The 57,671-nt window shown below is 69.8% G+C and carries 50 protein-coding genes (1 of these 50 running past the window's edge); 27 read left to right on the top strand and 23 right to left on the bottom strand.

Annotation, left to right across the window (positions count from 1 at the left end; genetic code table 11):
• Positions 1–835 carry the 5' portion of an acyl-CoA dehydrogenase family protein gene (locus tag NF4_RS32605; RefSeq protein WP_063131248.1) on the bottom strand. Its footprint begins 338 nt before the window's first position, so 835 of the gene's 1,173 nt are visible here — the first part of the coding sequence; it begins with the start codon at positions 833–835; its stop codon lies beyond the left edge, outside the window.
• 227 nt (positions 836–1,062) lie between these two features.
• Here NF4_RS32605 and NF4_RS38310 point away from each other — a divergent pair, with 227 nt between their 5' ends.
• The 5 genes from NF4_RS38310 to NF4_RS32580 all read left to right on the top strand — a co-directional run bounded on the left by NF4_RS38310 (position 1,063) and on the right by NF4_RS32580 (position 5,007).
• A complete protein-coding gene (locus NF4_RS38310) occupies positions 1,063–1,797 on the top strand; it encodes a hypothetical protein (RefSeq protein ID WP_063131247.1) in 735 nt (244 codons plus the stop codon).
• 103 nt (positions 1,798–1,900) lie between these two features.
• Complete coding sequence (locus NF4_RS32595; protein ID WP_063131246.1) at positions 1,901–2,584, top strand: alpha/beta hydrolase; 684 nt, start codon at positions 1,901–1,903, stop codon at positions 2,582–2,584.
• A gap of 38 nt (positions 2,585–2,622) precedes the next feature.
• Complete coding sequence (locus NF4_RS32590; RefSeq protein WP_063131245.1) at positions 2,623–3,009, top strand: hypothetical protein; 387 nt, start codon at positions 2,623–2,625, stop codon at positions 3,007–3,009.
• Complete coding sequence (locus tag NF4_RS38305; protein ID WP_063131244.1) at positions 3,002–4,264, top strand: WXG100 family type VII secretion target; 1,263 nt, start codon at positions 3,002–3,004, stop codon at positions 4,262–4,264. The genes NF4_RS32590 and NF4_RS38305 overlap by 8 nt, the downstream gene beginning before the upstream one ends.
• Complete coding sequence (locus NF4_RS32580; RefSeq protein WP_063131243.1) at positions 4,261–5,007, top strand: ESX secretion-associated protein EspG; 747 nt, start codon at positions 4,261–4,263, stop codon at positions 5,005–5,007. The genes NF4_RS38305 and NF4_RS32580 overlap by 4 nt, the downstream gene beginning before the upstream one ends.
• Positions 5,008–5,098: 91 nt before the next feature.
• Here the strand turns inward: NF4_RS32580 and NF4_RS32575 are convergent, their stop codons facing one another.
• Positions 5,099–5,842: a hypothetical protein gene (locus NF4_RS32575; protein WP_063131242.1), complete on the bottom strand. Its 744-nt coding sequence runs from the start codon at positions 5,840–5,842 to the stop codon at positions 5,099–5,101.
• A gap of 296 nt (positions 5,843–6,138) precedes the next feature.
• On the opposite strand from NF4_RS32575, the gene NF4_RS39645 reads away from it, so the two are divergent.
• From NF4_RS39645 to NF4_RS32560, 3 genes are all read left to right on the top strand, one after another.
• On the top strand, positions 6,139–6,429 hold the full coding sequence (locus tag NF4_RS39645; RefSeq protein ID WP_063814772.1) for a hypothetical protein: 291 nt from the start codon (positions 6,139–6,141) through the stop codon (positions 6,427–6,429).
• 523 nt (positions 6,430–6,952) lie between these two features.
• On the top strand, positions 6,953–8,038 hold the full coding sequence (locus NF4_RS32565) for an S-(hydroxymethyl)mycothiol dehydrogenase (protein WP_063131240.1): 1,086 nt from the start codon (positions 6,953–6,955) through the stop codon (positions 8,036–8,038).
• Entirely contained in the window at positions 8,035–8,649 is a 615-nt protein-coding gene (locus tag NF4_RS32560) for an MBL fold metallo-hydrolase (RefSeq protein WP_063131239.1), read from the top strand. Before NF4_RS32565 ends, NF4_RS32560 begins: the two co-directional genes overlap by 4 nt.
• A gap of 82 nt (positions 8,650–8,731) precedes the next feature.
• Here the strand turns inward: NF4_RS32560 and NF4_RS32555 are convergent, their stop codons facing one another.
• The 6 genes from NF4_RS32555 to NF4_RS32530 form a co-directional block, all read right to left on the bottom strand.
• Complete coding sequence (locus tag NF4_RS32555) at positions 8,732–9,154, bottom strand: nitroreductase family deazaflavin-dependent oxidoreductase (RefSeq protein WP_084533747.1); 423 nt, start codon at positions 9,152–9,154, stop codon at positions 8,732–8,734.
• Between the two features lie 75 nt (positions 9,155–9,229).
• Positions 9,230–9,808 (bottom strand): TetR/AcrR family transcriptional regulator, encoded by a 579-nt coding sequence (locus NF4_RS32550; RefSeq protein WP_030523303.1) that lies wholly within the window; start codon positions 9,806–9,808, stop codon positions 9,230–9,232.
• Positions 9,809–9,826: 18 nt separating this feature from the next.
• A complete protein-coding gene (locus NF4_RS32545; RefSeq protein WP_063131237.1) occupies positions 9,827–11,293 on the bottom strand; it encodes an FAD-dependent oxidoreductase in 1,467 nt (488 codons plus the stop codon).
• A complete protein-coding gene (locus NF4_RS32540; RefSeq protein ID WP_369690965.1) occupies positions 11,293–12,330 on the bottom strand; it encodes an NAD(P)-dependent oxidoreductase in 1,038 nt (345 codons plus the stop codon). The genes NF4_RS32545 and NF4_RS32540 overlap by 1 nt, the downstream gene beginning before the upstream one ends.
• Complete coding sequence (locus NF4_RS32535) at positions 12,330–13,079, bottom strand: SDR family oxidoreductase (RefSeq protein ID WP_063131236.1); 750 nt, start codon at positions 13,077–13,079, stop codon at positions 12,330–12,332. The genes NF4_RS32540 and NF4_RS32535 overlap by 1 nt, the downstream gene beginning before the upstream one ends.
• A 70-nt stretch (positions 13,080–13,149) precedes the next feature.
• Entirely contained in the window at positions 13,150–14,619 is a 1,470-nt protein-coding gene (locus tag NF4_RS32530) for an aldehyde dehydrogenase (protein ID WP_063131260.1), read from the bottom strand.
• 311 nt (positions 14,620–14,930) lie between these two features.
• Here NF4_RS32530 and NF4_RS32525 point away from each other — a divergent pair, with 311 nt between their 5' ends.
• The 5 genes from NF4_RS32525 (at position 14,931) to NF4_RS32505 (ending at position 20,075) form a co-directional block, all read left to right on the top strand.
• Entirely contained in the window at positions 14,931–16,136 is a 1,206-nt protein-coding gene (locus tag NF4_RS32525; protein WP_063131235.1) for a cytochrome P450, read from the top strand.
• Positions 16,137–16,937 (top strand): SDR family oxidoreductase, encoded by an 801-nt coding sequence (locus tag NF4_RS32520; RefSeq protein WP_063131234.1) that lies wholly within the window; start codon positions 16,137–16,139, stop codon positions 16,935–16,937.
• Positions 16,937–18,160 carry a cytochrome P450 gene (locus NF4_RS32515; protein ID WP_063131233.1) on the top strand — a complete coding sequence of 408 codons (1,224 nt, stop codon included), beginning with the start codon at positions 16,937–16,939 and terminating at the stop codon, positions 18,158–18,160. The genes NF4_RS32520 and NF4_RS32515 overlap by 1 nt, the downstream gene beginning before the upstream one ends.
• Positions 18,157–18,642 (top strand): glutathione peroxidase, encoded by a 486-nt coding sequence (locus tag NF4_RS32510; protein WP_063131232.1) that lies wholly within the window; start codon positions 18,157–18,159, stop codon positions 18,640–18,642. The genes NF4_RS32515 and NF4_RS32510 overlap by 4 nt, the downstream gene beginning before the upstream one ends.
• A 281-nt stretch (positions 18,643–18,923) precedes the next feature.
• Positions 18,924–20,075, top strand: a complete 1,152-nt coding sequence (locus NF4_RS32505) for an MCE family protein (RefSeq protein ID WP_269749670.1) — start codon at positions 18,924–18,926, stop codon at positions 20,073–20,075.
• Between the two features lie 426 nt (positions 20,076–20,501).
• Here NF4_RS32505 and NF4_RS32500 read toward each other — a convergent pair whose 3' ends face one another.
• Together NF4_RS32500 and NF4_RS32495 are read right to left on the bottom strand one after the other, a co-directional pair.
• A complete protein-coding gene (locus NF4_RS32500; RefSeq protein WP_063131258.1) occupies positions 20,502–21,437 on the bottom strand; it encodes a TauD/TfdA dioxygenase family protein in 936 nt (311 codons plus the stop codon).
• 217 nt (positions 21,438–21,654) lie between these two features.
• Complete coding sequence (locus tag NF4_RS32495; RefSeq protein WP_063131231.1) at positions 21,655–22,425, bottom strand: deoxyribonuclease IV; 771 nt, start codon at positions 22,423–22,425, stop codon at positions 21,655–21,657.
• A 109-nt stretch (positions 22,426–22,534) separates the two neighbouring features.
• Here NF4_RS32495 and NF4_RS32490 point away from each other — a divergent pair, with 109 nt between their 5' ends.
• The 4 genes from NF4_RS32490 to NF4_RS32475 all read left to right on the top strand — a co-directional run bounded on the left by NF4_RS32490 (position 22,535) and on the right by NF4_RS32475 (position 29,494).
• Positions 22,535–23,875, top strand: a complete 1,341-nt coding sequence (locus tag NF4_RS32490; protein WP_063131230.1) for a serine/threonine-protein kinase — start codon at positions 22,535–22,537, stop codon at positions 23,873–23,875.
• 252 nt (positions 23,876–24,127) lie between these two features.
• Positions 24,128–25,975 (top strand): serine/threonine-protein kinase, encoded by a 1,848-nt coding sequence (locus NF4_RS32485; protein ID WP_063131229.1) that lies wholly within the window; start codon positions 24,128–24,130, stop codon positions 25,973–25,975.
• 164 nt (positions 25,976–26,139) lie between these two features.
• Positions 26,140–26,916 carry an ABC transporter ATP-binding protein gene (locus tag NF4_RS32480; protein ID WP_063131228.1) on the top strand — a complete coding sequence of 259 codons (777 nt, stop codon included), beginning with the start codon at positions 26,140–26,142 and terminating at the stop codon, positions 26,914–26,916.
• 64 nt (positions 26,917–26,980) lie between these two features.
• A complete protein-coding gene (locus NF4_RS32475; RefSeq protein WP_063131227.1) occupies positions 26,981–29,494 on the top strand; it encodes an ABC transporter permease in 2,514 nt (837 codons plus the stop codon).
• 53 nt (positions 29,495–29,547) lie between these two features.
• Here NF4_RS32475 and NF4_RS32470 read toward each other — a convergent pair whose 3' ends face one another.
• From NF4_RS32470 to NF4_RS32455, 4 genes are read right to left on the bottom strand one after another with little or no spacing between them, the layout of a single operon-like run.
• Positions 29,548–30,726 (bottom strand): VWA domain-containing protein, encoded by a 1,179-nt coding sequence (locus tag NF4_RS32470; protein ID WP_063131226.1) that lies wholly within the window; start codon positions 30,724–30,726, stop codon positions 29,548–29,550.
• Positions 30,723–33,155, bottom strand: coding sequence for a DUF5682 family protein (locus tag NF4_RS32465; RefSeq protein ID WP_063131225.1), 2,433 nt, complete (start codon positions 33,153–33,155; stop codon positions 30,723–30,725). Before NF4_RS32465 ends, NF4_RS32470 begins: the two co-directional genes overlap by 4 nt.
• On the bottom strand, positions 33,152–34,258 hold the full coding sequence (locus tag NF4_RS32460; protein WP_063131224.1) for an ATP-binding protein: 1,107 nt from the start codon (positions 34,256–34,258) through the stop codon (positions 33,152–33,154). Before NF4_RS32460 ends, NF4_RS32465 begins: the two co-directional genes overlap by 4 nt.
• A complete protein-coding gene (locus tag NF4_RS32455; RefSeq protein WP_063131223.1) occupies positions 34,255–37,119 on the bottom strand; it encodes an SWIM zinc finger family protein in 2,865 nt (954 codons plus the stop codon). The genes NF4_RS32460 and NF4_RS32455 overlap by 4 nt, the downstream gene beginning before the upstream one ends.
• 505 nt (positions 37,120–37,624) lie before the next feature.
• Here NF4_RS32455 and NF4_RS32450 point away from each other — a divergent pair.
• The 4 genes from NF4_RS32450 (at position 37,625) to NF4_RS32435 (ending at position 41,403) form a co-directional block, all read left to right on the top strand.
• A complete protein-coding gene (locus NF4_RS32450; protein ID WP_063131222.1) occupies positions 37,625–40,132 on the top strand; it encodes an AAA family ATPase in 2,508 nt (835 codons plus the stop codon).
• 104 nt (positions 40,133–40,236) lie between these two features.
• Positions 40,237–40,608 (top strand): hypothetical protein, encoded by a 372-nt coding sequence (locus NF4_RS32445; protein WP_063131257.1) that lies wholly within the window; start codon positions 40,237–40,239, stop codon positions 40,606–40,608.
• A 47-nt stretch (positions 40,609–40,655) separates the two neighbouring features.
• Positions 40,656–41,045 carry a YchJ family protein gene (locus NF4_RS32440; protein ID WP_063131221.1) on the top strand — a complete coding sequence of 130 codons (390 nt, stop codon included), beginning with the start codon at positions 40,656–40,658 and terminating at the stop codon, positions 41,043–41,045.
• A 55-nt stretch (positions 41,046–41,100) separates the two neighbouring features.
• Entirely contained in the window at positions 41,101–41,403 is a 303-nt protein-coding gene (locus NF4_RS32435; RefSeq protein WP_063131256.1) for an Rdx family protein, read from the top strand.
• A gap of 92 nt (positions 41,404–41,495) precedes the next feature.
• On the opposite strand, the gene NF4_RS32430 is transcribed toward NF4_RS32435, so the two are convergent.
• Entirely contained in the window at positions 41,496–41,717 is a 222-nt protein-coding gene (locus NF4_RS32430) for an FmdB family zinc ribbon protein (protein WP_063131220.1), read from the bottom strand.
• A gap of 116 nt (positions 41,718–41,833) precedes the next feature.
• On the opposite strand from NF4_RS32430, the gene NF4_RS32425 reads away from it, so the two are divergent.
• Positions 41,834–43,405 carry a carboxylesterase/lipase family protein gene (locus NF4_RS32425; RefSeq protein WP_084533738.1) on the top strand — a complete coding sequence of 524 codons (1,572 nt, stop codon included), beginning with the start codon at positions 41,834–41,836 and terminating at the stop codon, positions 43,403–43,405.
• 14 nt (positions 43,406–43,419) lie between these two features.
• Here the strand turns inward: NF4_RS32425 and manB are convergent, their stop codons facing one another.
• The 3 genes from manB to rfbD are packed head-to-tail and all read right to left on the bottom strand — an operon-like array spanning position 43,420 to position 46,337.
• Positions 43,420–44,499: a mannose-1-phosphate guanylyltransferase gene (gene manB / locus NF4_RS32420; RefSeq protein WP_063131219.1), complete on the bottom strand. Its 1,080-nt coding sequence runs from the start codon at positions 44,497–44,499 to the stop codon at positions 43,420–43,422.
• Between the two features lie 54 nt (positions 44,500–44,553).
• Positions 44,554–45,456 carry a glycosyltransferase family 2 protein gene (locus NF4_RS32415; RefSeq protein ID WP_063131218.1) on the bottom strand — a complete coding sequence of 301 codons (903 nt, stop codon included), beginning with the start codon at positions 45,454–45,456 and terminating at the stop codon, positions 44,554–44,556.
• A gap of 11 nt (positions 45,457–45,467) precedes the next feature.
• Positions 45,468–46,337 (bottom strand): dTDP-4-dehydrorhamnose reductase, encoded by an 870-nt coding sequence (gene rfbD / locus NF4_RS32410; RefSeq protein WP_063131217.1) that lies wholly within the window; start codon positions 46,335–46,337, stop codon positions 45,468–45,470.
• 213 nt (positions 46,338–46,550) lie between these two features.
• On the opposite strand from rfbD, the gene NF4_RS32405 reads away from it, so the two are divergent.
• The 5 genes from NF4_RS32405 (at position 46,551) to NF4_RS32385 (ending at position 52,184) form a co-directional block, all read left to right on the top strand.
• The gene (locus NF4_RS32405; RefSeq protein WP_084533737.1) at positions 46,551–47,957 is read left to right on the top strand and encodes an LCP family protein; all 1,407 of its coding nucleotides are present in this window, start codon (positions 46,551–46,553) and stop codon (positions 47,955–47,957) included.
• A 16-nt stretch (positions 47,958–47,973) separates the two neighbouring features.
• A complete protein-coding gene (locus NF4_RS32400; protein ID WP_063131215.1) occupies positions 47,974–48,693 on the top strand; it encodes a TIGR03089 family protein in 720 nt (239 codons plus the stop codon).
• Positions 48,694–48,904: 211 nt separating this feature from the next.
• The gene (locus NF4_RS32395; protein ID WP_063131214.1) at positions 48,905–50,209 is read left to right on the top strand and encodes a cytochrome P450; all 1,305 of its coding nucleotides are present in this window, start codon (positions 48,905–48,907) and stop codon (positions 50,207–50,209) included.
• An 80-nt stretch (positions 50,210–50,289) separates the two neighbouring features.
• Positions 50,290–50,685 carry a RidA family protein gene (locus tag NF4_RS32390; RefSeq protein WP_063131213.1) on the top strand — a complete coding sequence of 132 codons (396 nt, stop codon included), beginning with the start codon at positions 50,290–50,292 and terminating at the stop codon, positions 50,683–50,685.
• A gap of 26 nt (positions 50,686–50,711) precedes the next feature.
• The gene (locus tag NF4_RS32385) at positions 50,712–52,184 is read left to right on the top strand and encodes a phytoene desaturase family protein (RefSeq protein ID WP_063131212.1); all 1,473 of its coding nucleotides are present in this window, start codon (positions 50,712–50,714) and stop codon (positions 52,182–52,184) included.
• On the opposite strand, the gene NF4_RS32380 is transcribed toward NF4_RS32385, so the two are convergent.
• The 5 genes from NF4_RS32380 to NF4_RS32360 form a co-directional block, all read right to left on the bottom strand.
• Complete coding sequence (locus NF4_RS32380) at positions 52,181–53,107, bottom strand: cation diffusion facilitator family transporter (RefSeq protein WP_063131211.1); 927 nt, start codon at positions 53,105–53,107, stop codon at positions 52,181–52,183. The genes NF4_RS32385 and NF4_RS32380 overlap by 4 nt on opposite strands.
• A 45-nt stretch (positions 53,108–53,152) precedes the next feature.
• Positions 53,153–54,406 (bottom strand): mannose-6-phosphate isomerase, class I, encoded by a 1,254-nt coding sequence (gene manA, locus NF4_RS32375; RefSeq protein WP_063131210.1) that lies wholly within the window; start codon positions 54,404–54,406, stop codon positions 53,153–53,155.
• Positions 54,406–55,602 (bottom strand): hypothetical protein, encoded by a 1,197-nt coding sequence (locus tag NF4_RS32370; protein WP_063131209.1) that lies wholly within the window; start codon positions 55,600–55,602, stop codon positions 54,406–54,408. The genes manA and NF4_RS32370 overlap by 1 nt, the downstream gene beginning before the upstream one ends.
• Before the next feature lie 114 nt (positions 55,603–55,716).
• The gene (locus tag NF4_RS32365) at positions 55,717–57,093 is read right to left on the bottom strand and encodes a phosphomannomutase/phosphoglucomutase (protein WP_063131208.1); all 1,377 of its coding nucleotides are present in this window, start codon (positions 57,091–57,093) and stop codon (positions 55,717–55,719) included.
• Between the two features lie 78 nt (positions 57,094–57,171).
• Positions 57,172–57,546 carry a DUF3499 domain-containing protein gene (locus tag NF4_RS32360; RefSeq protein ID WP_157120724.1) on the bottom strand — a complete coding sequence of 125 codons (375 nt, stop codon included), beginning with the start codon at positions 57,544–57,546 and terminating at the stop codon, positions 57,172–57,174.
• Positions 57,547–57,671 lie beyond the last annotated feature (125 nt).

Below are 57,671 nucleotides of genomic sequence, written 5' to 3'. Positions count from 1 at the left end.
CTTCCAGCAGGGTTCCGGAACCCGATGCGGTGGCGGCCGCGTATTCCTTGGCCACGCCGATCCGCACCTTGGTACGGGCGACGGCGGTGATCCCGGTGCGTTCGTTGCCGAGCAGGAACTTGGCGTAGGTCCAGCCCATGTTCTCCTCGCCGACCAGCTGGTCGGCCGGGACGCGCACGTTCTCGAAGAAGACCTCGTTGACCTCGTAGCCGCCGTCGATGAGTTTGATCGGCCGGATGGTGACACCGGGCGATTTCACGTCGAACAGGAGGAAGGAGATCCCGGCCTGCTTCTTCGGGGCGTTCGGGTCGGTGCGGACCAGGCAGAAGATCCAGTCTGCCCACTGGGCGAGGGTGGTCCAGATCTTCTGGCCGTTGACGATGTAGGAGTCACCGTCGCGCACGGCGGTGGTGCGCAGCGAGGCCAGGTCCGAACCGGCGTCGGGTTCGGAGAAGCCCTGGCACCACCAGATGTCGAGGTTGGCGGTGGCGGGCAGGAAACGCTTCTTGAGCTCCTCGGAGCCGAACTGCGCGATGACCGGGCCGACCATGGTGGCGTTGAAGGTCAGCGGGTCCGGCACGCTGGCCAGCTGCATCTCGTCCTGCCACAGATGCCGCTGCATCGGGGTCCAGTCCTTGCCACCCCATTCGACCGGCCAGTTCGGTACGGCCAGGCCGTGCTCGTTGAGGATCCGGTGGGAGGTCACGACGTCCTCGCGGGACAGTTCGTGACCGTATTTCACGCGTTTCCGGATCTCGGCCGGGATCGCGGTGGTGTAGATCTTCCGCAGCTCGTCACGGAAGGCGACCTCGTCGGGAGACAGAGTTAATTTCATACACATCTCCAAATATGTCTCGATTGTCCCGCATAGAATTTACACCCCTCCCCGATCCTGCCGTGTCGAGTGCATCACATGCGCCGGGAGCGCAGGGCCGATCACGGCGGACGAGAGCGGAGTGTGACCGGGCGGCAACCTGACGGGCCTGGTACTTTGCTGCGGTGGGCGGGGGGTCGCCGGCCGGATCCGGCACCGTCGCCCCGATCGGATGTAGGGAGTCAGCAGTGCACAACAAAATTGTCGCGCGCACCGCGGCCACGGCAGCCGCCCTCGGAATCAGCGCAGCGCTCGCCTTCACACCGGCGGCCGCCGCACCCGCGCCCACTCCGGCCGAAGCGGCCATGCAGGCGCTCACCGAGCAGACCGCCGACAAACCGGAAACTCACGCCGGTGTGGACGCGCTGGACCGCTATGCCGATCACGTCGCGGCCAACCACATCAGCACCATCGGCCTCTACACCCCCTTCGTCTACGCGGCGCCCACCTTCGGCTGCGGCAGCAACGGCCCGATCACGACCATCATCGCGGCCGGCACCGCCAACGGCCCCAGCGCCAACATCAGCGGTACCCCCGGCACTCTGACCTTCCACGCGACCCCCGGGCATCCGGGTATCCCGCAGGCCTCCGGCCTCGTCGTCGCCTGGATCAATATCAACAACGGACGCAGCGGTCTCGACATGCTCGACGACCGGACCGAGTTCGGCACCCCGTCGCTGTCCCGGACCGTGGACAGCGGTCCGGGTACCGTCCTCGCGTCCATGTGGGGCACCATCAACTACCCGGGCGCGCTCTGTGTGATGACGCCCACGGTCGGCATGTTCCCGGTGCCCGAGGCCCCCGCGCCGGCGCCGCAGTCCGCGCCCGCCGCGCCGCCCGCGGAACCGGGCGCTCCGGCCCCCGCACCTGCGCCGGCGCCGGAACCGGCCCCCGCGCCGGCGCCCGCGCCCGCCCCGGCCTGATCCGCCGGCGCGGACGATACGGTCCGCGCCGGCCCGGACGAGACGGCCACCGCCGCCGATCGTGGCTCCCCAACGGCCTGTCATTCTTTGCCAGAATCCGGCCATGGGTTTCTTCGACGGCGTGCGCGGCCGCCTGCACTATCGGAACCGGCCGGTCGCCGGGGCCGCGACGGGCCTGGTGTTGCTGCCGGGTACCGGCCAGCACAGCGGGCACTACCACGAGTTCGCCCGGCAGTTGAACGGGGTGGGTATCGCCGTCTGGACGCTGGACCCGGCGGGCCAGGGCCTCAGTGAAGGCGATCCCGGCGCCCGGCCGGTGCTGTCCGAACTCGTCGCCGACGCGGCCACGTTCTTCGCCCTGGCACGGGCGCAGGCTCCGGAACTCCCCCTCACGCTCATGGGACATTCGCTCGGGGCGATCACCGCGCTCGCGGCGCTGGGCGCCACCCCGCCCGCCCTGGATCCCGCCGTCGCGGCGAACCCGGCCGTACCGGCCGACCTGCCGGCCGGGCTGGTGCTGTGCGGTACTCCGGCGCGCGCCCTCGACGATCGCGCCGATCCCGCCGGGCCGCGGCTCCCCCCGGTCCTGGCCGTCCACGGGGTGGACGACCGCCGGGCGCCGATCGACCCGGTCCGGGCGTGGGCGCGGCGGCGCGAGGCGGTGGAACTGCGCGAATACGCCGATGCCGGACACGATCTGCTGCACGAGCGCGTGCGCGCCCGGGTGACGGCGGATATCGTGCAGTGGACGCAGGAGATCGTCGCGGGGCCGGTGCGACGACCGTGAAATCCGCTGTGTGACAGCGGAGCAGGAAGGGGGACACGATGCAGCCGAATGCGATCACCACACTCGATTCCGCCGTCGAAGACGGGCAGCTGTGGATCGACGGCGTCCTGGTGGCCGAAGGTGCGCCGGAACAGTGCGCACTGCGCTACGAACAACTCGCCGACCAGGTGGACGCGCAGATCGACACGCTGTCCGCGGCGGTATCGCTGCCCGGCTTCGGGGGCTTCGACTCGGGTGCGGCACTGCGCTCCGGATTCGAGGGCAAGGCCACCGACGCGATCGCGGCGCTGCGCCGGTACTCCGATACCGCCCGGCAACTCGCGCACACCTTCCGGGCCGCCGCGGCGGCCTACCGCGAATCCGATACCGATATCGCCGCGGCGCTCGTCGGCGCCGCCGAGCCGACGGGGGTCTCCGGTGCGTGAACTACCCCGCGCCGGGGCGCGCGGTGTGCACTACCGCGTCGATCCCGAGTACGCCCCCACCGTGGAGGTATTCGACAACCTCACCCACCGGCAGATCCACGCCGGGGTGGCCGCCATGGACCCGTCGGTCCTACAGAGCGGCGGGCAGGCCTGGCAGGGCGCGGCGACCGGCCTCAGCGACGCGGTGGCACAGGCGCATACCGAGATCCGCGGCGCCATCGCCGACGGCTGGCGCGGTTCGGCGGCCGGGCTGGCCGCGGCCGCGGTCCGTGATTTCGAGGCCGCCGGGCGGCACCTCGCCGACGTGCTCGCCACCGTCGGGCAGCGGCTCGGCCGGGCCGGGGATGCCGCGGAAACACTGCGCGCCGCGGTCCCCGAACCCGCCGGCGCGGAACCAGATCTCGCGGCGGCGCTGCTGGACCCGCATGCGGCCACCGACAATATCGCCGCGCAGCGAACCGCCGAGGATGATCGCGCCGAGGTGGTCCGGGTGATGGACAGCGTCTACACCGGCGCCTTCATTCCGACGGGAGCCCAGGTCCCCGCCTTTCCCGACCTCCCGGACGCGCTGCCCGGCGCCGAGGTGCCGGCCGGTGCGGCCCCGGCCGCGCCCGCGGCACCGAGCCCGGAAACCACGACGGGACAGCGGCCTTCCGCCGCGCTCGCGGGGACGACCATGGTGGACGGGCAGCCGGCCGCGGCTCCGTCCGGAGCAGCGGCCCCGGACGAACTCGGTTCACCAGCGGTCACGGTCTCCGGTGTCCGGTCCGATACCCCGGACCTCGCTCCGTCCGGTTCCGGCCCCGAGAGCACGACCGCGGCGGCCACCGGGCAGATCATCGCGCCCGCCACCGCGCCCGCGGCGGCGCCGGTCACCGCCGGGGCCGCGCCGGCCAGTCCCGCCGTGGCGGCGGGTGTCCCATTGTTCGCCGCCCCGGTCCGTCCGGCGGGTTCGACCGGTGACCAGGAACGTTCCCGGGACGAACAGCAGCGGTCCGCGGGAGGCGAGGCGGTCACCGGGATGGGTGCGGGGGCCATCGGGGGGTTGATGGGCGGTGCCATGGCGGCCGATACCGTCCGGTCCGGCGCCCCGGTGGCGCCGCGCACCGAGCGGACCGTTCCGGCCGGGGACGATCTGCACTTCGCCGACGAGGAACTCACCTATCTGGAGGCGGCCGAACCGGCCGGGCAGTTGATCGGCGCCCTGGAGCCCACCATTCCGCCGGTGCTGGGTGAGTGGACGGAAGAGGAGTGAACTGGCTCCTCACCCCGGACCAGTTCGCGCTGGCATGGGAACGGACCGTCGGCGACCGTATTCCCTATCCGCTGGCGGTACGCCTGTCGGCTCGCGATTCCGTCGAGCGCACCGCCCAGCTACCCGCCCTGCGGCAGTGGTGCGACGGCACGCTCGACGCCGACCTGGAGGCCGCGCTCCGGGTGCTGGCCCGTCCCGAGGTGAGCGTGGAGACGTTCGGACAGGACGGTGACCGGACCCCTGCCGTGCGGATACTCGGCGCCTCGGCGGGCCGTATCGGGGTGGTCGCGACCCAGCGGCCGGCGCCGGATCCGGACCGGGGCGGCGAACTGCGGATCACCGCCGGCACCGCCGGCTCGCTGCCGGTCCGGGTGATCGCGGCCCTGCCGGCCACGGCCGCCGGCACCGGAGGGCGGCTGCGCGCGGCGCGCAGCGAGGTCGTCGAGGACGGCCGAGACCGGGTGACCGTTCCGGTGGCCGGGCCCACCGTGGCGACCCGGATCCGTAAGCGGCTCACACTGCCCCGCGACGGGATCGGCCAGATCGTGGTGTCGGTGCACCGGCCCACCGGGCCGGCGCCGTTCGGTGTGCTGTGCTGGGTGGATATCACCGGCGACGGCCGCTACGCGGTCCACACCGGCAAGGATGTCGAGATCGCCCCGGTGGGCGCCGAAGGTTTCACCAACGCCCTGCGGCCCATGATCGCCGCCGCCCAGCGGTCGGTCGCCTACGCCGAACACTGAGTAGCGAGACCCGCTCCCCGGCCGCACGATACGAAGACCGTCCGCCGCGATGGCGGGATGCGGACGCCGGCGCCCGTGGCCGTCCGGTGGGTCAATCGACGGGTGCGACGGTGACGGTCGGTGCGGGGAGGGAAGGCTTTTCGGTGGAATCCGGTGTGGTCGTGGGTACGGCGACCCGGGGCGCGACGGGAACCTGCGTGGGCGTCGACTCCGCCGGGACGCTTTCCGCCGTACTAGTTTCCGGGGGCCCCGGCTCGTCCACCGCGGCCGGAGGTTCGGCAGGTGGCGGGGCCGGGGGTTCGCTGGGTGCTGCGACCGGGGATTCGGCGGGCGGCGGGCCCGCGCCCTCGGGGGGAACCGGGGCGATCACCACGGTCGTGCTCGGAGGCGGTGCGGGCAGCGGGGATTCGGTGTGGGCCGGTTCCAGCGGCGGGCTCGGCAGCGAGGCGGTGGTCCAGCCGGGCTCGGCCGGACCGGCCGGACCGGGCGTCGCGGACAGGGTGACCCGGCGGGTGGTCTCGCCGGCGGTGGGCTCGGCGCCGGGACCGGCGGATGCGGTGACCGAGATCTGGTACTCCGGCGGGAGGGTGCGCCGGGGTGGTGGCTCCGGGGCCATCCGCCACGACGGGGACGGGGGGATCAGTACTTTCGCGACACTGGTGGAGGGTTCGCCGGTGAACCCCGCCGGTTCCGCGGCCTGCGGGCCGGAGCGGATCGGGGGCGGCGGCACGTAGGTATCCTCTTGGCCGATGCCGCACGCGCCGATGAGCACCAGCCCGAGGGAAACCGCCCCGGCGGCCGCCAGGGGTCCGGCGACCTTCGTTTTGCTCTCCATCGGTGACGCTCCTGTGATATGTCAGTGGCCCAACCTTAATTCAGCGCGCCGGGGAGAACTAGACCCCCATCTGCCGGTCCCCTGGTAACCGGGTGTAGAACAGCGGAGAAAGGGTACGGTTCAGGTATCGAATTGATATCAGCCGCGTGTCGCGGGCTTGTGTCGCGTAACAATCTTCGGGTTGTGGTCGTAGCGTATGTTGCCGAAGTGACGCATGGGACACCGGAGTTCCTGGGTGACCATGCAAGTGGTAGGCGCGCAACGATTTCCGGATCGGCGCCATCGAGGAGTAGATGATGGGAGACCAGACCACCACCGACCTGCCGGGCGCGGCGGAGGAATCCGCCGCGGCGGAAGCTCCGGAGCCGGCGGATCCTGTATCGGGTGGTACGGGTTCGACAGTGGGCAGAGTACTGGGCTGGCTGGTCTTCGCCGGTGGGCTGGGTGCGGCGGCTTTCGGTATCGGCACCCTGCAGGTGATCATCACCGTGATCGGTCTCATCCTGGCGTGCACCGCGGGGCTGACCCTGTTGAAGCTGCGCGCCGACGGACCCGGTCCCGAACCCGAGGCGGGTATCGCCGGCTGAGCCGGCGATCGCGGCCCGTCCCCGCCCCGGCGACCCCGAGCAGAGCGGTCGCGCGGGCTCGGGAGCCGGTGATTGCGCACTGAGTGGGACACGTGTCCGATCAGCTTTTCGGGCAGCTGTTCGCCCGCTCGCTCGGCCCGTCACGGCCTGTTTCCCGGTCGATCGGGCGTTTGCTCGACTTCGGCTTCGTCGGTACTTTGGGCTCGGGTCGGGTCGGATCAGAAGGAAGAGAAGAACATGATCGAAGCCGGGTCCGCGGCCCTGAATCTGGCGAATCTCGTCACCTCCATCGCCGCCAATGTGACCTATCTGCTGCAGGCCTGGGGAGTTCTCTGAGTGTTTGCCGACAGGGTGGCGGTGCGCCCGTCGGGTGCGCCGCCACCCTGCGTTCCGGCCGCTCGTTCGTTGCTGATCTCCCGGGGAGGCGGTCCGCCGGGCGCGGTGGGCACTGCCCGTGGGGCCCGCGGGCGGATAACGTATGCGCTATCGCGCATCGTCGCATTACCGCCCGAGAGGAGATGCTGTGCCACAGCAGGTTCGAGGTGTCATCGCCCGTAGTTCCGGTGCCCCGGTCGAGTTGGTCCCGATCGTCGTACCCGACCCCGGGCCCCGGGACGTGGTGGTGAAGATCCAGGCGTGCGGGGTCTGCCACACCGATCTCACCTACCGCGAGGGCGGGATCAACGACGAGTTCCCGTTCCTGCTCGGCCACGAGGCCGCGGGTGTGGTGGAAACGGTGGGTTCGGCGGTCACCCATGTGGAACCGGGTGATTTCGTCGTCCTGAACTGGCGGGCGGTCTGCGGCCAGTGCCGCGCGTGTCGGCGCGGCCGTCCCTGGTACTGCTTCGACACCTTCAATGCCAGCGTGCCCATGACGCTCGAGGACGGTACCGAACTCACCCCGGCGCTCGGTATCGGCGCCTTCGCCGACAAGACCCTCGTCCACGAAGGACAGTGCACCAAAGTCGATCCGGCGACCGATCCGGCGGTGGCCGGCCTGCTGGGCTGTGGCGTGATGGCGGGACTGGGCGCGGCGGTGAACACCGGCAATGTCGGCCGCGGCGATTCGGTGGCGGTGCTGGGCTGCGGTGGGGTCGGCGACGCGGCGATCGCCGGCGCCCGGCTGGCCGGTGCGGGCACCATCATCGCGGTGGACACCGATGCCCGGAAACTCGACTGGGCGCGCGAACTCGGCGCGACCCACACCATCGATGCCTCCGCCACCGACGCGGTCGCCGGAATCCAGGACCTCACCGGGGGCTTCGGTGCCGATGTGGTGATCGACGCGGTCGGCCGCCCGGAGACCTGGAAGCAGGCGTTCTACGCGCGTGATCTGGCCGGGACCGTGGTGCTGGTCGGGGTGCCGACCCCGGATATGACGCTGGAGATGCCGCTCATCGATTTCTTCAGCCGCGGTGGCGCGCTGAAATCGTCCTGGTACGGGGACTGCCTGCCGGAACGCGATTTCCCGATGTTGATCGACCTGTACCGGCAGGGCCGGTTGCCGCTGGACAAGTTCGTGACCGAGCGGATCGGGCTGGACGCGGTGGAGCAGGCCTTTCACACCATGCACGGTGGGCAGGTCCTGCGTTCGGTGGTGGTCCTGTGACGGCCCGGGTCGAACGGATCGTCACCGAGGGGCAGTTCTGCCTCGACGGCGGCTGCTGGGATGTGGCGAACAATATCTGGCTCGTCGGCGACGACACCGAAGTGCTGATCATCGACGCCGCGCACGACGCGCAGCCGATTCTCGGCGCCGTGGCCGGGCGCCGGGTGACCGCCGTCGTGTGCACGCACGCGCACAACGATCATGTCACTGTGGCGCCCACATTGTCGGCGGCGACGGGTGCGCCGATCTTCCTGCATCCCGACGACGATGTGCTCTGGCAGCAGACCCATCCCGGTGTGGAGTACCGGCCGCTGGCCGACGGCGAGGTGTTCCGGGTCGGGGGCGCGGAACTGCGGGTCCTGCACACGCCGGGACATTCACCGGGATCGTGCTGCCTGTACTCCACCGGGAGCGGCGAGGTCTTCAGCGGCGATACGTTGTTCGAGGGCGGCCCCGGCGCGACCGGCCGGTCCTATTCCGACTATCCGACCATCCTCGCCTCCATCAACGAGCGGCTGTTCGCGCTACCCGAGCAGACGGTGGTCCACACCGGGCACGGACCCGACACCACCCTCGGCGCCGAGCGGGCCAACGTGCCCGCGCAGGCCTGAAAAGCCACACGCGTATTCGGCGGCACCCGCACGGGTGCCGCCGAATCGGCGCGGACACGGCCGGCCGGGACCACCCGAACCGTCAGGGCGTGCGGGGGACCAGCACGAACACCGGGATACGGCGTTCGGTCCACGACTGGTAGTTGTCGAAATCGGCGTACAGTTCGAGTAGTTTCGGCCACAGCCGATCCCGTTCGGCGTCGTCGGCGAGACGGGCCCGCACCGGGATCAGGTCCTTGCCGATCTGCACGGTGGTATCCGGCTGCGCGACGAGGTTGTAGTACCACTGCGGGTTCTTCGGTAGCCCGCCCTGCGACGCGACCACGATGATGTTCGCGTCGTCGCGCAGGAACAGCAGCGGCACCGTGAACTGCTTACCGGATTTGCGACCGGTGTGTTCCAGCAGCAGCGTGGGCACCGGTTTGCGGAAGCCCGCCCCGACGCGCCAGGTGCCGCCGATCCGGCCGCCGGTTTTCCGGTAGGCCCAGGTGTTGACCTTGGACATGTACTTGATGACAGTCGGCACGAAGGACGAGTCGAGCTGTTTGGGGCGGTTGTTCACTTCTCGAAGCTCCGATGCTCAGCGCAGGATCAACAGCGCGGATTTCTCGATGAGGTCGGCGATATCGGCGTAGGAGGCATAGCCCATACCGGCCCGGACGAGTGCGCCCGCGTAGACCAGTTCCAGCGAGACGACCACCTCCGGATCCGGGTCGGGACCCAGCGCGCGCTCGATCCGGGTGCGGATCTCCAGGCCGATGCGGGCGCGCAGATGGGCCACATCGGGATCGCGGCCGAGCATGGCGCTGGTGACCGCGCCGGAGACCTCCTGGTCGTCGGCGACCAGCATGGCGATGGCACGCAGCTCGGCCACCACCCGGACCGTGGGATCGGGATCCTCGCTGACCGGTGAGGGCGCCGCCACCAGCCGCCGCCAGAATATCTCGGCGACCAGGTGTTCCTTCGACGAGAAATAGGTGTACGCGGTGGCGGTGCCGACACCGGCCGCGGCGGCGACCATCCGGATGGTCATTCCCGCGAACCCCTCGCGTGTCAGTACCTCCACCGCGGCCTTCGTCAGTTTGTCGACCGTATCGGCCTGTTTCGCGGACAGGCGCCGACGGGTCGCCTCCACGACGACGGGTTCACCTTCGGACATGTGTCTGAATGTACCGTTTCAGTTCTTCGCGGCCGCAATCCCGGCCCGGCGGCCGTAGAAACTGCCGTCACCCAGCGAGGTCCCGCTGGCGTATCCGCCCGCGCAGACACCGGAGGTGCAGCGGCCCGCGGCGAACAGCCCGGGAATGGGTTCGCCGTTCACGTGCAGGACCCGCGAATCCAGATCGGTACGCAGACCGCCCAGAGTGAATCCCGCGGTGAAACCGCGCATATCGAACGCGGCGAAGGGGCCCTCCAGCGGCTTGGTCCACTCCGCTTTCTTGCCCAGCAGCGGGTCCTGACCGTTCGCGGCGTGCTTGTTGTACAGCTCGACCGTGGTCTGCAGGGCCAGTTCGGGCAGGCCGATATCGGATTCGAGTTCGGCGATCGTCTCCGCCGCCCAGGTCGGCGGCTGGCGGAAGAACGGGGTGGAGGTCTCGGTGGTCAGCGATTCCTCGTAGGCGGCCTCGCCGATGATCAGGAACGCCTGGTTCTCCTGGTGGAACAGGGTCATCTGCCCGATCCGGCCGGGATAGGTGTCCTCCGGGACATACCGCTGGCCGCGGCCGTTCACCAGGATGCCGCGCGCCATCATCTGCGGATCGCCGAAGAACGCGACCTCGGTGGCGTCCATATGGGCCAGATCGGCGCCGAGCGCCTGCGCGATCCGGATGGCGATCCCGTCGTGTTCCTCGATGGCGGCGCCCGGGCGGCCGATGAGCCGCGGCGCGAAACCTTCGATCATCTGATCGTGGTAGGCGAAACTGCCGGTGGCCAGGACGACCCCGCGCTCGGCCCGGATGGTCAGTTCCCTGCCGTACTGTTTGGCGACCACACCGACCACCCGGTCGCCGTCGACGATCAGGCGCTGGATCCGGGTGTCGTATTCGGCTGCGACACCGAGCTTCTCGGCGGTTTCGGCCAGCGGTTTCATCAGCATGTAGCCGCCGCCCTTGGCACCGGTCCGCTTGTTGCTCATCTGCGGGACGTGGCCGCGCGGAGCGGGGTCGGCGACGGTGTTGAACGGGGCCGCGTTCTCCCCGCCGGAATACATCAGTCCCTCGTCGTGCGGGGGTTCCCAGCCGGGTTCGCCCCAGAATTCCTCTTTGAAGGGCACACCGTTGGCCACCAGCCATTCGTAGTGCTCGACACTGCCGCGGCAGTAGTCGGCGATCTTCGCGCGATCCACCCCCGGACCCAGCGCGGCGACCATGAACTTCTCCATGTTCTCCGGGCTGTCCGCGAAGCCGAGTGCCTTCTGCAACGGCGTGCCGCCACCGAGGTAGATGAAACCGCCGGCCAGCGCCGCCGCACCGCCCCAGCCGCTGGTGCGCTCCAGGATCAGTACGTTCGAACCGGCCCGCGCCGCCTCGATCGCGGCGCAGACACCGGCGATCCCGTAGCCGGCCACGACCACATCGGCGGTGCGGTCCCACTCGGTGACCTCGGCGGCGGGTAACGGTCGGAGAGAGGTGGGGTCGGCCATTATTCGGATTCCTTACTGTCGTTCTGCGCGCCGGCTGCCGGGGTCCCCGGGGCGGCCTGCTGTGCGGCGATGGTGGCACGTCCCGATGCGGGAGTGGGGTGGCCGTCCCGCTCAGCGGTGGGGGTGTCTTGCGGCGCGGCGGTGGCTCCGTGCCGCGCGGCGGCGATCTCGCCCCGCCCGACGCCCAGTCCCTCGCCGAGGCGCGTCAGTGCCAGCGCGGCCAGGGGCAGCTCGGCGTCGACCCGGCCGCCCAGGTCGAGAGCCAGGGACAGATCCTTCTCCCCGAGTTCCCGGACATGGGTGAGGATCGGCAACCAGAAATCGCCCTCCGCGATGGGGGCGGTGGTATCGCGCAGCATGATCGAACCCGCCCCGCCGGTGACCGCGTCGGAGTGGCGGACCACCTTGCCCAGTGCGGTGATATCGAGCCCGGCGGCCTCGGCCAGCCGCTGTGCCTCGGTGGCGGCGGTGAACGAGATGAAGTGCAGCAGATTGCGGGCCAGTTTCATCCGGGTGCCGGCCCCGACCTCGCCGGCGTGCACCACGAGATCGGCGAAACAGCCGAAGGGTTCGCGCACCGTCGCGACCGCGTCGGCGCTGCCGCCGATCATCACGGCCAGCCGGCCGCTGTTCGCGCCTGCGGCCCCGCCGCTGATCGGGGCGTCGACCAGATGCACGCCGCGTTCGGCGCAGAGCCGGGCGAATTCCACCGCGGACTCGTCGCCGATGGTGGAGTGCACGGCCACCACGGTGCCCGGCGCGGCGGTGCGCAAAATCCCGTTCTCGCCGGTGAGTACGGCGCGGACCTGCCGGTCGTTCACCACCGCGATACTGATGACCCCGCATTTCGCGGCCAGTTCGGCCGCGGTGGCGGCGGCTTCGGCGCCCGCGGCGGTGAACGGTTCCACCGCCTCGGGCCGGGTATCGCAGACGGTGAGACCGCCGGACCAGTCCAGCAGTTTCTTCGCCATCGGCGCGCCCATATCGCCCAGGCCGATGAAACCGACCCGGGTGCGGCCGGCGGAGTCCGCGCTCACTACCGGATCACCTGGCCGCCGTCGACGCAGAAGATCTGCCCGGTGACCCAGGAGGCGTCGTCGGAGAGCAGGTAGAGCAGGGCGCCGGCCATATCGTCGGGCGTGCCCATCCGCTTGAGCGGCAGCCGGTTCACCATATCCTTGACCATGCTCTCGGGCGTGGTGGTCTTGGTGGCCTCGGTATCGGTGGGTCCCGGGGCGATCGCGTTGACCCGGATGTTCGATCCGCCGAGCTCGGTGGCCAGCTGCTGGGTGAGGCCGTTGATGCCGACCTTCGCCAGACCGTAGAAACCGGAGTACACCCAGGCCGCCGTGGAGGATTGGTTGACGATCGAGCCGCCGCCACCTGCCGCCATGTTCTCCCAGACCGCGCGGGTCATCACCAGGGCGCCGTCCAGGTTCACCGACATGAACTTCTTGTAGTAGTCCCACGGCACGGTGAGCAGCAGATCGAGTTTCATCCCGCCGTAGATGGCGGCGTTGTTCACCAGATGGTCGATCTTGCCGTACTTCTCGACGGTGAAATCGGCCAGTGCCCTGGCCGAATCCGGGTCGGATACGTCGACGGTGTGGAACGACGCGGTGCCGCCGTCGGCCACGATCTTCTCGGCGACGGCGGTACCGCCCTCTTCGTTCAGATCCGCGACGACGACCGACGCGCCCTCGGCGGCCAGCGCCTGCGCGTAGACCTCGCCGATACCGCGGGCGGCGCCGGTGACGATGGCGGTCCTACCGGTGAAACGAGCCATGGGATGAGCTCCTCGCTGATCGGGAAAGCTTGGTCGGAAAAGGTTCCGCTGCTGTGGGGCCGCCGCGCGCCTACTGCGCGGTGGCGACGAGTTTGGTCTCCAGGTACTCCTCGAACCCGGCGACGCCCATCTCGCGGCCGATACCGGACTGTTTGTAGCCGCCGAAGGGCGCGTCGGCGCTGTACCACATACCGCCGTTGACGCCGAGCGTGCCGGTGCGCACCCGGTCGGTGACCCGGCGGATCCGCTCGGGGTCCTTACCCCACACCGCGCCGGACAGGCCGTAGGGGGAGTCGTTGGCGATTCGGACGGCATCGTCGTCGCCGTCGTGGGGGAGCACTACCAGGACCGGGCCGAAGATCTCCTCCTGGGCGGCCTTGGCGCTGTTGTCCAGGTCGGCGATGACCGTGGGTTCGACATAGAAACCACGGTCGTGTTCGGCCGGGCGGCCTCCGCCGGCCACGATCCGGCCGCCGTCGGCGCGGGCGCTGTCGATATAGCCGAGTACCCGGCTGCGCTGACGGTCGGAGATCACCGGACCGCATACGGTGCCGGGGTTCGCCGGGTCGCCGGGACGGATACCGCGCATGGTGTTCGCGGCGGCCTCGAGCGCCTCCTCGTATTTGTTCCGCGGTACCAGCAGGCGCGTGGACAGGGCGCAGCCCTGGCCTGCGTGCACACACAGCGAGAATCCGGCGTAGCTCACCGCGGTGGCGAGGTCGGCGTCGTCGAGCACGATGAACGCCGACTTCCCGCCGAGTTCGAGGAAGGTCTTCTTGAGATTGGCCGCTGCCGAGGCCATTACGGCGCGACCGGTGTTGGTGGATCCGGTGAAACTGATCAGGTCGACCCGCGGATCACCGGAGAGCTGTGCACCGAGGCCGTGATCGGCGGAGGTGACGATATTGACCACCCCGGGCGGGATCTCGGTCTCCTCGGTGACGATCGACGCGAGCGCGGCGGCGCACCACGGGGTGTCGGGGGCGGGTTTGAGGACGACGGTGTTGCCCGCGGCCAGCGCCGGGCCCAGTTTCGCCAAGTTGATCTGGTGCGGGAAGTTCCACGGGGTGATCGCGCCGACCACGCCGACCGCTTCGCGGCGCAACGCCCGGTGGGTGCGGATACCCATCGGCGCGGCCACGCCCAGTTCGGTTTCCCATTCGTAGTTCGCGGCCAGTTGCGTGGCGAAGCTCAGGTCCTCGACGGGACCCTCGAGCTGGGGGCCGCTGGTGAACATGATCGGAGCGCCCACCTCGGCGACGGTGATCTCGCGCAGTTCCTCCGCGTGCGCCTTCAGGCCGGCCTGCAATTGCTCCAGGCAGCGCACCCGGAACGCGTGGTCACGGGACCAGTCGGTGTCGTCGAAGGCGGTGCGGGCCGCGGCGATGGCGGCGTTCATATCGGCGGCGTCCGCGTCGGCCGCGGTGCCGATGACCTCCTCGGTCGCCGGGTTCACATTCTCGAACACGCCGTTGCCGCCGGGCACGAGGCTGCCGCCGATCAGCAGTCGAGAACTGTCGCCGGGCAGAAGACTGTTCATGAAAGACCCCAATACTGTCTGGACAGGTGTATGGAATATAGTCCGGACTCTTTCGCGAGTGCAAGAACGGGTTCTATCGTTCGCGCTCGGTGCTGATCGTGCCGCAAACCCGGCCCGGATGGGGTCGGTAGTCCGGGTCGATATTCCTGGTCGGCTGTCTCGGCGCTTCTGAGCAGTCAATTCTCGTACGATCATTGTCGCGGAGGCGCGCCGCTGGTACCGTCCAGACACATGTCCAGCTATGTGTCTCTCCCCGGCGGTCGCTCGATCGCGCCCGGCGAGAACTCGTTATCGAAACAGAGGTGGGTCCGATGACGGCCGCATCGTTGGAGCCGGTGACGTTCGACCCCTACGACTACGTCTTCCATGAAGACCCGTACCCGATCTACGCCCGGCTGCGCGCGGAGGCGCCGCTCTACTACAACGCCGAACTCGATTTCTACGCGCTGTCGCGGCACGCGGATGTCACCGCGGGATTCCGCAACGCCGCCGCGCTGTCGAATGCCAACGGCGTCTCGCTCGACCCCGCGGCCTGGGGGCCGCACGCGCACAAGACCATGTCGTTCCTCGCCATGGACGATCCCCGGCATATGCGGATGCGCAAGCTGGTTTTCAAAGGTTTCACCCCCAAGCGGGTGGCCGATATGGAGACCCGCATCCGGGAACTGACGCTGGAATACCTGGAACCGGCACTCGAGCGCGGCGAATTCGACTGGATCCAGGACTTCGCGGGCAAACTGCCGATGGACGTCATCTCCGAGCTGATGGGTGTACCGGCCGCCGACCGCGACGAGATCCGCCATATGGCCGATACGGTCATGCACCGCGAGGACGGGGTGACCGATGTCCCGGATTCGGCGATCGAGGCCTCGCTGAACCTGGTGGTCTACTACTCGAACATGGTCGCGCAGCGCCGCGAGAACCCCACCGACGACCTCACCTCCGCGCTGCTCGGCGCCGAGATCGACGGAGACCGGCTCACCGACGACGAGATCATCGGCTTCATGTTCCTGATGGTGGTGGCAGGGAACGAGACCACCACCAAACTGCTGGGCAACGCCCTGTACTGGGCCGGCCGCAACCCGGCGGAATACGACAAGGTCGCCGCCGATCCGGAGCGGGTCCCGGACTGGGTCGAGGAAACCCTGCGCTACGACACCTCCAGCCAGATCGTCGCGCGGACCGCCACCGCGGATCTGGAGTACCACGGCCGGGTCATCCCGGCGGGGTCGAAGGTGCTGTTGCTGATCGGTTCGGCCAACAGGGATGGCGAGGTCTTCGACAATGCCGACAGCTACGACCTGGACCGCGCCGAGAAGGGCAATCTGGCCAGCTTCGGCGCCGGTGTGCACTTCTGCCTCGGCGCCCATCTGGCCCGCCTGGAAGCAACGGTCGCGCTACAAGAATTCGCCGCGCGGGTGAAGTCCTACCGGGTGCGCGAGGACGAATTCGTCCGCGTGCACTCGTCCAATGTGCGGGGCTTCGCCAAGCTCCCGATCTCCGTGGAGGTGCGGTAAATGCCCCGGTTCGATCCCCATCCCGAGAAGCGGCCGACCATCGTGGCCGGTGCTTCGTCGGGTATCGGCGCCGCCACCGCTGTGGAGTTGGCCGCGCAGGGCCATCCGGTGGCGCTCGGCGCGCGCCGGGTGGAGATCCTGGAAGATCTGGCCGGGAAGATCCGGGCCGACGGCGGTACCGCGTTCGCCCACCGCCTCGATGTGACCGACCAGGCCTCGGTGGACGAATTCGTCGCCGCGGCCGAGGCGGCCATCGGGCCCACCGAGATCCTGGTCTCCGGGGCCGGTGATATCGAATTCGGCCTCATCCAGGACATGGACCCGGCCGATTTCGCGCATCAGGTGCAGATCCATCTGATCGGCGCGCACCGGATGACCCATGCGGTGCTGCCCGGCATGCTGGCCCGCCGGCGCGGCGATGTGGTGCTGATCAGTTCCGACTGTGCGCCGCTGCCGCGGCCGTGGAACGGGGCCTACAGCGCCGCCAAGGCCGGAGTCGAGGCGATGGTGCAGCAGCTGCGGATGGAACTCGAGGGCACCGGCATCCGGGCCTCACTGGTCCGGCCCGGACCGACCGTCACCGGGATGGGCATGAACGCCTCGCCCGAGGTGGTGGGACCACTGCTGGAGTCCTGGCAGGCCTGGGGGCTGGCGCGGCATCCGTACATGCTGCGCGCCTCCGATCTGGCCCGGGCGGTGTCCGCGGTCGTCGGGACCCCGCGGGGTGCCCATCTCGTGCTGGTCGAGGTGCAACCGGAAGCGCCGCTGCGACCGCTCCCGGAAGAAGGAAAGGACGCCTGATGACAACCGCACTGCCCCCGGGTTTCGATTTCACCGACCCCGCACTGTGGGCCGATCGCAGTCCGGTCGAGGAATTCGCGCTGCTGCGCCGGACGGCGCCGGTGTGGTGGAACGCCCAGTCCGACGAGACCTCGGGCGGTTTCAACGACGGCGGCTACTGGGTGGTCAGCAAGCTGGAGGACGTCAAGGAACTGTCCCGCAACCCGGAGCTGTACTCCTCACAGGAGAAGGGGTCCATCGTCCGGCTGCCCGGCGATATCACCCCCGACCAGATGCAGCTCACCGGCGCGCTGCTGGTGAACATGGATCCGCCGAAACACTCCAAGGTGCGCCGGATCGTCTCCAAGGGTTTCACGCCCCGCGCGGTCGAGGGGTTGCGCGAGGCGCTCACCGATCGCGCGCACCGCATCGTGCACGAGGCGAAGAAGAGCGGCGGTGGCGATTTCGTCACCCAGGTCGCCTGCGAACTGCCCCTGCAGGCGATCGCCGAACTGCTCGGGGTCCCGCAGGAGGACCGGCGCAAGGTGTTCGATTGGTCGAACCAGATGCTCAACTACGACGATCCCGAATACGGCGACCCGACCGTGGCCTCGGCGGAAATCCTCGGTTATGCCTGGAACATGGCCGAACAGCGGCGGTCGTGTCCGGCCGACGATATCGTCACCCAACTGGTCAACGCCGATGTCGACGGGGACGGACTGGCCTCCGACGAATTCGGGTTCTTCGTCATCCTGCTGGCGGTGGCCGGTAACGAGACCACCCGCAATGCCATCACCCACGGGATGAAGGCGTTCGTGGACAACCCGGAACAGTGGGCGCTGTACCGGGAGCAGCGGCCGCGGACCGCACCGGACGAGATCGTGCGCTGGGCCACTCCGGTGACCGCGTTCCAGCGCACCGCCACCGCCGATCACGTGCTGGGCGGACAGGAGATCAAGAAGGGGCAGCGCCTCGGACTGTTCTACAGTTCCGCCAATTTCGACGAAGAAGGGTTCGACGAACCGTTCACCTTCGATATCCTGCGCGATCCGAATCCGCATGTCGGATTCGGCGGTACCGGCACCCATTACTGTGTGGGCGCCAATCTGGCCCGGCTGGAAATCGACCTGATGTTCAACGCGATCGCCGACGCCATGCCCGACCTGAAATCCGTTTCCGATCCGGTACGGTTGCGATCGGGGTGGATCAACGGAATCAAGAGTTGGCAGGTGCGCTACGAATGAATGTTCGGGATATTCCGGTGACCACGCTGTCGGGTTCGGCGTCCACGCTCGGTGAGCTGGTCGGCGATCGGGTGGTGCTGCTGGTCAACGTCGCGTCGAAATGCGGTCTCACACCGCAGTACACCGGGTTGGTCGAACTGCAGAAGAACTACGGTGACCGCGGTTTCAGTGTGGTCGGTGTGCCGTGCAACCAGTTCATGGGACAGGAGCCGGGCAGCGCCGAGGAGATCCAGCAGTTCTGTTCCACCACCTACGGTGTGGACTTTCCCCTGCTGGAGAAGGTCGAAGTGAACGGCGACGGCCGGCATCCGCTGTACCGGGAGATCATCGAAACCCCCGACGCCGAGGGTGCGGCCGGTGATGTGCAGTGGAACTTCGAGAAGTTCCTGATCGATCGGGACGGGAGTGTTGTGGGGCGTTTCCGGCCCACCACCACACCGGACGCGGACACGCTGGTCGCGGCGATCGAGAAAGCGCTGTAACCGATGCCGTAACGGCTTATGATCGAGGCCCGCTCACCCAGTTGTGAGCGGGCCTTTTTCACTTTCTACCTGCGCAAACAGTGTGATACGGCGGAAACCGGACGTGATTGGTGAAAACCGCCCGCCCGGCTTGAGCCAGCCATAACATGGACAACTGTCTGGACATAAATCCGGCTCAGTTCGGCACGCCGGGGTGCCGAACGGTTCGAGGCAGGTGAGTGGTGGTACCGATACACGACCGGTCCGATCGGCAGACAACTGCGCGCACGGTCTGGGCCGCAGTGCAGTACAAACTCGCGGCACTGGGGATGGTGCTGGTCATCGTCTTGGCCGTGGTCTTCTCGCTGGTCATGTTCTTCGGCGGCTTCGCGCCGAAGGAACCGGTATCGGTCGTGGTACCGCGTAGCGGGCTGGTGATGGATCCCGACGCCAAGGTGAAATTCCGGGGCGCGGAGGTCGGCCGGGTCGGAAAGATCGAATCCGGTAACGGGGAGGTCCGCCTCGAACTCGATATGAACCCGGACCTGATGCGACTCGTCCCGGGCAACGCCCAGGTCGATATTCGCTCCACCACGGTGTTCGGCGCCAAATACGTGAACTTCCTGGAACCGGCCCAGCCCGCCGGCCGCCTGCAGCCGGGGCAGGTCCTGCGCGGCGAATCGGTGACCGTCGAATTCAACACGCTGTTCGAGCGGCTCACCGAAGTCCTGAACATGGTCGAACCGGCGAAACTGAACGCCACGCTCACCGCGCTCGGTACCGCGCTGCAGGGGCGCGGCGAGCGACTCGGCGATCTGCTGGTGGACGCGGACCGGCTGTTACGCGAAATCAACCCGAGCATTCCCGCGCTCCAGCACGATTTCCAGGCCACCGCCGCGGTGACGAACCTCTACGCCGACACCGCCCCGGATCTGCTGCGCACGGTCGACAACGTCACCGCTCTCAGCCATACCCTCACCGACAACGAGCAGAGCTTCGACGCGCTACTGCTGGATACGATCGGCCTGGCCGACACCACCGGTGCGGTGCTCACCGAGAACGAGCAGAACCTGGCGACCGCGCTCGATCTGCTACGGCCCACCACCGATCTGCTCAACGCCTACAAACCTTCCCTGGACTGCGTCATCCGCGGTCTGGCCAAGGCGATGCCGCTGGCCGACGATCTGATGGGCGGCCGCAATCCGGGCGCCTCGTTCAACGCGAGCTTCATGTACGGTGCCGAGGCCTATCAGTACCCGAACGATCTACCCACGGTGAATGCCACCGGCGGGCCGCGCTGCGCGGGCGTCCTGGACCGGGTGCCGGGCAGCCACGCCGACTACGTGGTCACCGACACCGCGGAGGTCAATCCGTTCATCCCGTCCACCCGGATCTATCAGAATCATCCGACCGTGTTCGAGTTCCTCTTCGCCGGTATGCCCGGTATGCGCTGAGCAGGGGACAGCGGTATCAGGACCCGGTTTCCGGCTGCCCCGGCCCGGGACGCACACACATCACGCCGCCGCAGGGCTTATCACTGAGTCCCGCGGGGTTGGGATGGACCGTCGGCCGCCGGTGCGCGGGGGCGCGCAGTTCGTGACGATTGCGGTCGCGCGGGCCGCGGGCAGTACGACGTCGTTTCACCGGGCGACCCCCGCACCGCCGCCACGGGGGCGGCGCGAGGTGATCCGGACCCGGACCGCGACGCCGGCTCGGGGATCGGCCGGGAAGGCCCCGGTAGCGCCCGGTGCCGCCTGGGGCGAACCTGTCGGTGGCCAATAGTTCATGGCCACCAGTCTGGCGGATGCCCCTGCGGCCGGTCGCACCCGGGTTTACCCGGCGGGCCTCGGCGCATACCCCGGCCGCGGGGGCCGACCGGCTCAGGAGGCCAGCGCGCGCGGCGCCTCGATCACCGAATAGTGACCGGCGTCACCGGTGATAACCGTGCTCGGCCGGCCGTCGACGCCCACCGGGATATCACCGGCAAGGGTGATCCGGGTCAGCCGGCGCGGCTGTCCGTCGTAATCGTTGACCGCGTAGTGCTGGGTGGCGCGGTTGTCCCAGATCGCGACATCGCCGAGCTGCCAATCCCAGCGCACCGTGTTCTCCAGCCGGATCACCCGATCCTGGAGGATCCGGAACAGCGCCTGCGATTCCGTGGTCGAGAAGCCGACGAAGTTCCGCACGAAATGGCCGAGCAGCAGCGCGCGCTCACCGCTCTCCGGATGGACCCGCACCACCGGGTGCTCGGTTTCATAGAGCGAGGATTCGAACTCGGCGCGGTGTTCCCTGGTTTTCTCGTCCGGGTGCTCACCGTGGCGGCCCACATAGTCGTAGACATTGGTGTGCACCGCCCGCAGGTTCTCCGCCAGCAGCCGCAGCGGCTCGGGCAGCGAATCGTAGGCGGCCACGGTGGAGGCCCAGGTGGTGGAGCCGCCGTAGGGCGGCAGGGTGACCGCCCGCAGGATCGACGCCTTCGGGATGCGGTCCACAAAGGTGACATCGGTGTGCCAGCTGCTGGCGCTGCCGTACTCGGAGTCGATGGCCAGGGTCTTCTCGCCGTGCGAGGTGACCGTCGGATGCGGGGTGGTCGGGTTGCCGAGCAGTTCGGCGAACTCGTACTGGCCGTCCTCGGTGAGCTGATCCTGGCCGCGGAAGAAGATCACCTTGTGTTCGACCAGCGCCTTGCGGATGGTCTCGACGGCCGCCGGACCGAGGTCACCGCCCAGCCGCACCCCGTCGATGCGCGCTCCGATCCTGGACCCGAGCTTGACCACGGTGGGGAGGGTGGCGGGGGTGGCGTTTTCGGATGTCATGAGCACCTCACGGATCGAGAGCGGAATCGTTCGCTTCTCGAGCACACCACCGGGGCCCCGCACCGAACAGGATTGCGGTCGCGCTGATCACAACGCTGCGCCACCAGGTCTCGGGGTGTGTTGCGCTTGTTTTCGGGGTTGCCTGTGGACGCGCACGGCCGGAGCGAAAGCGGAGGTACGCAAAACGCGCATGGCCGGAGCGAATGCGGAGGTGCGCCTAGCCGAGATGTTCGCGCAGATAGGCCAGATCGTCGGCGATACCCTCGGCCGGGGTCTCCAGCACCACCGGCGCGTCGGCGGTCCGGCACACCTCGGTGAGCAGCTCCGGATCGATGGTGCCCTCGGCGAAATTGGCATGCCGGTCGGCGCCCGAATCGAACTCGTCCCGGGAGGAATTGAGGTGCACCAGATCGATCCGGCCCGTGATACCCCGGATCCGCTCGACCACGCCGACCAGATCCTCCCCGCCCGCCCAGGCGTGACAGGTGTCGAGGCAGAACCCGGCCCCGTATTCGCCGACCGCATCCCACAGGCGGGCGATATTGTCGAAATGTCGCGCCATGGCGTGGTTGCCGCCGGCGGTGTTCTCGATCAGGATCGGGACCGCGAAACCGCCCTTGTCCTGCTGGCGCTCGAAAAGTTTGCGCCAGTTGACGAAACCGGCCTCCATCTCGTCGTCGTTGCGCACATGACCGCCGTGCACGACCAGCCCGAACGCGCCGAGATCGGCCGCCGCCCGCGCCTGCTGCGCCACCGCGTTACGCGACGGCATCCGCAGCCGGTTGTTGGTGCTGGCCACATTGATCTGATAGGAGGAATGGACCACCACATCGATCGGGCTGGCCAGGATCTGCTCGGTCGCCGGATGCGGGGTGGGTTTGTCCCAGCTCTGCGGATCCACCACGAACAATTGGACGACATCGGCGCCGAGTCGCTCGCCGTACCCGATCGGGTCGCTGTCCGTGCGGACATGTGCTCCAATGCGCATGGCGTCAGACTATCGGCCCCAACCGACAACCGGCCCTCGTGTTGCGCCCGGGCGGTGCGGGAAGATACACCGGAAGACACGCGTACGACCCGACGAGGGGGAATCGGCCATGCTCGAGCCCGGTGACGATTTCGCGGGCTATGCCATCCGGCGGCGGCTGGGCGTCGGCGGTATGGGCATGGTGTTCCTCGCCCGGCACCCGCGGCTCCCGCGGCTGGTCGCGCTGAAACTACTCAACCCGGACCTGTACTCCGACAGGGAGATCCGCCTGCGGTTCGAACGGGAATCCGAACTCGCGGGCCGGCTCGAGCATCCCAATATCGTCACCGTCTACGACCGCGGCGCCGAGGGCAAACAGCTCTGGATCTCGATGCAGTACGTGCCGGGTTCGGATGCCTCGCTGGTGGATCTGCACGTCCTCGATCCCCGGCGGGCGGTCCAGATCGTCGCCGATACCGGGATCGCCCTGGACTTCGCCCACGCCAACGGGGTGCTGCACCGAGATGTGAAACCGGGCAACATCCTGCTCGCGAAACCGCCCATCGGACAGCCGGAACGGGTACTGCTCACCGATTTCGGTATCGCCGGGGTGCGCGACGCCGAAACCACCATCGCCGCGGCGGACACCATCACCGCGACCCTGGCCTATGCCGCACCCGAACAGCTGACCGGCGCGAAACTCGACCACCGCGGCGACCAGTACTCACTGGCCTGCACCCTGTTCTGGCTGCTCACCGGGTCGGGGCCGTATCGCGGCAATAATCCGGCCGAGCTCATCCAGGCTCATCTGACCGCGCCGGTGCCCCGGCTCACCCGGATCCGGCCCGGGCTGCCCCCGGGGCTGGACGAGGTCCTCGCGCGGGCGCTGGCCAAGAATCCCGCCGACCGGTTCCTCAGCTGTACCGAATTCGCGACGGCCGCCGCGCGGACACTGCGCCCGCCGGGACCGCGCGGCGGGCCGCCGGGGGTCAGATTGCGGCCCGCGCAGCGGTATCCGGGGCCGACCGGACCCGCTCCGGGGTACGGCTCGGGGGAGTTCCGGCAACCCGGAACGCGGGGTATGCCGGCGTATCCCTCCACCGAACACCGCCGTCCCGGTCCGCCGCCGCGGTATCCGTCCACCGAGTACCCGCATCCCGGGGCGGCCCCGCCCTTCCGGTCCACCGAACACCGCCGTCCCGTCCCGCCGCCGGGCCCCGGTGACCATCGGCCCCCGGCCGGGTCGCAACCGGGTTCGGCCGAGTTCCGGCAGCCGGGCCCCGACAGCCGGCACGCGCCCGACACCGTGGCCCCGGCGGACGACCGGGCCACCCGCCCCGACCAGGCGCACCGTTCGAGTCCGGCCGAACCGGCGGTGATCGATCTGCCCGGCTTCCGCAACCGTCCCGGGATGCCCCCGCCGGTGGCGCAACCCCACCGGCCGCCCCGGGATCCCGGCGCTACGCCATAGCGCGAGGACCCCGGGTATCCCGCGGTGGGCCGGCTCGGCGCCGGGGTCCTGCGGCGCACCGGCACCGCAGTGCCGGTGTAGCGACCGTGTTGCGGCTGCGTATGCGGACCGGTGAGAGCCCTCGGGGTCATCTCGACTGCTGCTATGGTTTCGATGATTTCGCGTGCCCGGACCGCTGCGGCCCGGACACGCTTTTCGTCTACGCCTGCGTACCGGTGGGTCCCGGTCCCGCAGGCGGGAATTGGAGCAACCATGCTGGCCAACGGCGATGTTTTCGCCGGCTATGTCATCGACCGGCAACTCGGCCGGGGTGGGATGGGCTCGGTCTACCTCGCGAAACATCCGCGGCTGCCGCGGATGACAGCGCTCAAGCTGCTGAACCGCGAGATGTTCTTCGACAAGGAGGTGCGCGCCAGGTTCGAACGGGAGGCCGATCTGGTCGCCCGCCTGGACCACCCCAATATCGTCACGGTCTACGACCGCGGTCTCGAAGACGAACAGCTGTGGATCTCGATGCAGTACATCGACGGTATCGACGCCGCCTCGGTGGATCCGCAGAAGTTGCCGCCCGAACGTGCGGTCCAGATCATCGCCGAAACCGCGTCCGCGCTCGACTACGCGCACGGTATGGGGGTGATGCACCGGGACGTGAAGCCGGCCAACATCCTGCTGGCCCGTTCGACCGGCGGCCGTGGTGAACGGGTCTACCTGACCGATTTCGGTATCGCGCGCCTGCGCGACGACACCGGACACCTCACCCAGACCGGGACGTTCACCGCTACGCTGGCCTACGCCTCACCCGAGCAGCTCACCGGTGCCGACCTCGATCACCGCTCGGACCAGTATTCGCTGGCCTGTTCGCTGTACTGGTTGCTCACCGGCAGCGGGCCGTTCACCTCCACGAACCCGGCGGGGGTCATCCAGGGGCATCTGCAGTCGCCGCCGCCGTCGCTGAGCGCGGCCCGGCCGGAACTGCCGCCGACGCTGGACGCGGTCCTGGCCAAGGCGATGGCGAAGCGTCCCGACGACCGGTTCACCTCGTGCACCGAATTCGCCGAAGCCGCCAAACAGGCGCTCACCTCGCCGAGTTCCCCGGCCATCCCGCTGGCCGTACCGCCGCCCACCATGGTGAACCCGTCCTATCAATCCGGGCCGTACAACAGCGGGGCGAACCAGTATCCGAGCACCGCGGCGCCCCAGTCCTACGCCGGAGGCGCACCCGCGCAGCCGTATGCGAGCAATGTGCAGGGCCAGCCCTATGCCAGTGGTGTCCAGGGCCAGCCCTATGCCGGCGGGGCGCCGGGCCAGCAGTACGCGAGCGGATTCCAGCAGGGTCCCGGCGACGGGCAGCAGCAGCCCTACGGCGGCACGCTCGGGTACACCACCCCGGTCGGTCAGCCCTACGGCGGCGGAACTCCGGGCGGATACACCCAGCCCACGAGCTATCCGCAGCCGATGGCGCAGGTCCAGCAGGCGCCGCGCCCGCCCAAGTCGAACACCGGGCTCATCGTCGCCATCTGTATCGGGCTGGTGGTGCTGATCGGTGTCGTCATCGGCGTGGTGGCCCTCGCCGGGAGCGGCGGAGGCGGCGGAACCGACCCCACGGCCGCCGGCACCAGCACCCAGACCACGGTGGCCCCGGTACCCGCGACCGCGGACTCCATCAGCAAGGAGTTCCCGCAGCTGGTGCCCGCGTCGACGTCCGAAGAGGTCGGTTACCACGACGCGAAATGCTGGGAGACCGACAGCAGCTACACGCCCAGCCCCGACGACGGCGAACCCGACTTCGGTAAATGGGCCTGGCAATGGCGCTGCTACGGCGGTAACAACAACGACGATCCGTTCTACCGGATCTACGCCTACGCCTCCGCCGCCGATGTGGAATCGGTGGTCAAGGGACTGCCCGCGACCTCGGAGAAGTCCACCGACGCCAACGGCGGTCAGACCTACACCAACTACACATGGGACAGCGACGGCCCGAAGATGGTCACGGTGTTCACCAACCATCCCGAACGAGCCCAGTACCTGATGTACACCGACGGCATCGTCGGCACCATCGACGAGATGCTGACCTGGTGGAAGTCGGCACCTCTGAACTGAGCGACGCAGCGACAACGGCGGATCCCACGGCAGCTGGGGTCCGCCGTTTCGTTTCCCACCGGCGGGGAGTCATCCCACCCGCGTACCCGGCGCCCCCTCAGGTGTACGAGTGGTCAGGGCGATCCCGGATGGCGCGGCTCGCGGCGGCCCGACACACTGGACCCATGACTGCTCACGCTGTCGACGTGGACCCGGCCGAGCCGGGCACCCCGTCCACCGTCGCCGCCGGCGCCATCGAACTGACCAAGGTCTACGGGTCCGGGGATACGCGGGTCACCGCGCTGGATGCGGTAACGGTCGATTTCGCGCGGGGCGAGTTCACCGCGATCATGGGACCGTCCGGCTCCGGGAAATCGACCCTCATGCACTGTCTGGCGGGGTTGGACGAGGCCAGTTCGGGCCGGGTGCGGATCGGCGACACCGAGCTCACCGACCTGTCCGACAAACAGATGACCGCCCTGCGCCGGGACCGCGTCGGCTTCGTGTTCCAGGCGTTCAACCTGGTCCCGACGCTGACCGCGCTGGAGAACATCACCCTGCCGCTCGATATCGCCGGCCGGGCCCCGGACTCGGAATGGCTCAACACGGTGCTGAAGCGGCTCGGTCTGGAGGACCGGCTGGCTCACCGGCCCAGCGAACTGTCCGGCGGCCAGCAGCAGCGGGTCGCCTGTGCGCGGGCGCTGGCGGGTAAACCGCAGATCGTCTTCGGTGACGAACCGACCGGCAACCTGGACTCCCGCTCCTCCGGCGAAGTGCTGTCGATCCTGCGGGCGGCGGTGGACGAATTCGGCCAGACGGTCGTCATCGTCACCCACGAACCCACCGCCGCGGCCTACGCGGACCGCGTGGTCTTCCTGGCCGACGGCCGGATCGTGGACGAGATGCGGGATCCGACCGCCGACTCGGTGCTGGACCGGATGAAAGCCCTGGAGGTCCGGTGACGCACCCCGGAACGTGCGATCGTCCCCGGCCGACGCGGGCGGTCCGGTAGTGGCCGCCCATCCCATGCGCAGGGTGGCGCTGCGCAATCTCGCCGCGCACAAGGTGCGGCTCGCCCTGACGCTGCTGTCGGTGGTCCTCGGGACCGCGTTCATCGCGGGGTCGTTCGTCTTCACCGATACGCTGCAGCGCACCTTCGACGGCATCTTCGCCACCGAGGCCAAGGGCGTCGATGTGCGGGTGAGCCCGGAGGAGCGACAGTCCGCGGGTATTTCCCAGGACGTGGTCGACCGGATCGCCGCCATGGACGGGGTCCGCACCGTGGCCCCCGGTATCGAGGGATCGGTGGTGCTGCTCGATCCGTCCGGGAAGAAAGCGGTGCAGACCGGCGGCGCTCCCAGTACAGGAGAGGCCTATCTCCCGCCGCAGCGGGCGGTCGCCGAGCCCGATCCCTTCGTCGCCGGTGTACCCCCTGCCGAACCCGGCCAGATCGCCCTCAACACCGGTGCCGCCGAACGGGCCGGCCTGAAGGTCGGGGACCGCACCAAGGTGCTCGTCCCCTCCCACGGTGGACCGATCGATGTCACGCTCACCGGCATCTACGCGCCGCCGGCGGATACCGGCGGTTTCATCGGGCTGCAGTTCACCGAGGCGCAGGCCCGGGAACTGTTCACCGACGGTACCCATGTCGCCTACGTCGATATCGCGGCCGCGGGCATACCCGGGGACACCCTGCGTGACCGGCTGTCCATGCTGTACCCGGACTACAAGGTGCAGAACGGCGACCAGGTGCGCGCAGATATGCGGGCCCAGCTCTCCGAAGCGCTGAACTTCCTGAACTACTTCCTGCTGGCCTTCGGTGCCATCGCGCTGATCGTCGGTACCTTCATCATCTACAACACCTTCTCGATGCTGGTGGCGCAGCGGTTGCGCGAACTCGCGCTGTTGCGGGCCGTCGGTGCGAGCCGCGGTCAGGTGGGCCGGTCGGTGGTCGGGGAGGCACTGGTCGTCGGTGTGCTCGGCAGTCTGCTCGGCCTGCTGGCCGGTATCGGGCTCGCCTACGGGCTCGCCGGGCTGCTGAACGCGTTCGACCTCGGGTTGCCCACGGGCCGGATGGCCGTCCTACCCCGGACCGCGGCGGTCGCCTTCGGGGTCGGTCTGCTGGTGACGGTGGTGAGCGCGTACGCGCCGGCCCGCCGAGCCTCCCGGATCCCGCCGGTTCAGGCCATGCGCGAGGAGTTCGCCTCCCCCGGTGACACGCTGCGGGCGCGTACGGTGACCGGCGCGGTACTGGCGGTCGCCGGAATCGTGCTGGTGGTGCTGGGTGCCCGCAACACCGGCGGCGGGGCGGCCGCCGTGGTGGGTGTCGGGGCGCTGGGCCTGATCCTGGCGGTGCTGTTCGCCTCGCCCGCGCTGTCGCGCCCGGTGCTGGCCGGACTGGGCGTGCTCATCCGGCCGTTCGGATCGATCGGGCGCATGGCGCGCAACAACGCGACCCGCAATCCCCGCCGTACCGCTGCCACCGCGTTCGCGCTGACCCTGGGACTCATGCTGGTCACCGCCATCGGCATGCTCGGCGAATCGGCGAAGGTCAGTATCTCCCGAGTGGTGGACCAGGGGATTGAAGCCGATTATGTCCTCGCCGGGCCGCAGATGATGGGAGTGCCGACCGGCGCCGCCGACGCGGTGCGGGCGAAGGTGCCCGAGGCGGCGCAGACCGTGGGTCTGCGCGGGCTCGCGCTGAAGATCGGTGACGACGACGAATTCGGCACCTCGCCCGACGGCCCCCTGGACCAGGTCGTGAACCTCGACATGCTGAGCGGTTCGGCGACCCTCGGGGACTCCGATATCCTGCTCGGCAAGGACGAGGCGACCGAGCACGGCGTGACGGCCGGTGACCGGCTCTCGGTGCAAACCCTCGACGGTACGGAGATTCCGTTGACGGTCGCCGGAGTGTACGCGGATTCGCAGATTCTGGGGCCGCTGATGGTGCCGTCGACGGTTTACGAGCGGGCGGTTCCGATATCCCTGCGGACCGATGTCGGGGTACTGATCAAGGCCCGCTCGGGGACCGACCTCGCGTCCATGCGCACCGATCTGGAGCGCGCCACCGAGGAATTCGTGATCGTGCAGGTCCTGGACCGCGAGGAGTTCAAGGGCGAGAACGCCAAGCAGATCAACAACCTGCTGGCCATCCTCTACGGGCTGCTGGCATTGGCAGTGGTGATCGCGGTACTGGGCATCGTGAACACCCTGGCGCTTTCGGTGGTGGAGCGCCGCCGCGAGATCGGCATGCTGCGCGCGGTGGGCACCCAGCGGGCGCAGGTGCGCCGCACGATCTACCTGGAATCCATGTTGATCGCGGTGTTCGGTGCCCTCGTCGGAGCGGTCCTGGGCCTGGGGCTGGGTGTCGGATTCCTGCGCACCCTGCGGGATCTCGGCCTGGACCAGATCGCGGTGCCGTGGGATCAGCTGGTGTACATGCTGGTCGGCTCCGCGATCGTGGGAGTGCTGGCCGCGCTCTGGCCGGCCATCCGGGCCGCCCGCACGCCACCGCTGGCCGCGATCGCCGACCTGTGAGTCCGGCTCCGTGGTCCGGCCCTCGGGGCCGGACCACGGAGTGCGCGCCGGATTCAGCGGTGTTCGGTTCCCCAGCGCATGAGATCCCCCCGGTTCAGCGCCTGGGCCAGCAGGTCCGGGAACCGGTCGGGCGTGCAGGCGAAGGCCGGCACGCCGAGCGCCGCGAGCGCCGCGGCGTTCTCGCGATCGTAGGAGGGCGCGCCGTCATCGGAGAGCGCCAGCAGTACCACCACCTGGACACCCGATTCCTTCATGGCGTGCACGCGGCGCAGCATCTCCTCCCGGACCCCGCCCTCGTAGAGGTCGGAGATCAGGAAGAACAGGCTGTCGGTGGGGCGGGTGATGAGCGACTGGCAGTAGGCGATGGCCCGGTTGATGTAGGTCCCGCCGCCGAGCTGGGTGCCGAACAGCACATCGACCGGGTCGGACAACTTTTCGGTGAGGTCCACGACCTCGGTGTCGAAAACCACCAGTGAGGTGCGCAGAGACCGCATCGACGCCAGGACCGCGCCGAACACCGAGGAGTACACCACGCTGGAGGCCATGGAACCGGATTGGTCGATCGCCAGGATCACATCACGGTGCACCGCTTGGGCCCGCCGGCCGTAACCCACCAGCCGTTCGGCGATGATGGTGCGCTGCTCGGGCAGGTAATTGGCGAGGTTCTTGCGGATGGTGCGGTCGAAATCGATATCGCGCGGTTTGGGACGGGAGGTGCGGGCGGACCGGTTGAGCGCCCCGCTCACCGCGGCCACGGTACGGGTCGCGATTCGTTCCTCGATCTCCTTGACCACCTTCGACACCACCATCCGGGCGGTGGCCTTGGTGGTTTCCGGGATGACCCGGTTCAGGCTCAGCAGCGTGCCGACCAGATGCACATCGGGTTCGACCGCCTCCATGAGCTCCGGTTCCAGCAGCAGCTGGGTGAGGTTCAGCCGCTCCACCGCGTCCCGCTGCACGACCTCGACCACCGTCGACGGGAAGTAGGTGCGGATATCACCGAGCCACCGGGCGACCCGCGGCGCCGACCCGCCGAGGCCGCCCGCCCGGTCACCGCGGGAGCGGCCCGCGCCGCTACCGCTGTCGTAGACCGCGCCGAGGGCTTTGTCGATGGCCTTGTCGTCGGCGGTGCCGAGGCCGCCGAGCGCCGGCTCGGCGGCCGCACCGAGGACGAGGCGCCAGCGGCGCAGCCGGGCCTCGTCGGCGACACCGTGCGGTGCGGTGGTGTTCATGCGGGGACTCCCAGGATGTCGGCGACGGTGCGCAGGGCGAGCAGGCCGCGGGCCGGGTCGGTTTCGGCGGCCTCGGGAGCGGGCGCGGCCGGGCGGCCGTCGCGCACGGCTTCGCCGATCGCGCGGCGCTCCCCGGATTCGAAGGCGCCGAAGGTCCGGCGCAGGAGCGGTACGACCTCGACGAACTGCTCCTCGGACAGACCGGCGAGCCAGCCGTCGATGAGTCGCAGCAGAGCGCGATCGTGGACCAGCACCAGGCCGCGGCCGCCGACGAAACCGTCCACCCAGGCGGCCTTCGCGGCGGCGGTGTTGCCGACCGACAGCGCCGCCGCCAGCCGCCGGGCCGCCTCCTCGGTATCGATCCGGTCGGCGTCGCAGAGCAGGCGTACCGTCCGGCCGACCAGTAGGCCGTGCACATCGGGCCGGTCGGCGAGCCGGGCGAGTACCGACAGCCACTGTTCGGTGGATTCGGCGTGGTTCCGGGTGTGGACGGCGGTGGTGGCGGTATCGAGCTGATCGCGCAGCGCCGCCGCGGTGTCGTCCCCGAGTCCGGTGACCGCGGCGGGCAGGCCGGCGCAGATGCGGACCAGCATGCTGTCGGCGACATGGGTCAGCGCCGAGGTATCGGTGCCGCGGACGTCGCCGTACCGCAGCGTGCGCAGCAGACCGGGCAGTGCGGCCAGCAGATGGGTCATATCGTGGTCCACCGCGGCCGCCGAACCGAGCCGGGCGATCAGCCCGTCGAGCGCGCCCGGCAGTTCGGCGAGCAACGCGAATTCCAGCGCCTCGGTGAGTTCGGTGACCCCGCTGCCGGAGCGCGCGGCCGTATCGAGGATCTTCGCCTCGGCCGCCGCCTGCACCGTGGTACCCCACCGGGAGGCTTCGATCACCCGGACCGCGAACTCCGGTTCCCAGCGCAGCTCCCAGGTCTCCCGGAACGTACCTTTCGACTGCACGGTACCGGCGCTGGGCGTGCCCCAGTGCACGCCCAGCAGCCGGAGCCGGTGCAGCAGCCTCGATCTGCCGATATCGCGTTCTTTACGCAGGTCCAGATCCAGTGTGCGGACCAGCGCTTCCTGTTTCAGCCGCAGGGTGCGGGCCGTGGCCCGCAGATCGGCTTCCAGCGGTACGGTCGGCGCCTCGGGCGGTACCGCGCCGAGTGCCTCGCCCACCACCAGTTCCGTCCCGACCAGGCGCAGCGCCGTATCGTCGCCCTCGCACAGCACCGCGCGGGTCGCCTCGGTGACCTCGGAGAGGCCGGCCAGCGGCCGCGCCCGCAGGGCCGCCAGGGTGTGCGCCAGCCGCACGGCCTCGATGATGTGGGCACTGGAGACCGGCAGGTCGTGGGCGCGCAATACGCCCGCGACCTTGGTGAGCCAGGACGCGATCGGGCGCTCGGTCTCGGTGAACAGATGGTGGTACCACCCGGGCGAGGTGACGCCCGCCCCGTAACCGGACGCGGCAGCGAGCCGCGAATGCGTCCACGGCACCCAGGTCAGGGTCGCTTTGACCTTGGGCAGTCCCTTCAGCAGGCGGAGATCCGCGGCGGCGGGCCCGAGCGGTTCCTGGAGCGCGGGGGCGTGCCAGGCGCCGCAGACCACAGCGATCCGGCGGGCGCCGTCCTTGCGTGTCTTGCGCAGTACCTGCCGCATATGGGCTTCGCGGATCAGGGTGTGCCGGTCGAGGATCAACGGTTCGGGTTGCGGTGGCGCCGACTCCGGACCGCCGGCCTCGTCGGGTGCGGGAGTCGGGAACTCCCCGGGAGTTTCGGCAGCCGGTGCGGCGCCGGGAACGCCGCTGCCGACCTCATCGGTGGCGGCGGTCCGGAACTCGCCGGCCGGTGGAGCCTCCGGGTCGTCGGTACTGCCCCCGGTTTCGGGCGTACCGGTCGGGCCGGTGACTGTTTCGGTCTCCGGTTCGATGAGCGCGGTCTCGCGGAGGGCGGCCATGGCCTCGGTGATGGCCTCGAACGTCCCGGTGTCCGAGGTCGATTCGACCACCGCGTCCCACCAGCGTTCGGCATCGTCGTAGCCGCCCGCGGCCGCCAGTTCGGCCAGCGCGTCACGGCCCCCGGTGCGGTCGTCGACGGCCAGGACCTGGGCGGCGGGGAGATCGCAGAACCGGACGGGTATCTCGTTGTCGACCGCGTAACGCAGCGCCTGCCATTCCGGGGAGAACACCGCATACGGCCAGAACGCGGCCCGGGCCGGTTCGTCGGAGACATAACCGAGCAGGGCGACCGGCGGCGCCATCGACGCGGCGGCGGTATGGACCACCAAGGGGTCGGCGTCCGCCGGGCCCTCGATCAAAATGGTGTCGGGCCGGAACTCCTCCAGCGCCAGGCGCAACGACCGCGCCGAACCGGGGCCGTGATGCCGTATCCCGAAGACCCGGGTCTCTCCGGGTTCGCCCGCCTGCGCGGCGCTCATCCGTTGATCTCCCGGCAGGCGCGGTAGAAATCGGCCCATTCGCGACGTTCGCGCACCACGGCCTCGAGATATTCGGTCCACACCACCGAATCGGCCACCGGATCCTTGACGACCGAACCGATCACCGCGCCCGCGATATCGGCGGCGCGCAGCACACCGTCACCGAAATGCGCCGACAGCGCCATACCGTTGGTGATCACGGAGATGGCCTCGGCCGTGGAGAGCGTGCCCGACGGAGACTTCAGCTTGGTCCGGCCGTCGGCGGTGAGGCCCGCGCGCAGCTCCCGGAAGATACGCACCACCCGGCGCACCTCCTCGGCGGCGGCCGGGACCTCGGGCAGTTCCAGCGCCGACCCCAGCTGCTCGACCCGGCGGGTCACGATATCGATCTCTTCGGCTTCGCTGCCCGGCAGCGGGAGGACGACGGTGTTGAACCGGCGACGCAGCGCCGAGGACAGTTCGTTCACGCCGCGGTCGCGGTCGTTGGCGGTCGCGATGATGTTGAAGCCCTTGGCGGCCTGCACTTCCATCCCGAGTTCGGGAACCGGCAGGGTTTTCTCCGACAGGATGGTGATCAGCGCGTCCTGGACATCCGACGGGATCCGGGTGAGTTCCTCGAGCCGGGCGATGGCGCCGGTGCGCATCGCGTTCAGAATCGGCGAGGGCACCAGCGCGGCATCGCTGGGACCCTCGGCGAGCAGCCGGGCGTAGTTCCAGCCGTACCGGATGGCTTCCTCGGCGGTCCCCGAGGTGCCCTGGACCAGCAGCGTGGACGACCCGCTGATGGCGGCCGAGAGATGTTCGGAGACCCAGGTCTTCGCGGTGCCGGGGACGCCGAGCAGCAGCAGGGCGCGATCGGTGGCCAGGGTGGCGACGGCGACCTCCATCAGCCGGCGCGGCCCCACGTATTTGGGGCTGATCACGGTGCCGTCGGCGAGGGCGCCGCCCAGCAGATAGGTGACCACCGCCCACGGTGACATGGTCCACGACGGCGGGCGCGGACGATCGTCCACGGCGATCAGGGCGCGCAGTTCGTCGGCGAAAGCCTGCTCGGCGTGCGGGCGCAGCAGCGCGGGGGCGGGTTCGGTGACGGCGGTGGTCATGTCAGCTCCTCGAGCATCGCGGATCGTTGGTGGAGGTCGTGGGCGAGCAGTCCGAGGGCCGCGGCCCAGTCGTCGGCTTCGCAGCGGCCCGCCAGCGCGGTGACCTCGCCCGCGCATTCGGGTGGTAGATGGAGTGTGGCGGTGTGCAACAGCGAACGGTGTGCGCTGGGGTAGGTGCCCGGCGCGCCCCGCCGGGCCGCGGCGGTCCGGGCCCGTTCCTCGAACAGGTGCAGGAGATGCCGGGCCAGTTCCGGAGGCCAGGGGTGGGCCACCGCGGGCAGCAGGGATTCGAGTTCGGACAGCCAGGAGGTACCGAGGCGCAGCAGATGACGCAGCTGGTCGCCGGGCGGGAGCAGCGCGAACAGTTCACGACGGCGCAGGATCGCCAGGTTCGACGGCATCCCGGCGGTGAACAGCGCCTCTCCCCAGCGGGTATCGCGCTGGGCGAGGGCGGCATCCATCCAGCCGTCGAACAGCGGCTGCCGGAAACGGTCGTCCACGTGCGTCACGACCGCGCGTACCGGGGGCCCCAGGGGACCGGTCCAGTAGCTCAGCGGTAGCGCGGCCACCAGTTTTCGCAGCCGGGTCGCCGCGAGATCGGGCTGCCCGTTCCAGCGGTAACCGAATTCCGTGGTGCCGTCGGTGAAACCGTCACGGATCGCCGATTCGTCCAGCGTCTCCGGGATGCCGACGAACACCTCGGTTCCCTGTCCCGCACCGGCATCACCGCATTTGATCCAGTCGGCGGCGCGCGCGGCCATCCGCTCGGCGAACGCCGAGGCGGGTAGCCGGGCCAGCAACTCGGCGGCGATGCGGCGCACATCACCGCGGCGATCGCCCAGCGCCCGCTCGAGTAGCTCCTCGTCCGCGGCGCTCAGCCCATCGGCGAGTACCCCGAGCAGTTCGGCCTTCGGCGCGCCCGATTCCCGCGGCCACGCCTCGGTCAGGGCCGCGCGTGCGGCAGCCGGATCCCGGTGCCGCAGCGCGGTCAGCCAGGCGAGCCGTTCCGGCGGCCGGCCCAGGTGCCAGGTCTCCTCGGTGGGTTCGGTCTCGGCGGTATCCCGCCGCGCCAGCTCATGCCAGCGCGGAATCCACTCGGCCAGCCAGCGGCCGCGGGCACCGGCCAGCCGCAGGGCCGCCTCGCGCGATTCGCCGTTGCCCGCGGCGAATTCGAGCAGCTGTCCCACCAGCCGGTGCGGGGCGCGGTACTCGTGCGGCGCGGCGGCCGCGAACCATTCGGGCAGGAATTCGGGCCGGGATTCGATCAGCAGGGCCAGCCGGTCGGCGGCTACGCGGGGGAGTTCGGGTCGGGGGTCGTCGGCGGCCGGCTCACCGGACACTCCGAGCCGGCGGGGCAGATAGCCGCCACGCGCCCAGGCCATCTCCAGCGCGGTGGTCGCGAGCAGGCGCTGCGCGGCATCCCGCTCCGGAAGTGCCGCGACGGCCGCGGCGACCTGTTCACCGATCCCCGATGGTGTGCCCGCGCCGCGCGCGGTACCCAGCAGGGCGATCGACGCCGCCTCCGGTGTGGCGGCGACGGCGGAGCCGGCGGCGTCCGCGGCGGGCCCGGCATCGTGGAAATCTCCGTCGGCCAGGACGGAGATCAGCTCCAGCCGCCGGCCCGTCCAGAGCCCGAAGACGGTCACCGGCCGGCCGCCGGACAGCGCGAGCAGCCGCCACGGTTGTGCCGGTTCCGCCAGTGGTAGCGCGGTACCGTCGGCTTCACGGATCAGCCAGTCCTCGCCCTGCCGGACAGGTGTGACCCCGCGCAGCAGCACGGGCCAGGACTCGAGCCACGGATCGGCGGCCGCCGCCGTCGCGAAATCCGTCAGCGCCGCGGCGGCGGTCCCCGATCCGGCGGTCTCCGGTGGCTCCGCGGCGGTGGGTGCCGCCTCGTCCCGGGCCGATCCGGCCACCGCGCGCAGCGGCGCCGCGACCGGATAGAAGTGCACCGCGTACTCGGCCGCGAGGCCGATCGGCGGGGTGTTCGCGGGAAAGACGGGGGAGCCGAATGAATGATCCACCAGCAGTGCCCACCGCCCGGTGCGCACGCCGTGGAGCCAGGTCCGGCGGGTGTGCAGCCGGTCTTCTGCCTCGGTGCGCATGCCGACGGTCAGCCACCGATCGGTCACCGCGGGTTCGGCCTGCACCGTTTCCGCCGGAACCGGATAGCCGATATGGCCGCGGACGGCGGCCGCCAGCGGCGCGGGCAGCGTGTCCGATCGCGTATGGGCGGTGATGAGCAGGTGCAGCCACGCGAACCGGCCCAGCAGCACCTCCGGCCAGTTCGCCCGGCGCACCACCGCGTCGGGCAGGCGGCGCACCGCGGTGGCCGGGCCGGGTGCCTGGGCGTCCACCAGCCGCGCTGCCACCGCCTCGAACGCCGCGTGGGAGCGATCTGTCTGGGCCAGGCCGGTGCGGATCTGGTCGGTGAGCCAGGTATCGAGTTCGGCCAGGCCGGCTTTCACCCGTTCCTGCCGCTGCTGCGCGGTGGCCGGATCGCCGCCGCGCGGCTGTTTCGGCGGAGCGGCCGTCTTCGCGGCGCGCCGGCCGGTCCACTCGGCGGCGAAATCGGCTGTTTCGGCGGACTCCGCCACCGTGCCCGCCGACCAGATCAGCAGCAGCGACAGGGCGTGTTTGCACGGGAATTTGCGGCTCGGGCAGGAACAGCGGAAAGCGGGCCCGGTCAGATCGACGATCGTCTGGTACGGGGTTTGCCCGCTGCCCTTGCACAATCCCCACAGCGTGGTCCCGGACCAGCCGGTGCCGGACCATTTTCCGGCCAGTTTGCGGGCGGCGGTGAGGGAACTCGTATCGGGCGCGAGTGCTGTCACCTGGTTCTCGCTCCACCGTTGTGTCATCCGGCGGACTCGTTTCGGTCGGTCATGATGCCCCCGTCTCTCGGTCGAGAGATTTCTATCGCACCGCACCGACAGAATCTCTCCGCGGCATGGTCATCAATGGAAGAGCTTGGCGCCGAAGCATATTCGAGGCGCGGGGCAATACCGTAAATGTTGCGTGATCCGATCGAGTCTGGCATTCTGTCCTGTTCGGCCAGACCGAGCCACCCCTGAAGGGTGACACACCGACGAGCTGCCCGACGGGGTTGGCGAGGGGTGGCCATCGGCAGCCGGTCGGGTCGGCCGATGACCAGATCCCATCCCCGCGGGCATGTTCGAGCCGCCGGCCGTGCGTACTTCCCCGCGCTCGGTTCCGGCGCGGTGTATCGCAACCGTCCGGGACGGAGCCGGGAACCGGCTCTGTCCGGAACGGCCACTATCGGGTAGCGTTTCGCACAGCTTTCGACCGTACGACCACACATGGGGGCTCGACAGGCGTGTGGCCTCGAGGGGGTGGAGAACTTCCGTGAACTCTGTGCGTGAGGAATCCGGGGCGACATTCGTCCGGCCCACCGACGTGATAGCGCGCCGCATCGATGCGGATCCGGATATTCCCGCCGCGGTGGCCGCGCTCGTGCGCGCGGCCCTCGATCCGCCGCCCGGCTCCGCCGAATCGACGGCGAGCGCAACGAGTTCCGGACTCGACGGCGTCTTCCTGAGCGCCATCCGGGTGCGGGGATTCCGCGGTATCGGCCCGGAGACCACTCTCGAGCTGCCCACCGGCCCGGGGCTGACGCTGGTGACCGGCCGCAACGGCAGCGGGAAATCGAGTTTCGCCGAAGCCGCGGAACTCGCGTTGACCGGCGGCAATCGGCGCTGGGATGGCCGTTCGACCGCGTGGCGCGAGGGTTGGCGCAACCTGCACCGGTCCGGCCCGGTCCGGGTGGAACTGGAACTGCGTACCGACGGTCCGGAACCCGCGCTGACCGTCGCCCGGGAGTGGGGTGCCGAGGAACCATTGCCGGGCGGCACCTGGACCCAGCGGCGCGGGGACGGGCCCGCGCAGGTGTTCGCGAGCGGTGACTGGGCGCTGCCCATGGAGTTGTACCGGCCGTTCCTGTCCTACAGCGAACTCGGCGCGCTGGTGGACGGGAAGCCCAGCGAACTGTTCGACGCGCTGCACCAGCTGCTCGGTCTGGACGAACTGATCGTCGCGCACGAGCGGATCCGGGTCCGTCGCCTGGACCTCGAGCGCGCGGCCCGGACCGCGCGCCGGGACAGGCAGACCCTGCTGACCGAACTCGCCGAGGTCACCGATCAGCGCGCGCGGCGCGCGGTCGCGCTGTTGCGCGAGCCGAACCCCGATATCGCCGCGCTCGAGGGTCTGGTGGGCGATATCGCCGGCGGGCCGGAACCGGCCGCGTTACGCGCGGTACTCGCCCTGGAACTGCCGTCGGCCGAGCGGGTCGCGGCGCTGGCGACCCGGATATCCGCCGCGGTCGCCGCGGCCGCCGCGGCGACCTCCCCCGAAATAGCCGCGGACCTGCGCGTCCTCGACGTGTTGCGCGCCGCCTACGCGCATGTCACCACACACGGGCGGTCCGGGACGCCCGCCGCCGATCCGCCGTTCTCCCCGCCCGGATCCCGGACGGGCCCGGAAATCGACGATCACCGCACCGCGCCGTGCCCCGTATGCGGTGGCGGCACGCTGGACCGGCAGTGGCTGCTCGAAACCGCGGCCGCGATCGACGGACTGTCGGTGCGGACCGCGGATCTCGTCCGGGCGCGCGACGAGCTCACCCGGGCGTTGGCGGAACTGCGGGTGCTCACGGGCGAACTTCCGCCGGCACTGGCCGCGGCGGAAAGGTCCGGCCTCGACACCGCGACACTGGGCGAGGCCTGGGCCCGCTGGGTGGGTCTGCCCGAATCGGGAGATCCCCACCAACTGCCCGACCGGTTACGTGTCGTGCACGAGCATCTGTCCGTGGAACTGGATTTCGTCCAGCAGTGCGCCGGTAAGGAGCTGGACCGGCTCGACGAGGCCTGGGCGCCGTTCGCGCCGCGCCTGAGTGCCTGGCTCCAACTCACCCGCACGGTCACCGCGCAGGCCGCGGAACGACAGACCGCCCGCGCGGCCGAGGAGTGGCTGAAAGCGGCCACCGCGCGGGTGCGGGACGAGCGGCTGGCCCCGCTGGCCGGGACCGCCCGGTGGGTGTGGCAGACCCTGCGCCAGCAGAGCAGCGTCGAACTGGGCGGCATCCATCTGCAGGGCAACGCGAACAGCGCGCGCCGGGTGCAGCTGGAGGTCACCGTGGACGATGTGGACGGCGCCGCGCTCGGGGTGATGAGCCAGGGCGAGTTGCACGCGCTCGGCCTGGCCCTGTTCCTGCCGCGTGCGACCGTCGCGGCGAGCCCGTTCCGGTTCGTGGTGATCGACGATCCGGTCCAGGCGATGGATCCCGCCAAAGTGGACGGGTTGGCCCGGGTGCTGGCCACCGTCGCCTGGGAACGCCAGGTGGTGGTGTTCACCCACGACGACCGGCTCGCCGAGGCGGTGCGCCGGATGCAGATCGACGCCCGGATCGTCGAGGTGCAGCGCCGGGAACGCTCGGTGGTGGAGGTCCGGCTGTCCAGCGACCCCGTCCACCGCTACCTCGACGACGCGCGTGCTCTACTGCGCACTCCGCAGCTGCCCCGGACCATCGCCGACGAACTCGTCGCGACCTGCTGCCGTTCCGCGCTGGAGGCGGCGAGCCTGGCCCGGGCCAAGCGGGTGCTGCTGGCCGGCGGTATGGATCACCGGGAGGTGCAGCGGCGGATCGACCGGGCCCAATCGACCCGGGCGATGGTCACCCTCGCGGTGCTGGGTCCCGGGCACCGGATCGAGGATCTGAACAAACAGCTGGCCAAGGAGGGTCGCTGGGCGGTCGAGGTCGTGCGCGATGCCACCGCCGGCGCCCATGTACCGATCGACCGCGATCTCGCCGAGCTGATCGCCGATACCGAACGTTTCGCCGAGTGGCTGGCGGGGTGAGCGGACGCCGGGACCGGGGCTCGGGGCGGCGCGGAGGGGGTGGCCGGAGCCGCGGCCCGCGCACCGACGGCCGGCCGGTGCGGCCCCGGCCCGCCGAGGACCCCGTGCCGCGGCCCGGTATCGGAGACAGGCTGGCGGTGGTGGATCGGCTGCTGGAGGGATCGGTGCCCGCCGCCGGCGGCGTCTGGTCGCGCGCGACCGCGTGGATCCTGCGGATCGCGCTCGAACAGTCGGTGGACGATCTGTGGTCGCGGACCGAACCAGACCTCGCGCGCTGTCCGATGCGGGCCCAGCTCCTGGCGCTGCGGGTGGTGACCGACCCGCTCACCGCCGCCCGGATCGCCGCCCTGTGGACCGCGCTGTCGCATGCCACCCATCATCACGATTACGAACTCGCGCCCGGTGTCACCGAGCTGCGCCGCTGGCGCGACGACACCGCCCGGATCGCCACCGAACTGGCCGCCGTGCCCGGATGAGCGGGCGGTAGCCGAGGCGGCCGGCGCCCACCGGGCACAATCGGGAGGTGGATGATACGAAGCCGTGCCCGTGCCGCCGCGGCGATATTTTCGGGGAATGCTGCGGACCGCTGCTGGCCGGTCGCCCGGCGCCCACCGCCGAAGCGCTGATGCGGTCCCGGTTCACCGCCTTCGCGGTGGGTGATACCGGCTATCTGCTGCGCACCTGGCACGCCGGTACGCGCCCCGCCGAACTCGATCTCGACCCCGCCCGGCGGTGGCTGTTCGTGGAGATCCTGCACACGGCCGGGGGCGGTCCGTTCGATGAATCCGGGACCGTCGAATTCACCGCGCACTATCGCGAACCGGAGGGCCGGGGCCGGTTGCACGAGACCAGCCGGTTCCTGCGGGTCGACGGATGCTGGCAGTACGTGGACGGGGAGGTCGACCGATGGTGACCGGTCCGCCCCGGCCGCCCGGTCATCCGTGCCGTCCGCCGGTAATGTGCCTGTCGTGTCGCGTATCGCCATCGAATACTGCACCCAGTGCCGCTGGCTGCTACGTGCGAGCTGGATGGCCCAGGAGCTGCTGACCACTTTCACCACCGATATCGGCGAGGTCGCGTTGATTCCCGGTACGGGCGGGGTCTTCCGGATCACGGTCGACGACACCCAGGTGTGGGAGCGCCGGGCCGACGGGGGATTTCCGGATATCGCCGTCCTCAAACAGCGGGTCCGCGACCGGATCGCCCCGGAGCGCGATCTCGGCCATATCGACCGTGATCGCGGCAGCGCGGGTCCCGGCGCCGTGGGATGAGCCGTGCCGTGGCCGCAGCAGTCGAGACGCCACGCCGCCCCGCGGACACACCGGGCCGGGCCGCCGGGCGGCGATCCGGCCCGGGTCGCGGATCAGGCGCAGCAACCGCCGCCGCAGCAGCCACCGCCGGTAGGCGCGGCGGGCGCGGAGACGGCCGGAGCGGCCGCGCGTCCGGTGGTCGCGAAGGTGGTCAGCAGTTTCACTGTGTCGTCGTGGCCGTGCGGGCAACGGGCCGGATCCGACGCCTGCGCCATCGGTCGGTTGATCTCGAAAGTGTCGCCGCAGCTGCGGCAGCGGAACTCGTAACTCGGCATGGCCGAATTCTAGGGCGGCCCGGCGGCCCATTTTCGCGATGCAACGCGATATTTCTGGAACCGAAGTGTAACCACTTTGGTCGTACCCTCGAATGCACAGGTAGAGGAGGTCTGTGATGAACGTCCAGTGCTTCGAGGGGACGCCTGCGGTGGGCGACGAGCGCGCCCCGGTGGCGCGGACCGAGTTCGGTGCGGTCCGCGGTCGCCGGGAAGGCGCGGTATCTGTCTGGCGGGGTGTTCCCTACGCCGCCGCACCCGCCGGGCCTCGCAGGTTCCGGCCACCGCGGGCCCCGGAACGCTGGGACGGGGTCCGCGACTGCCTGGTCGCCGGGCGGATCGCGCCGCAGGATATGGCCAACACCGTGCCCATGGACCGCTCGCTGGCCATGGGCGAGGATTGCCTGTGGCTCAATATCTGGGCGCCGGCCACCGCGTCGGAGGAACCGCGGCCGGTAATGGTGTGGCTGCACGGTGGCGCGTACTGCCTCGGCTCCGCGGCCCAGGGCGTCTACGACGGTCGCCACCTGGCCGAGACAGGCGATGTGGTGGTGGTGACGGTGAACTACCGGGTGGGCGCGTTCGGGTTCCTGGACCTGTCGTCGCTGTCCGACGAGTTCGTTCCCAATCTGGGCCTGCTCGACCAGCTCGCGGCGCTGGAATGGGTGCGCGACAATATCGGCGCCTTCGGCGGCGATCCGGGCAATGTGACCCTCTTCGGGGAATCCTCCGGGGCCGGCTGTGTCACCGCGCTGCTCACCGCACCGCGGGCCGCCGGCCTGTTCCAGCGGGCCATCGCGCAGAGCCCGCCCGCCACCGCTGTGTACGGGAAGGAACGCGCGGCCGGGGTGGCCGAACGTTTCCGTGAACTGGTCGACCTGCCCCGCGCCCGGATCGGTGAACTGCTCGAATGCCCACTCGAGCGGATCGTGCGGGCCGCCGCTGTCCTGATCGACGAGGTGCCGCTGCAGGCGCCCGGCACTCTGGCCGCCGCCCCGGTCGTCGACGAGGATCTGCTGCCCGGCTATCCCACCGACCGATTCCGGGACGGGCGGTCACATCGGGTACCGCTCATCATCGGCACCAACAAGGACGAGGCGTCGCTGTTCCGGCTGTTCCGGTCGCCGATCATGCCGGTGACCCCGCAAGCGGTGAACATGATGCTCGAACAGGTACAGGCCGGGCATCCCGGGTTGACGGCGGAACGGCTCGCGGAGATCACCGCGGTGTATCCCGACCTGGCGAAGCCACGGGGTGCGCTGGCCATGTCCACCGACGCGGCGTTCCGGATGCCGGCCCTGTGGGTGGCCGACGGCCACGCCCAGCACTCACGGACCTGGATGTACCGGTTCGACCACGCCACGCCCATGTTGCGGGCGGCCCGGGTCGGCGCCGGTCACGCCACCGAACTGCCGTACGTGTTCGGCAACTTCGGCACCTTCGACCACGACCCCACCTTCTGGCTCGGTGGCCGCAGGCAGGCCGTCGAGGTCTCGGGCCGGATGATGCGCCGTTGGCTGGCCTTCGCCGCGCATGGCGTCCCGGCCGCGCTGGACGGGTCGAAACACTGGCCGCCCTACCATCCGGAGTCGCGGGACACGCTGCTGATCGACTCGATCGACCGAGTGGTACCGGACCCGGAAGGCGACCTGCTCACGGCCTGGGGGGAGCGCGCGGTGGGCTTTGCGTGAGGCCGGGAACACTCCTACACGTCGGTGGAGAACCTGATCCCGCCGTCGGGGATCTGCACTCCCGGCCACACCCGGGCGCCGCGCAGCAGTTCGCAGCGGGCACCCACGCTGGCGCCGTCGCCGATCACTCCGTCGCGGACCAGGGCGCGGGGACCGATGCGGGCGCCGAAACCGATGATGGAGCGTTCCACCGTGGCCCCGGCCTCCACCTTGGCGCCGTCGAACAGGATGGCACCGTCGAGGCGGGCACCGGCGCCCACTTCCGCGCCGCGGCCCACCACAGTGCCGCCGATGAGCAGGGCGCCCGGGGCGATCCCGGCCCCTTCGTGCACGAGGGATTCACCGCGCTGGCCGGGGAGCGCGGGGGAGGGGGCGATACCGCGGACCAGGTCCGCGGAACCCCGGACGAAGTCCTCCGGAGTGCCCATATCCCGCCAGTACGAGGTGTCGACGTGACCCTGGACACGGGCGCCCTCGGTCAACAGCGCGGGGAAGACTTCGCGCTCCACCGAGACCGGGCGCCCGGCCGGGATCTTCTCGATGTATTCGCGCCGAAAGACGTAGCAGCCGGCGTTGATCTGATCGGTCGGCGGGTCCTGGGTCTTCTCCAGGAAGGCCGTGACCCGGCCGTCGGCATCGGTCGGTACGCAGCCGAAGGCGCGTGGATCGCCGACCCGCACCAGGTGCAGGGTGACGTCGGCCCGGGTCTTCTCGTGGGTCTCCAGAATGGACGTCAGGTCGGTGCCGCCGAGGACGTCACCGTTGAACACCATGACATTGTCCGCGGTGAGCCTGGACAGCACATTGCGGATACCGCCGCCGGTGCCCAGCGGTTCGGTCTCGGTGACGTATTCGAGCTCCAGGCCTAATTCGGCGCCGTCACCGAAGTACTCCTCGAAGACCTCGGCCTTGTAGGAGGTGCTGAGTACCACATGGGTGATGCCCGCGCCCGCGATCCGGGTCAGCAGATGGGTCAGGAACGGGAGCCCGGCCGTCGGGAGCATCGGCTTGGGCGCCGACAGGGTCAGCGGCCGCAGCCGTGTCCCTTTTCCGCCGACCAGAATCACCGCGTCAGCGCCTGCTTGTGATGCCATGGAGCTCCCTTGTTCCCATTCGATCATCGACCCGGCACGGCAGCGGTCGGTTGTCTACCCGGCCTGCTCCCGCTCCCGTGCACGCAGAGCGGATCGAACCGCAATCCGGCAGCGCACCGCAAGTCCGGCCTTCAGTGCCCAGCGCAGCGGGGCCTGCCACCAGTGCGGATGCCGGTCGGCCTGGAAGCGGTAGGCGCTGGCGTGGTGGGCGGGCAGCATCTTCTCGGGGTGGCGCCCCGCCGCGTGCCCCTTGGCGTGGGTGACCTCGGCGTCGGGCACGAAGACGTTGTGCCAGCCGGCCCGGCCCATCCGGTCGCCGAAGTCGACGTCCTCCATGTACATGAAGTACCGCGAGTCGAAGCCCTCGATCGAGTCGAACGCCGCGCGCCGCACCAGCAGGCACGACCCGGACAGCCAGCCGACGGTGCGCTCGGAGATCTCCTCGTTCTCCTGACGGTAGCGCCGGGTCCACGGGTTGGTCTTCCAGACGGCGCCGAGGATGGCGTGACCCGCGCCGTCCATGATCCCGGGCACCGAGCGGGCCGAGGGGTAGACGCTGCCGTCGGGTTCGCGGACCATGGGCCCGATGGCGCCCGCCCGGGGCCAGCGCTGGGCCGCCTCCAGCATGATGTCGATGGAATCGTTGCCCCACCGGATATCCGGGTTGGCGATCAGCACGTATTCGAGATCGGGGTCGAGTTCGGCGACGGCCCGGTTGATGGCGCCGCCGTATCCGATATTGCCGCCGGTCGGTAGGAAACGCACATGGGCATTGGCGTCGGCCACGAGTTCGGGCACGCCGTCGGTGGAGCCGTTGTCGGCCAGGATGACCTGCGGCTTCTCCGCGGTGGCCGTGGCCAGGGTGCTGATGAAATGCTCGAGATGTTCGCCCGGCGAATAGGTGACCGTGACCACGGCCAGACGTGGCCGGTCGTGCGGGGTATCGGAAGCGCTCACAGCGCACCACCCTAACGGGCGGCCCGGTTCAGTGCCTCGGTCAGCGCGGATTCCCACGGGCGCAAAGGTGTCAGTCCGGCCTCGCGCCAAGCGGTCCCGGACAGCACCGAGAAAGCGGGCCGGGCGGCGGGCCGGGGAAATTCCGCGGTGGTGCACGGCCGGACCCGCTCGGGGTCGGCGCCGATACCGGCGAATACCGCGCGGGCCAGGTCGTACCAGCTGGCCCGGCCGGAGTTCGTGGCGTGCAGCACAGCGGGCGCCGTGGGGGTCGCGGCCAGTTCGAGCAGTCCGGCGGCGAGGTCGGCGGCGAAGGTGGGGGAGCCGATCTGATCGTTCACCACGGATACGGTGTCGCGTTCCTTTTCCAACCGGCGCATGGTCGCCACGAAATCGGTCCCGGTCCCGGCGTATACCCAGGCCGTCCGCACGATATGGGCCTGCGGGCACAGTTCACGCACCGCGCGTTCCCCGGCGAGTTTCGAGCGGCCGTACACCGTGGTGGGCCCGGTGGGATCGGACGGTTCATAGGGGCTGTCGGCGGTGCCGGGGAAGACGTAGTCGGTGGAGAGGTGGATCAGCCGGGCGCCGGCGCGCGCGCAGGCCGCGGCCAGTACCGCCGGGCCGGTCTCGTTACCGGCGAAGGCGGTCCCGGGTTCCGATTCGGCCCGGTCGACCGCGGTGAACGCGGCACAATTGAGGACGATATCGCCGGGGCGGACCACTGATTCCACCGCTGCCCGATCGGTGATGTCGAGCCGGGACCGGGTGAAGGCCCGGAGAGCGGGTATCAGCCGGAGTAGTTCACCACCCACCTGACCGCCCGCCCCGGTGACGAGGAGACGGTCGGCTACTCCGGTGGCGGGCGGTACAGCGGCGTTCACCGGCCCAGTCTGGCACGCCGTCGGTCGCCGAATCGGGGTCACCCGGGCTGCTGTTGGTTAGCCTGCGTGGTGCGGAAGGTGTTTCGACGGCATACGCGAAGTGGGTCGGGGTCCTCGACCGATCCGTAAGGGGAGAGGAAGTCCAAGGTGGCGCAGCGTGGGGAGCCGACGTTGTGGAGTCCGGTGCGGGTACTGGTCGCATCGGTTGCTCTGATGGTGCTGGTGGCGACCGGGTTCGCCTGGCGCGGAGTGGATTCCTTGGTCTCGAACATCGAGCGGATCAGCGATCTGGGCCTGGGCGGGCATACCGACGGCGCGGTCGACATCCTGCTCGTCGGCGTGGATTCGCGCACCGACGCCAAGGGCAACCCGCTCACCGACGCCGAACGGGCCATGCTGCACGCCGGCGACGAGATAGGCACCAATACCGACACCATCGTGCTGGTGCGCGTGCCCAACGACGGCCGCTCGGCCACCGCCATCTCGATTCCCCGCGACGCCTACGTCGACATCCCGGGCCTGGGCAAGGGCAAGATCAATTCCGCCTACGGGATCACCAAACAGACCGTGCAGGACGATCTGCTCGCCGAGGGGGTCTCGGCGGACGACGCCGAGGAACAGTCGACCCAGCGCGGGCGGCAGGCACTGATCGAATCGGTGGCCGGGCTCACCGGGATCACCGTCGACCACTACGCCGAGGTCTCCCTGCTCGGTTTCGTCCTGCTCACCGATGCGGTCGGCGGGGTGGACGTCTGCCTGCGCCATGCGGTCGACGAACCGCTCTCGGGGGCGTATTTCCCGGGCGGGCGCCAGAAGCTGGACGGTCCCCAGGCGCTGAGCTTCGTGCGGCAACGCCACAATCTCGAACGTGGCGACCTGGACCGCATCGTGCGGCAGCAGGTGTTCATGGCCCAGCTGGTCCATCAGGTCGTGAGCGCCGACACGCTGAGCAATCCGAGCCGATTGCGCGAACTCAGCGATGCCGTGGGGCGCACCGTGGTACTCGACGAGGGCTGGGATCTGATCGGTTTCCTGAACCAGCTCCAGGACCTCACCGCCGGGGAGGTCACCTTCGAGACGATTCCGGTCGCCGATCTCAACGGCACCACCACCAACGGGGAATCGGTGGTGCGCGTCGATCCCGACGAGGTGCACGACTATGTCGCCGCGCTGGTCGGCGAGGAACCGACCCGCCGGCCCGAGACCGAAACCACCACCCCTGCGGTGAATCCGGGAAACGTCGAGGTATCGGTGTACAACTCCAGCACGGTCTCGGGCCTGGCGAACGCGGTCGCCCAGGAACTGCTCGGTCTCGGTTACATCCAGGGGTCGGTGGGTAACTATTCCGGTGGGCCGGTGTCGCAGAGCCAGGTGCGCGCCTCCTCGGCGTCGGATCCGGGCGCGAAGGCGGTCGCGGCCGCGCTGGGCGGGGTACCTGTCGTATCGGATCCGTCGATTGAGACGGGAGCGGTGAGCGTGGTGCTGACGAGCGACTACGCTGGCCCCGGATCCGGTAGCGGAGACGTGATCGATTTCGGCAGTACGTCGACCTCGGCCACTCCGGTGCCGCCCGCGCCGCCGATCGCGGCGGCCGAAGATGGACCCACCTGTGTGAATTGAGCGCCGAAAGCAGACGATGCGTGACATAGACCAGGCAACGACCCTTCCCGAAGCGGTGCTCGAGCCGATTCTGGACCGCGAACCGGCCGCCCCCCGCGTCACCTGGTACGACGACGCGACCGGCGCCCGGATCGAGCTGTCCGGGCTCACTCTCGCCAACTGGGCCGCCAAAACCGGCAATCTGATCCGCGACGAGTTCGGGCTCACCCCGGGCGCCCGGGTCGCGGTGCTGCTGCCCGCCCACTGGCAGACCGCGGCGGTCCTGCTCGGCTGCTGGTGGGCCGGAACCGAAGTGGTGCTGCACGCCGATCCCGACGCGGAACTCGTTTTCGCCGCGCCGGACCGACTGGCCGAGACCGAGGACGCGCCCGAAGTGGCGGCGTTGTCGCTGGACCCGATGGGTGGGCCGGTCCGTGATCTGCCGATCGGGGTCACCGACTACGCGACCGCGGTCCGCGTGCACGGAGATCAGTTCCTGCCCGGCGGCACCGGTGCGGCGCTCGACGGTATGCCGGTGTCGGAGGTGCTCACCGAGGCCCGGAAATCCGCTGCCCGGCAGGGTTTCGCCGAAGGCGACCGGGTGCTCTCCAGTGCCTCCTGGGATACGCCCGCCGAATTGATCGACGGCTACCTCGCGGTGCTCACCGCGGGCGCTTCCCTGGTCCAGGTGGCCAATCCCGATCCGGCGCTGCGGGAGCGGCGGGTGGAGAGCGAACGGGTCACCTGCATCCTGTGATGGGTTGTCTCCTACCACGGTAGGGCCGGAGTTTCCGACTCCGGCAGGTTCCCCGGCCGCCGCACGGTCCGTACCGTTCGTAGCGGTGGTCCTCCGGTGCCGGTGGACGTCGAACGCGCGACCGGGCCGACCGGCCGCCGGCCGCGCACCGCCCGGGCTGCCGGGCGGGCGGGGCACCGGGAAGCCGTCGGCACGACAGGAGTGGGTGGGAATGAAACCGGAATACGTGTTCCGCTGGGTGAATCAGCACGGGCTGATCCGCGTCGCGAAGAAGGCGCAGTTGCGCCGGGGGGATCTGTTCGCCCGCCTCAACGGCGGACCCGAGGGGATCACGAACCCGTACCCGTTGCTCGAGGAACTACGCGGGGAGGGCGGAATACATCGAGCCGGGCCCCTCTGGATCACCATGGACCACGCTGTGGTCCGGGAAGTCTTGCGGGACAACCGCTTCGGGGTGGGTATGCCCGCGCTCGTCCGTCTGCCCGGGTTCGCCCACCGTGCCCTGGAACGGCGCCCGATCCCGGCCAACCCCGTCGATCCGCCCTCCATGCTGATGATCGACCAGCCCGAGCACACCCGGATGCGCAAGCCGGTCGCGGCGGCCTTCACCCCGCGGGCCATCGGCCGCCTGCGGGACCGGGTCGTCACGGTCACCGACGAACTGCTCGCCGCCCTGCCCGAGGACGCTCCCGCCGATCTGGTCGGCCAGTTCGCGTCGCAGGTGCCGATCGCCATCATCTCCGAAATGCTCGGGTTTCCCGACCGCGATCGGCAGATGTTCCTGAGCTGGGGTGATGCCATCAGCCCGTTGCTGGATATCGGCATCTCCTGGCGCGCCCACGACCGCGCCATGCGCTCCTCGGAAGCGGTACAGGACTATCTGCTCGACCATATCGACCGGCTGCGTGCCGAACCCGGCGACGATATCCTCAGCAGCCTGGTCCGCAAGGGTGAACTGTCCACCTACGAACTCTGCGCGTCGGCGACCCTGCTGATGGGCGCGGGTTTCGAGACCACGGTCAACCTCATCTCCAAGGGGATCGTGCTGCTGCTCGAACATCCCGAGCAGCTCGCCCGCCTCCGGGCCGAGCCGGAGTTGTGGCCCGGCGCGGTGGAGGAGATCCTGCGTTTCGATCCCCCGGTGCAGACCACCGCGCGGCTGGCGCACACCGATGTGGACATCGCGGGCCGCCGGTTGCGCAAGGGCGCGACCCTGGTGCTGTCGCTGGCCGGGGCCAACCGTGATCCGATGAAATTTCCCGACCCGGCCCGGTTCGACATCGCCCGCCCCAACGCGAAGGAACACCTCGGCTTCAGCAGCGGTATCCACGCCTGTCTCGGTGCCGGGCTCGCCCGGATGGAGGCGGCCCACGCGTTGCGCGCTCTCTTCGAACAGTTCCCCGACCTCCGGATCAGCGGCACACCGCGGCGGCGGCAGCTGTACACCCTGCACGGCTACGAGACCCTGCCGGTCCACACCGGTACCCGCGCCCGGGCCAGGCAGCCCATCGCCTGATCCGTGGTGGTGATGTCACAGTCGGCGCGTGCGAATCGTCGGATCACTGTCGAGGAGTCACCACACCGAGGAGATCTGGTATGTCCATCGAGATCAGCAACCCGCCGGCCCTGCACGATCCGGTCCCGTTCGGCTACAGCCATGTGGCCGTCACCCAGGGTGAACTGGTATTCGTAGCCGGTCAATACGATTCCGACGCAGCGGGCGCCACCACAACCGACGATTTCGCCGGTCAGGTGGAGCGGGCATTCGCCAACCTGGGCATCGCGTTGCGTTCGGTGGGCCTGGATTTCGCCGACACAGCTCAGCTGCGCACCCATATCGTCGACCACGGTCCGGAGAAACTGGCTGTGGTCGGCGCGAAGATCGCGGAGATCTGGGGTGATCGGCCGCCGGTCCAGACGCTGGTCGGCGTCGCGGCCCTCGCGCTACCGACAATGCTGTTCGAGGTGGACGCGGTGGCTGTCCGACCCTGAACCGTCCGAGAAGGCAGAATCGGGGGATGGCGGATGTCGTAGTGGTAGGTTCCGGCCCCAACGGCCTCGCGGCGGCGGTCACCATGGCCGCCGCAGGCCTCGAGGTCGAAGTGTACGAGGCCGCGGACACCCTGGGCGGCGGTTGCCGGACCGCGGAAACGACCCTGCCCGGGTTCCGGCACGACGAATGCGCGGGCGCCCATCCCATGGCCCTGGCCTCCCCCTTCTTCCAGGCGTTCGATCTCGCCGCGCACGGGGTCGAACTGCTCACCCCGGCGGCCTCCTACGCCCATCCACTGGACGGTGGTACCGCCGGGATCGCGTGGCGGGACCTGGAACGGACAGCCGACGATCTGGGGGCCGACGGCAAGGCCTGGCGATCGCTGTTCGGACCGCTGGTCCGGGACTGGCAGCACGTCGTACGCACGGCGATGTCGGATATGCGCCACATCCCGTTCGGCCCCGCCACCATCCGGTTCGGCCTGCGCATGCTCGAACAGGGCTCCCCGCTGTGGAACGCCCGTTTCCGCGGCGGGGTCGCGCCCGCGTTGTTCACCGGGGTCGCCGAACACGTCATCATCCCGCCCCGGCAGCTCCCCGCGGTGGGCGCCGGCCTGCTGCTGGCCGCCCTCGCCCACGCCGTCGGCTGGCCCGTACCGCGCGGCGGCAGCCAGGCGATCATGGACGCGCTGGCCGCCGATCTGCGCCGGCGCGGCGGGCGGCTGCACACCGGCCACCGGGTGGACTCCTTGGCGGAATTCCCGACCGCTCGCGCGATCCTCTGCGATATCGCGCCGGCCGAACTGGTCCGGATCGCCGGCGACCGCCTCCCCACCGGATATCGCCGCCGGCTCGACCGCTACCGCTACGGCGGCGGCTCCTGCAAAGTGGATTTCGCGCTCTCGGGTCCGGTGCCGTGGCAGGCACCCGGATGCGCCGAAGCCGGCACCCTGCACCTGGTCGGCACCCGGGCCGAAGCGATGGCCGCCGAACACGCGGTAGCCGCCGGAATCCACACCGACCGGCCCTTCACCCTGGTCATCCAGCCCGGCGTGGTCGACCCGACCCGGGCCCCCGCCGGACAGCACACGCTCTACGCCTACGCCCACGTGCCGCACGGCTCCGACCGGGATGTCAGCGAACTCGTCGCCGACCAGATCGAACGATTCGCCCCCGGCTTCCGCGACCTCGTTCTCGCGAAACATGTCCGGACGGCCGCCGAAATGCCCGCCTACAACGCCAACTATGTCGGCGGCGATATCAACGCGGGAGCGATGACCCTCGCCCAGACAGTTTTCCGCCCGGTACCGCGCTGGAATCCGTACAGTACCGGGCTGCCCGGCGTCTACCTGTGTTCCTCGGCCACCCCGCCCGGCGGCGGCGTCCACGGAATGAGCGGCGTACACGCCGCCCGGCACGCACTGCGCACGGTGTTCGGCAACCGCGCCGACCCGTACCGGCTGCTCACCGCGGACACCGTGCCGGACCCGGCACCCTAGGCCTCGCGCGCGGTCTCGCGATACAGGTCCGGTTCCAGGTAGATGATCCGCGCGGCCGGGACCGCCGCCCGCACCCGGGTCTCCGCCGCGTCGATACCCGCCGCGATCTCCGCGATATCCAGCCCCGGCGTCACCGCGACCTTCGCTGCCACCAGCAGCTCCTCCGGGCCCAGATACTGGGTCTTGATATGGATCAGGCGGTCGATCGTGGTCCCGTCCACCAGGTTCTCGCGAATCGCCCGGTCCTCCGCGGGAGTCGCGCCCTCCCCGATCAGCAGACTCTGCATCTCGATGATCAACACGATCGCGATCACACCCAGCAGGCCACCGATCGCCAGCGTGCCCACCCCGTCCCACACCGGATCGCCGGTCACCATCGTGAGCCCCACACCACCGAGCGCGAGAATCAGACCGATCAGCGCGCCGGCGTCCTCCAGCAGCACCACCGGCAACTCCGGGCTCCGCGAATTACGAATGAACTGCCACCAGCTCGCCTGCCCCTTCAACGGCGCCGACTCCTTCACCGCGGTGCGGAAACTGTAGGTTTCCAACGCGATAGCGACCACCAGGATCACCACGGCCACGATCGGCGAACTCAACTCCTCGGGATGCTGGACCTTGTGCACACCCTCGTACAGGGCATACACCGAACCCAGCGTGAAAAGCACCAGCGCCACCACGAACGAGTAGAAGTAACGGCTACGCCCGTACCCGAACTGATGCAGTTCATCGGCCTGCTGCTCGGCCCGATTCTGCCCGAACAACAACAAACCCTGGTTGGCGGTATCGGCGACCGAGTGCACACCCTCCGCCAGCATCGACGCCGACCCGGTGATCGCGGCACCTACGAACTTGGCCACCGCGATCCCGGCATTCGCCGACAACGCGGCAAGAATCGCCCTCTTACTTCCACCAGCCGACATCCGCCACCCTCCTGCTACTTCCGACTACGACAGCCGCGCAACAGACTATGCTGTGTTGGATGGCGCCGCCTCCGGCGGCGCCGAAAAAACACCGCCGACGCAGGCGCAGAACAAGGTGGCGGGTCCGTCCGTGGCCTGGGCGCGGATGTCTTTGTCCGTCGCGGAGATCCAGGCGGCGGCGCCGCGGGTCAGGGAGACCTTGGAGTCGCCGTCCAGCAAGCGGACCGAGCCGGATGTGCAGAGCACGATGCCCGGGCCCGCGTCGGTCAGAGGTACCAGGGCGGATCCGGCGGTCAGGTCGAAGCGGCGCAGCGCGAATTCGGGGGCGGGGGTGGGGTAGCGGACGGAACCGTCGCCGGCGGGCTGGGGGAGGACCAGGGGTAGGTCGATCGGTTCGAAATCCAGCACCTTCAGCAGTTCCGGGACATCGACGTGTTTGGGCGTGAGACCGCCGCGCAGCACGTTGTCGGAGTTGGCCATGATCTCCACGGCCACGCCGTGCAGGTAGGCGTGCAGATTCCCGGCGGCGAGGAACAGGCCCTGACCGGGTTGCAGGGTGATCCGGTTCAGCAGCATCGCGGCCAGCACACCGGCGTCACCGGGATAGGCTTCGGCCAGTTCCAGGGTGGTGCGGGCTTCGGCGGCGAATTCGCGTTCGGAACCGGACAGATACCGCACGCAGCCGTCCAGCACGGTCGGCAGCAGGGTGTCCAGTACGGTCGGCGGGAGGGTGATCCAGCTGGTGAACAGGGTCCGTAGGCCGTCGGAATCGGGTTGCGCGGCAAGCAGGTCGGCGTACTGGGCGAGTTCGGCGACGTCCAGAGCCCGGAACAGGTCCACGGTGCGCAGTGGGTCACGGAAGCCGGCGAGCGCCTCGAACCGCTCCAGCGCGACCACCAGTTCGGGTTTGTGGCTGTCGTCGCGGTAGTTGCGCATCGGGGAATCGAGCGGCACCTGGGTGCGGTTCTCCCGGGCGAACCCGGACCGTGCCTGTTCCGCGCTCGGATGGGCCTGCAGCGACAGCGGTTCCTCGGCGGCCAGGATCTTCAGCAGGAACGGCAGCCGGTCACCGAACCGCGTGGCGGCGGCGCCGAGTTCCTCGCCGGGATTCTCCGAGACCACCTCCAGCAACGACCGGGTGCCGTCGTCGGTGCGCAGGTAGGCGGGGTTCGCGGGATGGGCGCCGAACCACAATTCCGCTTCCGGATGTGCCGACGGGACCTGGCGTCCGCAGAGTTCGGCGAGCGCGGTGCGTGAGCCCCAGGCGTACGAGCGCAGCGCACCCACGAGTTCGTGCACTAGTAGTGTCCCCCGTCGTAGCTGTCCGGGTCGCTCGCGGCGATCGCCCGGCCACCGATGAGCCGCAGATAGGCTGCCGCCATCTCCCAGCGCAGTGCGAGCACCGCGAGGCGTGCCAGTTCACCGCCGATCGGTGCGAGTACCGGTGGGGGCTCTGTCGATCCGGTGCGGGCGGGGTCGGCGGGGATCGCTTCGAGCTCCGCGGTGACCAGGTCGGCGTCCACGGTGCCGCCGCCCGCCCCACCGAATACCGCGATCCGGCGGCGCGCCGCGACGAGATCGGGGTCGGTACTGCACACGAAGATCCGCTTCTTCTCCACCGGCGGCGGCCCGTCGAGTTGCTCGTCGTGGAACAGCGGATCGTAGTCCGGCGCGGCCACGGTGGCGGCGTTAACCAGACGGGGTAGCGCCGTCACGGCGACGGCGAGGTCCACCGCGGTCGCGGTGCGGCCCGCCGATTGCAGCAGCACCTCGGCCGCGTGCACGGCCAGCCCGGTGGTGACTTCGGTGTCACCGGCGAGGATGAGCCCGCGCTGCTGGGTCCGCGCGGCCAGGTTCTTGGCGGGGTTGTGGAAGACCTCGTGCTGCGGGCCGTCGCGCAGGGCCTCGGTGTCGAGGACATCGGCCAGCTCGGTCAGTTCGGGCAGGAAGGTGGCGCTGCGATGCCCGTCGATGGTCCGCAGTACCGCGATGCCGACACCGAGGTAGCGCAGCAGCCGGTTCTCGTCGAGCACCGGGACACGGGGCGCGAGCAGCGCCGCCCGCCCGGCCGCGGCAGCCCGCAGCGGGCCTTCGTCCGGTGCCGCCACGACCACCTCCGCACCGCGTCGCAGCGCGCGGTCGATCGCATCGATGAGTCGTGGATCGCCGGCGTCGTCACCGGCCACCAGCACCACGTCCAGCGGACCGGTCCAGGAGGGCACGGTGGTGACCTGGACCAGCGGCAGGCCGGTCCGGTCACCGAGCGCCGCCACGAGTAGCGCGGCGGCCCGGGCGGCCCGCCCGGGGCCGGAGACCAGCAGCAGAGTGCGCGGGCGCAGACCGTCGAGTCGCGTGAGCGCACCTTCCGCCACGGCCGCCGCGGTGGCACGCACCTGGGCACCACCGGACGCAGCCGACCGGAGGGCGCCGCCGGTATCGGCGGCTTCGAGCATTGCGGCATCGTCCAGATCGAGTACCGGGGTATCAGCGATCATCGGGCGTGGCACCTCCCCTCATCGCGCTGTTGTCGGTCTCGGCCGCGACCGCCCGCGTTGTCGACACCGGATCTGGAACGGGCGAATCCACGGTGTGTATTTCCACTATTCCAGTCAGGCGCGGACGATGCGCAGGATCTCGGTCACGAGTGCGTCTACTTCCTCCTGCGACCTGGCTTCGACGTTGAGTCGTAGCAGCGGTTCGGTATTGGAAGCGCGCAGGTTGAACCAGGCATGGTCCGGTAGTTGCACGGTGACGCCGTCGAGCCGGTCCACCGAGGCCGCGCGCCCGCCGAACGCGTCGAGCACGGCGTCGGTCCGCGCGGACGCGTCGTCGACGGTCGAGTTGATCTCGCCGGAGGCGGCGTAGGCGGTGTAGGAGGACATGAGTTCCGATACGGGCCGCTTGTCCTCGCCCAGGGCCGCCAGTACGTGCAGAGCGGCCAGCATGCCGGAATCGGCGCCCCAGAAATCCCGGAAGTAGTAGTGCGCGGAGTGCTCCCCGCCGAAGACGGCGCCGGAACTGGCCATCAATTGTTTGATGAACGAATGACCCACCCGCGACCGCACCGGATTACCGCCCAGTTCGGTCACCAGCTCCGGTACCGACCGGGAAGTGATCAGATTGTGGATGATGGTGGCCCCGGGCTCCTTGGCGAGTTCCCGTTCGGCCACCAGCGCCGTGATGGCCGACGGCGAGACGGGAGCCCCCTGCTCGTCGACCACGAAACAGCGGTCGGCGTCGCCGTCGAAGGCCAGGCCGATATCGGCCCCCGAGTCGCGGACCAGCGCCTGCAGATCCACCAGATTCTTCGGATCGAGCGGGTTGGCCTCGTGGTTGGGGAAGCTGCCGTCCAACTCGAAGTACAGCGGTACGACTGTGACCTGCGGCAGCGCGCCGAGGACGGCGGGGACGGTATGCCCGCCCATCCCGTTTCCGGCATCCACCGCCACGGTCAGCGGCCGGATACCGCTCAGATCCACCAGGTCGCGCAGGAACGCGGCGTAATCGTCGAGCAGATCGACCTCGGTGGGGGTACCGGGCTCGCCGTCGTAGCCCGGCACCCCGGACACCAGCTCTTCGGCGATGCCCGCCAGACCGGTGTCCTGACCGACCGGCAGCGCTCGCGGACGGCAGAGCTTGATGCCGTTGTAGCGGGCCGGATTGTGGCTCGCGGTGAACATGGCGCCCGGGCAGTCGAGCCGGCCGGAGGCGAAGTACAGCTCATCGGTGGACGCGAGCCCGATATGGACCACATCCAGTCCCTGCGCGAGCACGCCCTCGGCGAAAGCCGCCACCAGCGCGGGAGACGAGGCGCGCATATCGTGGCCGACGACAATGCGCCGTGCCTGCTCACCTCGCATCAACCGGGCGAACGCGGCACCGGTGTCCCGGACGAAATCGGCGTCGAGCTGGTCGGAGACCACACCGCGAATGTCGTAGGCCTTGATCACCGCGTTCACGGACTCGGCAGGGCGGGCGACTGTCATGGCGACTACCCTACTTTTCGGCGCCGACTTCGTCGGCCTCGACCCCGCGGCGCCGGAGGCGCCGCGAATAAGCACAGTTCAGCTGGGCGGATCGGGGAGTACCCGGAGGTGGCCGCGGCGACCGGTGCGGGTGGGCCGGGGCGGCGGGTTGTGGTCGCGGTAGCCGCGCTGATCGGGCTCCGGCGGGCGGCGGCGTAGCCCGGCCTCGCGGACGGCCTCGGCGAGCGCGGTCAGATCGTCGTCGTCGGGGCTGGTGGAGAAGCCGCCTTCGTGCCGGACCATATCCCAGCCCTTGGGGGCGGTGATCCGGGAGGCGTGGGTCCCGCAGAGGTCCCAGGAATGAGGTTCGGCCACCGTCGCCAGAGGGCCCACCACCGCGGTGGAATCCGAGTAGACATAGGTGAGCGTCGCGACGGCCGGATTCTTGCAGCCGGGTCGGCAGCAACGACGCATGGAGATCACGCCGATGAGCGTAACCCGACGCACCGACGCGAGTGGGGTAGACACGCTCATGGATCTGCCCGCACACGGCGCGTCGCAGTGTGATTCGTGTCTATTGGCGGCGCCTCCGGCGCCGC

Origin of the sequence: Nocardia fusca NBRC 14340, from assembly GCF_001618425.1 — a bacterium.
Taxonomy (GTDB): domain Bacteria; phylum Actinomycetota; class Actinomycetes; order Mycobacteriales; family Mycobacteriaceae; genus Nocardia; species Nocardia fusca.
Note: the sequence above shows the minus strand (reverse complement) of the source record. Positions and strands in the feature narration are given on the sequence as shown.

Coding starts and splice junctions, on each gene's coding strand:
- NF4_RS32595 (WP_063131246.1), top strand. CDS start 1,901: ATGGGTTTCTTCGACGGCGTGCGCGGCCGCCTGCACTATCGGAACCGG.
- NF4_RS32590 (WP_063131245.1), top strand. CDS start 2,623: ATGCAGCCGAATGCGATCACCACACTCGATTCCGCCGTCGAAGACGGG.
- NF4_RS32575 (WP_063131242.1), bottom strand. CDS start 5,842: ATGGAGAGCAAAACGAAGGTCGCCGGACCCCTGGCGGCCGCCGGGGCG.
- NF4_RS39645 (WP_063814772.1), top strand. CDS start 6,139: ATGGGAGACCAGACCACCACCGACCTGCCGGGCGCGGCGGAGGAATCC.
- NF4_RS32555 (WP_084533747.1), bottom strand. CDS start 9,154: ATGTCCAAGGTCAACACCTGGGCCTACCGGAAAACCGGCGGCCGGATC.
- NF4_RS32550 (WP_030523303.1), bottom strand. CDS start 9,808: ATGTCCGAAGGTGAACCCGTCGTCGTGGAGGCGACCCGTCGGCGCCTG.
- NF4_RS32545 (WP_063131237.1), bottom strand. CDS start 11,293: ATGGCCGACCCCACCTCTCTCCGACCGTTACCCGCCGCCGAGGTCACC.
- NF4_RS32535 (WP_063131236.1), bottom strand. CDS start 13,079: ATGGCTCGTTTCACCGGTAGGACCGCCATCGTCACCGGCGCCGCCCGC.
- NF4_RS32530 (WP_063131260.1), bottom strand. CDS start 14,619: ATGAACAGTCTTCTGCCCGGCGACAGTTCTCGACTGCTGATCGGCGGC.
- NF4_RS32525 (WP_063131235.1), top strand. CDS start 14,931: ATGACGGCCGCATCGTTGGAGCCGGTGACGTTCGACCCCTACGACTAC.
- NF4_RS32520 (WP_063131234.1), top strand. CDS start 16,137: ATGCCCCGGTTCGATCCCCATCCCGAGAAGCGGCCGACCATCGTGGCC.
- NF4_RS32515 (WP_063131233.1), top strand. CDS start 16,937: ATGACAACCGCACTGCCCCCGGGTTTCGATTTCACCGACCCCGCACTG.
- NF4_RS32510 (WP_063131232.1), top strand. CDS start 18,157: ATGAATGTTCGGGATATTCCGGTGACCACGCTGTCGGGTTCGGCGTCC.
- NF4_RS32500 (WP_063131258.1), bottom strand. CDS start 21,437: ATGACATCCGAAAACGCCACCCCCGCCACCCTCCCCACCGTGGTCAAG.
- NF4_RS32495 (WP_063131231.1), bottom strand. CDS start 22,425: ATGCGCATTGGAGCACATGTCCGCACGGACAGCGACCCGATCGGGTAC.
- NF4_RS32490 (WP_063131230.1), top strand. CDS start 22,535: ATGCTCGAGCCCGGTGACGATTTCGCGGGCTATGCCATCCGGCGGCGG.
- NF4_RS32485 (WP_063131229.1), top strand. CDS start 24,128: ATGCTGGCCAACGGCGATGTTTTCGCCGGCTATGTCATCGACCGGCAA.
- NF4_RS32480 (WP_063131228.1), top strand. CDS start 26,140: ATGACTGCTCACGCTGTCGACGTGGACCCGGCCGAGCCGGGCACCCCG.
- NF4_RS32475 (WP_063131227.1), top strand. CDS start 26,981: ATGCGCAGGGTGGCGCTGCGCAATCTCGCCGCGCACAAGGTGCGGCTC.
- NF4_RS32470 (WP_063131226.1), bottom strand. CDS start 30,726: ATGAACACCACCGCACCGCACGGTGTCGCCGACGAGGCCCGGCTGCGC.
- NF4_RS32465 (WP_063131225.1), bottom strand. CDS start 33,155: ATGAGCGCCGCGCAGGCGGGCGAACCCGGAGAGACCCGGGTCTTCGGG.
- NF4_RS32460 (WP_063131224.1), bottom strand. CDS start 34,258: ATGACCACCGCCGTCACCGAACCCGCCCCCGCGCTGCTGCGCCCGCAC.
- NF4_RS32455 (WP_063131223.1), bottom strand. CDS start 37,119: ATGACACAACGGTGGAGCGAGAACCAGGTGACAGCACTCGCGCCCGAT.
- NF4_RS32430 (WP_063131220.1), bottom strand. CDS start 41,717: ATGCCGAGTTACGAGTTCCGCTGCCGCAGCTGCGGCGACACTTTCGAG.
- NF4_RS32425 (WP_084533738.1), top strand. CDS start 41,834: ATGAACGTCCAGTGCTTCGAGGGGACGCCTGCGGTGGGCGACGAGCGC.
- manB (WP_063131219.1), bottom strand. CDS start 44,499: ATGGCATCACAAGCAGGCGCTGACGCGGTGATTCTGGTCGGCGGAAAA.
- NF4_RS32405 (WP_084533737.1), top strand. CDS start 46,551: ATGGTGCTGGTGGCGACCGGGTTCGCCTGGCGCGGAGTGGATTCCTTG.
- NF4_RS32400 (WP_063131215.1), top strand. CDS start 47,974: ATGCGTGACATAGACCAGGCAACGACCCTTCCCGAAGCGGTGCTCGAG.
- NF4_RS32395 (WP_063131214.1), top strand. CDS start 48,905: ATGAAACCGGAATACGTGTTCCGCTGGGTGAATCAGCACGGGCTGATC.
- NF4_RS32390 (WP_063131213.1), top strand. CDS start 50,290: ATGTCCATCGAGATCAGCAACCCGCCGGCCCTGCACGATCCGGTCCCG.
- NF4_RS32385 (WP_063131212.1), top strand. CDS start 50,712: ATGGCGGATGTCGTAGTGGTAGGTTCCGGCCCCAACGGCCTCGCGGCG.
- NF4_RS32380 (WP_063131211.1), bottom strand. CDS start 53,107: ATGTCGGCTGGTGGAAGTAAGAGGGCGATTCTTGCCGCGTTGTCGGCG.
- NF4_RS32370 (WP_063131209.1), bottom strand. CDS start 55,602: ATGATCGCTGATACCCCGGTACTCGATCTGGACGATGCCGCAATGCTC.
- NF4_RS32365 (WP_063131208.1), bottom strand. CDS start 57,093: ATGACAGTCGCCCGCCCTGCCGAGTCCGTGAACGCGGTGATCAAGGCC.
- NF4_RS32360 (WP_157120724.1), bottom strand. CDS start 57,546: ATGCGTCGTTGCTGCCGACCCGGCTGCAAGAATCCGGCCGTCGCGACG.